General features: G+C 66.3%; 45 protein-coding genes and 1 riboswitch. Of the genes, 24 read left to right on the forward strand and 21 right to left on the reverse strand.

Annotated features, from left to right (window positions below):
* Positions 1–950: histidine kinase dimerization/phospho-acceptor domain-containing protein (locus KHY18_RS15130; protein ID WP_213301424.1), on the reverse strand; the 950-nt coding region annotated here is incomplete at its 3' end.
* Positions 947–1,606 (reverse strand): response regulator, encoded by a 660-nt coding sequence (locus KHY18_RS15135; RefSeq protein ID WP_213301427.1) that lies wholly within the window; start codon positions 1,604–1,606, stop codon positions 947–949. The genes KHY18_RS15135 and KHY18_RS15130, both read right to left, overlap by 4 nt.
* Before the next feature lie 144 nt (positions 1,607–1,750).
* Between KHY18_RS15135 and KHY18_RS15140 the strand changes: the two genes are divergently transcribed.
* The 3 genes from KHY18_RS15140 to KHY18_RS15150 all read left to right on the forward strand — a co-directional run bounded on the left by KHY18_RS15140 (position 1,751) and on the right by KHY18_RS15150 (position 7,859).
* Complete coding sequence (locus KHY18_RS15140) at positions 1,751–3,574, forward strand: phosphoethanolamine transferase (protein WP_349630301.1); 1,824 nt, start codon at positions 1,751–1,753, stop codon at positions 3,572–3,574.
* Between the two features lie 275 nt (positions 3,575–3,849).
* On the forward strand, positions 3,850–5,397 hold the full coding sequence (locus KHY18_RS15145) for a M28 family peptidase (RefSeq protein ID WP_213301430.1): 1,548 nt from the start codon (positions 3,850–3,852) through the stop codon (positions 5,395–5,397).
* 314 nt (positions 5,398–5,711) lie between these two features.
* Positions 5,712–7,859, forward strand: coding sequence for a bifunctional diguanylate cyclase/phosphodiesterase (locus tag KHY18_RS15150; RefSeq protein WP_213301433.1), 2,148 nt, complete (start codon positions 5,712–5,714; stop codon positions 7,857–7,859).
* 39 nt (positions 7,860–7,898) lie between these two features.
* On the opposite strand, the gene KHY18_RS15155 is transcribed toward KHY18_RS15150, so the two are convergent.
* The gene (locus KHY18_RS15155) at positions 7,899–8,369 is read right to left on the reverse strand and encodes a hypothetical protein (protein WP_213301436.1); all 471 of its coding nucleotides are present in this window, start codon (positions 8,367–8,369) and stop codon (positions 7,899–7,901) included.
* A 58-nt stretch (positions 8,370–8,427) separates the two neighbouring features.
* On the reverse strand, positions 8,428–9,513 hold the full coding sequence (locus KHY18_RS15160; protein ID WP_349630302.1) for an extracellular catalytic domain type 1 short-chain-length polyhydroxyalkanoate depolymerase: 1,086 nt from the start codon (positions 9,511–9,513) through the stop codon (positions 8,428–8,430).
* Between the two features lie 313 nt (positions 9,514–9,826).
* On the opposite strand from KHY18_RS15160, the gene KHY18_RS15165 reads away from it, so the two are divergent.
* From KHY18_RS15165 to KHY18_RS15190, 6 genes are all read left to right on the forward strand, one after another.
* On the forward strand, positions 9,827–10,030 hold the full coding sequence (locus KHY18_RS15165) for a hypothetical protein (protein ID WP_213301439.1): 204 nt from the start codon (positions 9,827–9,829) through the stop codon (positions 10,028–10,030).
* A gap of 322 nt (positions 10,031–10,352) precedes the next feature.
* Positions 10,353–12,650, forward strand: a complete 2,298-nt coding sequence (locus tag KHY18_RS15170; protein WP_249729148.1) for a glycosyltransferase — start codon at positions 10,353–10,355, stop codon at positions 12,648–12,650.
* Between the two features lie 37 nt (positions 12,651–12,687).
* A complete protein-coding gene (locus KHY18_RS15175; protein ID WP_213301445.1) occupies positions 12,688–13,839 on the forward strand; it encodes a UDP-galactopyranose/dTDP-fucopyranose mutase family protein in 1,152 nt (383 codons plus the stop codon).
* 304 nt (positions 13,840–14,143) lie between these two features.
* The gene (locus tag KHY18_RS15180) at positions 14,144–14,851 is read left to right on the forward strand and encodes a pentapeptide repeat-containing protein (RefSeq protein ID WP_213301448.1); all 708 of its coding nucleotides are present in this window, start codon (positions 14,144–14,146) and stop codon (positions 14,849–14,851) included.
* Positions 14,852–14,939: 88 nt separating this feature from the next.
* Positions 14,940–15,566 carry a glutathione S-transferase family protein gene (locus tag KHY18_RS15185; RefSeq protein ID WP_213301451.1) on the forward strand — a complete coding sequence of 209 codons (627 nt, stop codon included), beginning with the start codon at positions 14,940–14,942 and terminating at the stop codon, positions 15,564–15,566.
* A gap of 43 nt (positions 15,567–15,609) precedes the next feature.
* Entirely contained in the window at positions 15,610–16,572 is a 963-nt protein-coding gene (locus KHY18_RS15190; RefSeq protein WP_213301454.1) for a D-2-hydroxyacid dehydrogenase, read from the forward strand.
* Between the two features lie 161 nt (positions 16,573–16,733).
* Here the strand turns inward: KHY18_RS15190 and KHY18_RS15195 are convergent, their stop codons facing one another.
* Positions 16,734–17,861, reverse strand: coding sequence for a trans-sulfuration enzyme family protein (locus KHY18_RS15195; protein WP_213301457.1), 1,128 nt, complete (start codon positions 17,859–17,861; stop codon positions 16,734–16,736).
* A gap of 53 nt (positions 17,862–17,914) precedes the next feature.
* Entirely contained in the window at positions 17,915–18,910 is a 996-nt protein-coding gene (locus tag KHY18_RS15200; protein WP_249729149.1) for a Bug family tripartite tricarboxylate transporter substrate binding protein, read from the reverse strand.
* A gap of 150 nt (positions 18,911–19,060) precedes the next feature.
* On the opposite strand from KHY18_RS15200, the gene KHY18_RS15205 reads away from it, so the two are divergent.
* Together KHY18_RS15205 and KHY18_RS15210 are read left to right on the forward strand one after the other, a co-directional pair.
* Positions 19,061–19,963 (forward strand): LysR substrate-binding domain-containing protein, encoded by a 903-nt coding sequence (locus KHY18_RS15205; RefSeq protein WP_213301460.1) that lies wholly within the window; start codon positions 19,061–19,063, stop codon positions 19,961–19,963.
* A 267-nt stretch (positions 19,964–20,230) separates the two neighbouring features.
* Positions 20,231–21,382, forward strand: a complete 1,152-nt coding sequence (locus tag KHY18_RS15210; RefSeq protein WP_213301462.1) for an NAD(P)/FAD-dependent oxidoreductase — start codon at positions 20,231–20,233, stop codon at positions 21,380–21,382.
* Between the two features lie 12 nt (positions 21,383–21,394).
* Here KHY18_RS15210 and KHY18_RS15215 read toward each other — a convergent pair whose 3' ends face one another.
* Positions 21,395–22,267, reverse strand: a complete 873-nt coding sequence (locus tag KHY18_RS15215) for a LysR family transcriptional regulator (protein ID WP_213301465.1) — start codon at positions 22,265–22,267, stop codon at positions 21,395–21,397.
* Positions 22,268–22,382: 115 nt separating this feature from the next.
* On the opposite strand from KHY18_RS15215, the gene bla reads away from it, so the two are divergent.
* The 4 genes from bla (at position 22,383) to KHY18_RS15235 (ending at position 25,986) form a co-directional block, all read left to right on the forward strand.
* The gene (gene bla / locus KHY18_RS15220) at positions 22,383–23,279 is read left to right on the forward strand and encodes a class A beta-lactamase (protein ID WP_213301468.1); all 897 of its coding nucleotides are present in this window, start codon (positions 22,383–22,385) and stop codon (positions 23,277–23,279) included.
* Between the two features lie 277 nt (positions 23,280–23,556).
* Positions 23,557–23,895 carry a helix-turn-helix domain-containing protein gene (locus KHY18_RS15225; RefSeq protein WP_213301471.1) on the forward strand — a complete coding sequence of 113 codons (339 nt, stop codon included), beginning with the start codon at positions 23,557–23,559 and terminating at the stop codon, positions 23,893–23,895.
* Between the two features lie 35 nt (positions 23,896–23,930).
* Positions 23,931–25,253, forward strand: coding sequence for a type II toxin-antitoxin system HipA family toxin (locus KHY18_RS15230; RefSeq protein WP_213301474.1), 1,323 nt, complete (start codon positions 23,931–23,933; stop codon positions 25,251–25,253).
* 40 nt (positions 25,254–25,293) lie between these two features.
* On the forward strand, positions 25,294–25,986 hold the full coding sequence (locus tag KHY18_RS15235; RefSeq protein WP_213301477.1) for a glutathione S-transferase family protein: 693 nt from the start codon (positions 25,294–25,296) through the stop codon (positions 25,984–25,986).
* 98 nt (positions 25,987–26,084) lie between these two features.
* Here KHY18_RS15235 and KHY18_RS15240 read toward each other — a convergent pair whose 3' ends face one another.
* Positions 26,085–26,858: an IclR family transcriptional regulator gene (locus KHY18_RS15240; protein WP_249729150.1), complete on the reverse strand. Its 774-nt coding sequence runs from the start codon at positions 26,856–26,858 to the stop codon at positions 26,085–26,087.
* 213 nt (positions 26,859–27,071) lie between these two features.
* Between KHY18_RS15240 and KHY18_RS15245 the strand changes: the two genes are divergently transcribed.
* The 3 genes from KHY18_RS15245 to KHY18_RS15255 are packed head-to-tail and all read left to right on the forward strand — an operon-like array spanning position 27,072 to position 30,100.
* Positions 27,072–28,043, forward strand: coding sequence for a Bug family tripartite tricarboxylate transporter substrate binding protein (locus tag KHY18_RS15245; RefSeq protein WP_213301483.1), 972 nt, complete (start codon positions 27,072–27,074; stop codon positions 28,041–28,043).
* Between the two features lie 27 nt (positions 28,044–28,070).
* Positions 28,071–29,273, forward strand: a complete 1,203-nt coding sequence (locus KHY18_RS15250) for a CaiB/BaiF CoA transferase family protein (protein WP_213301486.1) — start codon at positions 28,071–28,073, stop codon at positions 29,271–29,273.
* Positions 29,270–30,100, forward strand: a complete 831-nt coding sequence (locus KHY18_RS15255) for a citryl-CoA lyase (protein WP_213301489.1) — start codon at positions 29,270–29,272, stop codon at positions 30,098–30,100. The genes KHY18_RS15250 and KHY18_RS15255 overlap by 4 nt, the downstream gene beginning before the upstream one ends.
* Before the next feature lie 47 nt (positions 30,101–30,147).
* Here KHY18_RS15255 and KHY18_RS15260 read toward each other — a convergent pair whose 3' ends face one another.
* The 5 genes from KHY18_RS15260 to KHY18_RS15280 are packed head-to-tail and all read right to left on the reverse strand — an operon-like array spanning position 30,148 to position 34,743.
* The gene (locus KHY18_RS15260) at positions 30,148–30,900 is read right to left on the reverse strand and encodes a GDSL-type esterase/lipase family protein (RefSeq protein ID WP_213301492.1); all 753 of its coding nucleotides are present in this window, start codon (positions 30,898–30,900) and stop codon (positions 30,148–30,150) included.
* A gap of 42 nt (positions 30,901–30,942) precedes the next feature.
* The gene (locus KHY18_RS15265) at positions 30,943–31,845 is read right to left on the reverse strand and encodes a TIGR01777 family oxidoreductase (protein WP_213301495.1); all 903 of its coding nucleotides are present in this window, start codon (positions 31,843–31,845) and stop codon (positions 30,943–30,945) included.
* A gap of 39 nt (positions 31,846–31,884) precedes the next feature.
* Positions 31,885–32,583 (reverse strand): SDR family NAD(P)-dependent oxidoreductase, encoded by a 699-nt coding sequence (locus KHY18_RS15270; RefSeq protein ID WP_213301498.1) that lies wholly within the window; start codon positions 32,581–32,583, stop codon positions 31,885–31,887.
* Positions 32,584–32,603: 20 nt separating this feature from the next.
* On the reverse strand, positions 32,604–34,151 hold the full coding sequence (locus KHY18_RS15275; RefSeq protein WP_213301557.1) for a cryptochrome/photolyase family protein: 1,548 nt from the start codon (positions 34,149–34,151) through the stop codon (positions 32,604–32,606).
* Between the two features lie 13 nt (positions 34,152–34,164).
* A complete protein-coding gene (locus KHY18_RS15280) occupies positions 34,165–34,743 on the reverse strand; it encodes a lipocalin family protein (RefSeq protein WP_213301501.1) in 579 nt (192 codons plus the stop codon).
* A 291-nt stretch (positions 34,744–35,034) separates the two neighbouring features.
* Here KHY18_RS15280 and KHY18_RS15285 point away from each other — a divergent pair, with 291 nt between their 5' ends.
* The gene (locus KHY18_RS15285; RefSeq protein ID WP_213301504.1) at positions 35,035–35,343 is read left to right on the forward strand and encodes an antibiotic biosynthesis monooxygenase family protein; all 309 of its coding nucleotides are present in this window, start codon (positions 35,035–35,037) and stop codon (positions 35,341–35,343) included.
* Between the two features lie 9 nt (positions 35,344–35,352).
* Here KHY18_RS15285 and KHY18_RS15290 read toward each other — a convergent pair whose 3' ends face one another.
* The 6 genes from KHY18_RS15290 to zigA form a co-directional block, all read right to left on the reverse strand.
* Positions 35,353–36,111: a (2Fe-2S) ferredoxin domain-containing protein gene (locus KHY18_RS15290; RefSeq protein WP_213301507.1), complete on the reverse strand. Its 759-nt coding sequence runs from the start codon at positions 36,109–36,111 to the stop codon at positions 35,353–35,355.
* Positions 36,108–36,917: an ABC transporter ATP-binding protein gene (locus tag KHY18_RS15295; RefSeq protein WP_213301510.1), complete on the reverse strand. Its 810-nt coding sequence runs from the start codon at positions 36,915–36,917 to the stop codon at positions 36,108–36,110. Before KHY18_RS15295 ends, KHY18_RS15290 begins: the two co-directional genes overlap by 4 nt.
* Entirely contained in the window at positions 36,914–37,984 is a 1,071-nt protein-coding gene (locus KHY18_RS15300; protein ID WP_213301513.1) for a FecCD family ABC transporter permease, read from the reverse strand. Before KHY18_RS15300 ends, KHY18_RS15295 begins: the two co-directional genes overlap by 4 nt.
* On the reverse strand, positions 37,981–39,051 hold the full coding sequence (locus tag KHY18_RS15305; RefSeq protein ID WP_213301516.1) for an ABC transporter substrate-binding protein: 1,071 nt from the start codon (positions 39,049–39,051) through the stop codon (positions 37,981–37,983). The genes KHY18_RS15300 and KHY18_RS15305 overlap by 4 nt, the downstream gene beginning before the upstream one ends.
* The gene (locus KHY18_RS15310) at positions 39,041–41,164 is read right to left on the reverse strand and encodes a TonB-dependent receptor (RefSeq protein ID WP_213301519.1); all 2,124 of its coding nucleotides are present in this window, start codon (positions 41,162–41,164) and stop codon (positions 39,041–39,043) included. Before KHY18_RS15310 ends, KHY18_RS15305 begins: the two co-directional genes overlap by 11 nt.
* Before the next feature lie 85 nt (positions 41,165–41,249).
* A riboswitch (cobalamin riboswitch) is annotated at positions 41,250–41,522 on the reverse strand.
* Positions 41,523–41,544: 22 nt separating this feature from the next.
* Entirely contained in the window at positions 41,545–42,753 is a 1,209-nt protein-coding gene (gene zigA / locus KHY18_RS15315) for a zinc metallochaperone GTPase ZigA (RefSeq protein ID WP_213301522.1), read from the reverse strand.
* 221 nt (positions 42,754–42,974) lie between these two features.
* Here zigA and KHY18_RS15320 point away from each other — a divergent pair, with 221 nt between their 5' ends.
* Together KHY18_RS15320 and KHY18_RS15325 are read left to right on the forward strand one after the other, a co-directional pair.
* Positions 42,975–43,340, forward strand: coding sequence for a type II toxin-antitoxin system RelE/ParE family toxin (locus KHY18_RS15320; protein ID WP_213301525.1), 366 nt, complete (start codon positions 42,975–42,977; stop codon positions 43,338–43,340).
* Positions 43,333–43,671 carry an XRE family transcriptional regulator gene (locus KHY18_RS15325; protein ID WP_213301529.1) on the forward strand — a complete coding sequence of 113 codons (339 nt, stop codon included), beginning with the start codon at positions 43,333–43,335 and terminating at the stop codon, positions 43,669–43,671. Before KHY18_RS15320 ends, KHY18_RS15325 begins: the two co-directional genes overlap by 8 nt.
* Positions 43,672–43,707: 36 nt before the next feature.
* Here the strand turns inward: KHY18_RS15325 and KHY18_RS15330 are convergent, their stop codons facing one another.
* Positions 43,708–44,499: an inositol monophosphatase family protein gene (locus KHY18_RS15330; RefSeq protein WP_213301532.1), complete on the reverse strand. Its 792-nt coding sequence runs from the start codon at positions 44,497–44,499 to the stop codon at positions 43,708–43,710.
* 381 nt (positions 44,500–44,880) lie between these two features.
* Between KHY18_RS15330 and KHY18_RS15335 the strand changes: the two genes are divergently transcribed.
* Together KHY18_RS15335 and KHY18_RS15340 are read left to right on the forward strand one after the other, a co-directional pair.
* Positions 44,881–46,074, forward strand: coding sequence for an AAA family ATPase (locus KHY18_RS15335; RefSeq protein WP_213301535.1), 1,194 nt, complete (start codon positions 44,881–44,883; stop codon positions 46,072–46,074).
* 9 nt (positions 46,075–46,083) lie between these two features.
* The gene (locus tag KHY18_RS15340; protein WP_213301538.1) at positions 46,084–46,599 is read left to right on the forward strand and encodes a hypothetical protein; all 516 of its coding nucleotides are present in this window, start codon (positions 46,084–46,086) and stop codon (positions 46,597–46,599) included.
* Between the two features lie 47 nt (positions 46,600–46,646).
* Here the strand turns inward: KHY18_RS15340 and KHY18_RS27265 are convergent, their stop codons facing one another.
* Complete coding sequence (locus KHY18_RS27265; RefSeq protein ID WP_213301541.1) at positions 46,647–48,758, reverse strand: tyrosine-type recombinase/integrase; 2,112 nt, start codon at positions 48,756–48,758, stop codon at positions 46,647–46,649.
* 168 nt (positions 48,759–48,926) lie between these two features.
* On the opposite strand from KHY18_RS27265, the gene KHY18_RS15350 reads away from it, so the two are divergent.
* On the forward strand, positions 48,927–50,249 hold the full coding sequence (locus tag KHY18_RS15350) for an NtaA/DmoA family FMN-dependent monooxygenase (RefSeq protein ID WP_213301544.1): 1,323 nt from the start codon (positions 48,927–48,929) through the stop codon (positions 50,247–50,249).
* The last annotated feature ends 93 nt before the right edge of the window (positions 50,250–50,342 follow it).

Genomic DNA, 50,342 nt, shown 5'->3' on the forward strand with positions numbered 1-50,342 from the left:
TCCTGCGCCAGGGTGCCCGCCAACTGCACCAGGTCCACGGCCGCAAAACGGGCGGTGTCGCCGGCTTCGGCGCGCGACAGCTGCAGCAGGCGTTCGGTGCGGTGGGACAGGGTCTCGAGTGCGTGCAGCGCGGCTTTGGCTTCCGACAGCGGAACATGCGCGCAGGACGTGGCCTGCGCCTGGTCGATCGCGGTATGCAGGCGCAGACGCACCGACGCCAGGGGCGTGCGCAGCTCATGCGCCGCATTGGCCGCGAGCGAGCGCTCAACGTTCAAGGCTTCCTGCAGACGGCCCAGCAGCAGGTTGACGCCCTGGCCCACATGGGCCAGCTCCAGCGGATAGTCGGCGATGCGCAGCGGCTCCAGATGGCGGCCATTGCGCGCCTGGACCTGCTCCTGGATATCGCCCAGGCTGCGCAGCTGCCGGCGCGCCACCCATTGCACGATCAGGCCCAGCACCGGCAGGAACAGCAGCAGCAGCAGCACCAGGCCGGTGAGCGTGTTGCGGCTGGCCTCGCGCCGCTCGGTGAGGGTGTCGGCGATTTGCAGCCACAGCTGCTTGCGCGGTTCATGGAGCGTGAAGATGCGGTAGTCGGCGGTGTCGCTGAAACCTTCGACCAGCGTCGGTGTCCAGCCTTGCGCGGGTGCGGCTTCGGTGCGCACCAGCACGCGGCCCTGCGCGTCGCGCAGCTGCAGCAGCATGGGCGATTCGTGCACCAGATCGGGCGCCTCGGGCATGACCGCGGGAATGTCGGCGCTGCCCGGCACATAGCCCTGGAACGCGAACATCTGCCGGTGCGCGCTTTCCGCGAGTTCGAAATCGAAGTTGTGCTGGATCTGCGAATTGACATACCAGGCGACCAGCACGGTTCCCAGCGTCCAGACCAGCACCACGGCGGTCAGCAGGGAGCGCGTGAGCTGGGCGACCAGGCTGCGCGGGGGGCGGCTCATGGCGGCGCGAGGCGGTAGCCAATGCCGCGCACGGTCTGTATCAACGACGTGCCGAGCTTGCGTCGCAGCCGGCTGATGAAGACTTCGAGCGTATTGCTGTCGCTGCTGTCGTCCCACTGGTAGAGCGCGTCGAGCAGGCGTTCGCGCGTATGCACCTGCTGGGCGCGGCTGGCCAGCACGCGCAGCAAGGCCCATTCCTTGGGCGTGATGACGACCGGGAAACCGCTGGCCTTGACGACTTCGCGCCCCAGGTCGATGCTCACTTCGCCGCGCGTGACGACGGAGCTTGTCTGGTGGCTGCGCCGGCGCTCGACGGCGCGCAGCCGGGCCAGCAGCTCTTCGGGGTCATAGGGTTTGATCAGATAGTCGTCGGCGCCCGCATCGAGCCCGCGGATGCGGTCGCTGACCTGGTCGCGCGCCGTCACCACGACGACCGAGGCCGGGTCGGTCTGGGCCTGGATGGTGGGCAGCAATTGCAGGCCGTCGCCATCGGGCAGGTTCAGGTCCAGCAGCACGGCCGAATAGGCGGCGAGTGCGACCATGGCGCGTGCCTGGCGCAGGTCCACGGCCAGATCGACGAGGAACTGCTTGCCTTGCAGATAGCCCAGGACCGCATTGGCCAGTGCGGCATCGTCTTCGACCAGCAATATGCGCATGGGAGTGGAAAGTGAAAAAGGGCAGCACCCATGGTACTGCGTGCAGGCTGCGCGCAGACAGCGGCAAGTATCCTCCGCCTACATGAACCGAATCTGAACGCCGCATTCAGGGCAGGTTCAGGGCGCAGGCCTAAATTCGCGGCGGTGAACACGCTTGCCCTACTTCCTTCCATCGCTGCACCCGATGCAGCGCCCGCCAACGCCCGCCCAGCGCGCCATGCCAATGGCTCCTGGAAGATGGAGCTTGCGCCGCGCTGGGTTGCGCTGCTGCTGACGCTGTGGTGCACGCTGATGCTCAATGCGCCGCTGTGGTCCAAGCTGGCCCAGCTGCCGGATTTTGTCGACCCCTGGTTCTGGAAGCGCGCGGCCATTGTCGGCCTGATCGCCTGTGCGACCTACTGGTGGTTCATGCTGCTGTCGTGGCCCGGCGTGCGGCGCGTGGGCTGGAGCCTCACGCTGCTCACGGCTGCGGGCATGGAGTACTACATTCAGCATTACGGCATCCTGCTGGACAGCGGCATGGTGCGCAATGTGCTGCAGACCAATACCAGCGAGGCCCTGGCCCTGCTGGGCCCGCGCATAGCGCTGCATATCCTGGTGTTCGGCGGCCTGCCCAGCGTCTGGCTATGGTTCGGCGTGGCGTGGCGGCGTGATGCCTTGTGGCGCGGCGGCTGGCGTTCGCTGCTGCTCGTCCTGGCCAGCTTTGCCTTGCTCGCGGCCGGTGTCGCCGGCATGTACCGCCAGCTCGCCCCCTTGCTGCGCAACCACATGGAACTGCGCTATCTGATCAACCCCACGTCGGGCATCGTCGCGCTGGCCGATGTCACGCTCAAGCCGCTGCTCATGCCTGCGCGGCCGTTTGTGTCCATTCTCGGCGGTGCGGGGCTGGGTGCGAGCTACGGCGCGGCGCAGGCCACGGGCGGCCCGGCGAGCATCCAGCCCGCGTCCCTGGCCGTGGGCACTTCCACGCACAAGCCGCCGCTGCTGGTTCTGGTCGTGGGCGAGACCGCGCGCGGCGACCACTTCGGCATGAACGGCTATGCGCGCGACACCACGCCCAACATGCGCGCACTGAACGCGATCAGCTGGAGCAATGTGCGCTCCTGCGGCACCAATACCGCGGCGTCTGTTCCCTGCATGTTTTCCCATCTGGGCAAGAAGGAGTTCGAAGCGCGCAAGGCCAATCATGAAACGCTGCTTGACGTGGTGCAGGCCGCGGGCCTGGGCGTGACCTGGCTTGACAACCAGTCGGGCTGCAAGGGCGTCTGCGACCGTGTTGCGCATGCCACGGCCTACGACCAGGCCAGCGCCGCGCAGCGCGCCAAGTGGTGCGAGGCCGATGGCGAATGCCTGGACCAGCTGATGCTCGAGCAGCTGGACATGAGCCTGGCCAAGATTCCCGCGCAAAAGCGCGCGGTGGGCACCGTGCTGGCCCTGCACCAGATGGGCAGCCATGGCCCGGCCTATTTCCGCCGCTCGACGGCCCAGGCCAAGCACTTCCGGCCCGAATGCACCACCCAGGTCACATCGGATTGCAGCCAGCAGGACCTGATCAATGTCTACGACAACAGCATCGCCGAGACCGATCTGTTCCTCGCCAAGACCGTGGAGTGGCTCAAGACCAAGGCCGCCGATTATGAAGTCGCGATGGTCTATCTGTCGGACCATGGCGAGTCGCTGGGCGAGAACGGCATCTACCTGCACGGCCTGCCCTATGCGATCGCCCCCGACAGCCAAAAGCATGTGGCCTGGATCACCTGGCCCGGCACGCTGGCCGCGCGCACCCGCACCAATGAAGCCTGCCTGCGCGCCGGCACGGCCCAGCCGCTGACCCATGATTTCTACTATCACACGGTGCTGGGACTGCTCGACGTGCGCAGCCCGACCTACCGCAGCGCGTTCGATGCGTATGCGCCCTGCCGGCAGGCGCTGGTGAGCCGCGCGCCGGGTGCGCCCGATACGCTGTGATCCGCGCATACGCGAGCTAGAAACAGTCGGTAAATTTCGCCTCCGATCGCAAAGGATGCCTGGCGCGGTTCGAGGTCGAAGCGGTTCCGGCAGCCTCGGGACGCAAGCGATTTTTCCTCTCGACTGGACCTCCTTGAAGACCTGGATCGACAGCGTTTTCGGGTGACAAAAACCGAACGCCCATGGCGCCGGCAGGGCTTGATATGAGGGCAAGGTGAAGCGTGGTTGCCTGCGCGCATGGCTGGCATCATGCGGGCGCTCAAACGAGGAACGCCATGGACCACATCACGCCACCGATCCCGCACCCGCCCATCCAGGCCGCGCCACGCAGCGCGCGCTGGAGCTGTTTTCTCCTCGCCGCGGCGGCCTTGCAGCTGTCGGCTTGCGGCGGCGAGGACCGCTCCCAGCAAGTCCCCATGGCCTCCGTCGCCGGCGGCGCCGCACCCGCCGAAGCGGCGCAAAGTCTGGTCCCTCCCGCCGCGGCGCCTGCCCCGAACTGCGATACCCAGACAAACGACACGCCCGAGCAGCTGCTCGAATGCGTGACGCTCGCGGGCGTGCGCGCCCACCAGACCGAACTCGCGGCGATTGCCCAGGCCAACAAGGGCACGCGCATGGCGGGCTCGGCGGGCTACGACGCGTCGCTGGCCTATGCGCGAAAGGTGTTCACCGATGCCGGCTACCGCGTCACGGTCCAGCCTTTCGAATTTCCTCTGTCGCGCATCCACGCGTCCAGCCTGCGCGAGCCCGGCCAGATCTCGGCCGAGTCCATACCGCATCTGGTGGCCGACTACTCGGGCAGCGCCGACATCACGGCCGAGGTGAGCCGCGCGGCCGGACCGGCAGGCTGCGAAGCGGCCGACTTCGCGGGTTTTCCGCGCGGGCATATCGCGCTGCTGCGCCGTGGCGGCTGCGATCTGGCGCAGAAAGTCGCGCAGGCCGTGCAGGCCGGCGCCGTGGGCGTGGTCATCTACAACCTCGACGACGGCGCGCTCACGGGCAGCCTGTCGGCCGAGACGCCGCTGGACCTGCCCGTGGTGATGGTCAGCAAGGCCGAGGGCGAGCGGCTCGCGCAGCGCACGTTCACCGGCGTGCAGTTGCGACTGCAGACCGACACTTCGCGCAGCATGGCCACCACCTACAACCTGCTGGCCGAATCGGTGGGCGGCGATCCCAACCATGTGGCCATGGCGGGAGCACACCTCGATTCGGTGCGCGCGGGCGCGGGCATCAACGACAACGGTTCGGGCGTGGCCGCGCTGCTCGAAACGGCGCGCCAGATGGCGCGCGTGCAGCCGCTGAACCAGCTGCGCTTCGCGCTGTGGGGCGCCGAGGAACAAGGCCTGCTGGGCTCCACGTATTACGTGCGCAAGCTCGACGCCGACCAGCGCGCGAAAATCGGCCTGTACCTGAATTTCGACATGATAGGTTCGCCCAACCATGTGTTCGAAGTCTATGGCGGTGACGGCTCGGCGGGCCGGCAGGCGATTGCGCCGCAGTCCGCACAGATCGTCGAGTTGCTCGAAAGCTTCTATGCGCAGCGCAAGCTGCCATCGAAACGCGTGAACTCGGGAGGGCGCTCGGACCACAAACCGTTCGCCGACGCGGGCATTCCTTTCGGCGGACTGTTTACCGGCGCCGAGGAAATCAAGAGTGCGCAGGAAGCCAAGACCTGGGGCGGCACGGCGGGCGTGGCCTTCGACCCCTGCTATCACCGCGCCTGCGACAACCTGTCGAACTTCGGCGCCGTGGCGCTGGACATCAACGCCGACGCCGTCGCGCATTCCGTGCTGTTCTTCGCCATGCACCGATTGGCGGGTTGAGCCCCCGCAGGCCCGCGCCTGCCGGCCCACCGCTTATAGACAAGCGCCCCGCACGGGCGCTGTCGCCGCCCTCCCGGTCCATCGGCCCCAGCGCTTCGTTCGGGGTCGATGGGCTTTGCTTCGTCCGTGCCACGAGCGGGAAATCCCGGGCCATGCGACAATTTTTGTCTTTCATTGCCCTGGCTGGCGTGGGCCGGGCATGCCACGCATCTATCCCCCCACACTTCCATCGTGCATGGAGTAGGCGCCCCGGCGCAGGATAAAAGTTGCCTGGCGCAATGCCGCCTGCAGTTCCCGATTGGATTCCTCTCCGTATGAATACGTTCATGCCCTCCGGCTACAACCTGTTAGTGGTTGCCGCCTCATTTCTCATTGCCATGTTGGCTTCCTATGTCACGCTGGACCTCGCACGGCGTGTGCGCAGTGCCCAGCGGCGCGTGGGCCTGGCCTGGTGGGCCGCGGGCTCGCTGGTCATGGGCACGGGCATCTGGTCCATGCACTTCCTGGGCATGCAGGCGTTCACGCTGCCCATCACCATTGGCTTTTCGAGCGGCATGACGCTGTTGTCCTGGCTGGCGGCTTTGGCGGCGGCGGGCGTGGCGCTGGAGCTGGCCAGCCGCGAGCATTTTGGCCTGGGGCAACTGGTGCTCGGCGCGCTGGCGATGGGCGCGGGCATCAGCGGCATGCACTACATCGGCATGGCGGCGATGGACATGGCGCCGGGCATTGTCTGGGACCCGTTCATCGTCGCGCTGTCGGTGCTGATCGCGGTGCTCGCGTCGGCGGCGGCGCTGCTGATCTTCAAATTGCTGCGCCAGGTCCATGCGGGCCAGCGGCTCAAGTACCAGCTGGCGGCCTCCTGGGTGATGGCCGTGGCGATCTGCGGCATGCATTACACCGGCATGGCCGCGGCCAGCTTTCTCGTGGGCTCGGTCTGCGGCAGCGCGGGCGAGCTCGGCGGGCCGGGACTCACGGTGCTGGTGGTGATGGCGGCCGGCATGCTGCTGGTCAGCACGCTGTTCACGTCGATTCTGGACGCGCGGCTGCAGAGCACGGCCGAGCGCCTGACCGAGTCGCTGCAGGAGAGCAATGCGCGCCTGAAGGCCGCGAATGACGAACTGCAGCACCGCGCTTTTTCGGATGCGCTGACCGGCCTGCCCAACCGACTGCTGTTCGAGGACCGGCTGCGCCAGGCGCTGCTGCGCCTGGACCGCAGCAACCACGAAGGCGTGGTCGACCGGCTCGCGGTGCTGTTCGTCGACCTCGACGGCTTCAAGCCCATCAACGACTCGTTCGGCCATGCGGCCGGCGACCTGATTCTGCGCGGCGCGGCCGACCGGCTGCGGCTGGAGGGACGCGAAGGCGATACGGTGGCGCGCGTGGGCGGCGACGAATTCCTGCTGCTGCTGGAGAACGTGGCCGACGAGGAGGCCGCCATCGGCGTGGCGCGAAGAGCGCTGACCGCGCTGTCGCAGCCGTTCGAGCTCTCGGGCAAGCAGGTGCAGATCGCCTGCTCCATCGGCATTGCCATCCACCCCGGACACGGCGAACGCAGCAAGCTGGTGGCGAATGCCGACGCGGCCATGTATGCCGCCAAGCGCGCCGGCGGCAGCTGCCATGTGCTGTTCGAGCCGCACATGGGCTCGGATGCATCGGCGCAGCTGGAGCTGCAAAACGACTTGCGCCATGCGCTGGACCGGGGCGAATTGTCGCTGCACTACCAACCCAAGATCGACGGTCTCGACGGCAAGATCTGCGGCGTCGAAGCCTTGCTGCGCTGGACCCATCCCCAATTGGGAATGGTCAGCCCCGCGGTGTTCATCACGCTGGCCGAGCGCTTCGGCCTGATCGGGCGCCTGGGCAGCTGGGTCATCGAAGAGGCCTGCCGACAGATGGCCGAGTGGAAGCGCGAAGGCGCGAACATTCGCGTGGCCATCAATATCTCGGCTTACCAGTTGCGTGACAACGGCCTGACCGCGCGCATCGAGCGCGCGCTGACCGAGCATGGCGTGGCGGCCTCGCAGCTGCTGTGCGAAATCACCGAAACCGTGGCCATGGAAGATATGAAGGCCACGCAGCGCACATTCGACGGTCTGGCGCGTATCGGCGTTTTCCTGTCGATCGACGACTTCGGTTCCGGCTACTCTAGCCTGAACTATCTGCGCCAATTGCCCGCGCGCCAACTGAAGATCGATCGCAGCTTCGTGAACGACCTGGAGTTCAGCGAAGATGCGCGCTCGGTGGTCAATGCGGTGGTGAAGCTCGCGCATGCCTTGAACCTGCGCGTGGTGGCCGAAGGCGTGGAAACCGCCGGCCAGCGCGACATTCTGCTGGCGATGCACTGCGATGAACTGCAGGGTTATTTCTTTGCGCGCCCCATGTCGGCGGACAAGATGCTGGCCTGGTCCCTGGGCGAGAGGACCCGGGCGGCGCTGGACAAGCCACCGGCGGCGCAGGGCTGAGCGCATGGCGGCGCCCTGCGCAGGCGCCGCCCTTTTCGATCAGGCCGCCGCGGACTGCACCGGCTTGTCGAGGTAGGCCGGCAGCAGCTTGGCGGCCGCGCGGAAAATCTCGAATTCGTTGTCATCGAGCGCCAGCGCCTGTGCGTCGAAGTGGCACATGGTTCCGTACAACTCGCCCGCGTTGTCCAGCAGCGGCAAGCCGACATAGGACAGCAGAACGCCCTTGTACTTGTGGCCGTCGAGGCGCAGGTCGGTGGACGAATCCTGCGTGGTGAACAAGCCGTCGCGCAGCGTGAACTGGCAGAAGCTGTCGTTCAACGGCACGACCTGCAGGAACTCGGGAACGATCTCGCCCTGCTTGTCATGCAGGAACATGTTGCGCAGCGCGCCTTCGTGCAGGCGGAAAACACCCGTGTAACGGTGCGGCACGCGGGAATTGAGGAAAGCCAGGCCGGCCGGGCCCTGGCTTTCTAGAGAGCGTTGGTACTCCTGGAGGATGGACGAGTTCATGTCCTGCAGAATACGCTAAATTTTTCAACCCCTGGCGCGCACCGGCGCAGCGCAGCGCTCAGTGCCTTTGCGGATTTTCCAGAAAGAAGCGCAGCATCTGCGCGCTCGCATCCACGCCCGCGGGGTCGGTATAGCTTGCTTCCTGGTTGCCGCCCGACCACGCATGGCCTGCGCCGTGCAACTGCCAGTATTCGACGATGGCCCGGCCCGCGCTGTCGCGGTAGACGGTCTGGCTGTAGTTTTGTCCCTGGGCCGACTGTCCTTCGGTGGGCAAGGCCTCGGTGTCCTGAACTCCCCGGGCCTGGAGCGCCGCGTCGACGATGGCAATGCCGTTGCTGACATGCACGGTGCTGTCGGCATCGCCATGAAAGACGATGGTGGGCGGCATAGGGTCGGACACCGTCGACTCCGTATGCGCAGGGCAGCCGATTTTCATGATAGTGAGCGCTGACATGACATTCGTGGCGCAGCCCCGGGGCAGACCGGAATGCACGCCCACCGCCGCGAACAGTTCGGGATAGGTGCTGCCGAGAATGTCGGCCATCGCTCCGCCTGCCGACAGTCCGGCGACATAGATGCGCGCGCGGTCCACGGGCTGGCTGGCGGCAATCGACAGCGTGAGCGCCGCGAGCACGGCAGGCTCGCCGCGGTCGCGCTGCTGGTTTTGCGGTGTGAACCAGTTCCAGCATTTCTTCGGGTTGTCGCGTTCGGACTGTTCGGGATACAGCACCATCACGCCTTGCGCTCGGGCCTGGACGTTCATCTGGGTGCCGGCCGCGAAATCCTGCGCATCCTGCGTACAGCCATGCAGCATCACGACCATGGGCCGCGGTTGCGCCTGGTGCAGCTGCGGCGGAAGGTATAGCTTGTAGGTCAGCGTGCGCCCGCGGTCGGTGAACGTGCCATCGAGCCATTGCTCGCCAGCAGCCGGTGCCGTCGCCAACTCGCGCTGGGGTGCCAGGGGCGGGGGGGTGATTTCTTCCGGCGCAAGCCAGCGCGCCGCATCGAGTGCTTGCAACTGCGCATCCATGGCGCTGGGGAGAATTCCGCAAACGTGCGCCATCGCGGGTTTCGCGGTGTATTGCAGGTTCTTGCGGGTCCATTTGCGGGCCTGGGCCTGCATTTTTCTAAGCAGATAGTTCACGCATTCTTTCGTTAGCGGCCAGCGGTTGGGAAACTGCCAAGTGCTTGCACTTTTGACCTCCTTGCACTGTCCTCGCTTTATTTATGTTGCACTGCAGCATTTGTCCTCGACCACTGGTAGGTGCTGTCCTACAAGGGGCGATGGCGTGGGCGCATCCCTGCCATGCCGGGGCCCGCGCTCCCGCCCTGGGGTCGACCAGGGGCGCACCGAGGGTCCAAGAGAGGCTTAACTCCACCCCTGCGAAAACGACCCGTGCGCTCGCGCCTGCGCAGGCCTGCTCAAGGAGTTCATTGCCGACAAGTCTTTTCCCTGGGTGGGCGCCAAGTCGGCGTTCAACAAGGCGCGCATGCAGCTGCAGGAATTCGGCGAACTCGGCGACGAATCCCTGACGCCGGCCTTGCATGCAGCGCTGGTGGACTATTCGCGCCAGTACCCCGATCCCGGCATGGTGCGCGTGCGCTTCATTGATCAGTTCGAACAGCTCAAGGCCAGCGGCAAGTACACCGTGCTGCAGTAGCGATACGCACGCGCGATATCGCGCTTCAAGATGGAATGCTGCAGCGCGCCTGAGGCGCGGTGGGGTTGAATCGCAAGCAGGCCATTTCCTGAAGCACAGGCCGAACTTGCGCCTACACCCGGTCGGGCAGGCGCAGACCATCATGGAGCAAGACCGGGCCGTCGTCCGGTTTGCCCACCAGGTAATTGCCTATGTCTGCTTCTGTCAATTCACCGCGCACGCCGCACCACCTGGAATCGCTGTCGTTCACGCGCGCCTGCGCAGACGCATGACGCCGCGCGGCCCGGAAGATCTGCGGGCGGCTCCATTTCAAGGCTTCTGGATGGGGGGGTTCGAAGGTGCGGACCATCGCAACGGCCATGCCCAGTCGCTCGATCCCAACGCCCGCAACGGCCACCGCGAGCGGCTGCACGAAGACTACGCGGCGCTCAAGGCCCAAGGCATTCACGTGGTGCGTGAAAGCATAGGTTGGCGGCTGTTCGAGGAGGGCGGCCAAGGTCTGCAGGCAGTGCAGGCCCAGGCCCGCATCGCGGCCCAGCACCAGCTTCAGGTGGTGTGGACGCTGATGCATTACGGCTGGCCTTTGCGGCTCGATCCTTTCGAGCGGCCTGAAGCTTTCGTCGAGGCGTTCGCCGCGCATTGCGGGCAGATCGCGCAGGCATTGGCGAGCATTGACGGGCCGGCGCCGCTTTACCAGCCGATCAACGAAATCTCCTTTCTGGCCTGGGCTGCCAGCAGCACCGGGCTGGTCCATCCCCATCTGCCTTCCAGTCCCGAGCGCGGCATGCAGCTCAAGCGCGTGCTGGTACGCGCCGCGCTGTGCGCCATCGATGCGATCTGGCGCGTGGCGCCCGCGGCGCGCATTGTGCATACCGACCCACTGATCCATGTCGAGCCGCCGCTGGGCGCGGGTCCGCAGGCCTGTGCGGCCGCCGAAGAGGAAAGCCAGGGCCAGTTCGAAGCCTGGGACATGCTCAGCGGCCGCCTGGCGCCCGAGTTGGGCGGGGCGCCGCGCTACCTCGATGTGATCGGCATCAACTACTACCACAACAACCAGTGGGAGCATGGCACGGGCACGCGCCTGCACTGGCATCTGCAGGACCGCCGCCGCCAGCCTTTTCACCAGCTCGCAACGACGCTGTGGCGGCGCTACGGCCGGCCGCTGTGCATTAGCGAAACCGGTCATGTGGGCGAAGGCCGCGCCGCCTGGCTCGACGATATCGCGGCCGAAGTCATGACATGCGCGGCGCACGGCATTCCCATTGCCGGCCTGTGTCTCTATCCGTTGATAGACCGGCCCGACTGGCAGCAGACCCATGCGTGGCACCACAGCGGACTGTGGGACGTCCCCGGTGCCGACGCTGGCGATTTCACGCGCCACCTTTGCCAGCCATATGCCGTTCGCCTGCGGCACTGGCAGCACGTTCTCGAAGGCCGTTGCCTTCGCCCTACCCACCTCACCTTTGGTACGCCCATGACCAGCATTCTTGTTTTTTCTCATCTGCGCTGGGACTTTGTCTATCAGCGCCCGCAGCAGCTGATGTCGCGCCTGGCCGCCGGCCATCCCATCGTGTTCGTCGAGGAGCCCATTCACGGCGCGGACCAGACACGGCTCGAGCGCTACAGCCCCTGCGCCGGCGTGGAAGTGCTGCGCATGCATCTGCCGGGCAATGCTCCGGGCTTTGACGACCAGCATATGGACGGCATGCGCGCGCTGCTGGCAGAGCATCTGCTGGAGCGCGGTATCAATGACTATCTGCTGTGGTTCTACACGCCGATGGCGCTTCCCCTGGCCCAGGGCCTGGCGCCGCGCGGCATGGTCTACGACTGCATGGATGAGCTCTCGGCGTTTGACTTCGCGCCGCCGGCACTGCTGGCGCGCGAAGCGGCGCTGTTCTCCACCGTGGACCTGGTGTTCACCGGGGGACGCAGCCTCTACGAATCCAAGCGCAGCCGGCATGGGGACGTGCACTGCTTTCCCAGCAGCGTCGACCATGCGCATTTCGGGCGCCGCGGCATTGCCGACCACCCCGACCAGGCCGGGCTTGCGACTCCGCGCCTGGGCTATTACGGCGTGATCGACGAGCGCCTTGATCTGAATCTGGTCGCGGCGCTGGCCCACGCCCATCCGGAATGGCAGGTGGTGATGGTGGGCCCCGTGGTCAAGATCGATGCGGCAAAGCTGCCGCGGCGTCCCAATTTGCACTGGATGGGACAACGCCGCTATGACGAGCTGCCGGCCTATCTCGCGGGCTGGAATGTCTGCCTGATGCCGTTTGCGCTCAATGCGTCGACGCGCTTCATCAGTCCGACCAAGACGCTCGAATATCTGGCCGCGGGCAAGCCCGTGGTCAGCACGCCGGTGCGTGACGTCGCCCAGCAGTATGCGGCGGTCGTGCCGATTGCCGCGACAGCCGATGAATTCGTACGGGCCTGCGAACGCATTCTTGCCTGGACGCTCGAGGAGCAGGCGGACTTCCAGGAAGCTGCTGCCCAAGTGGTCGCTGCGACCTCCTGGGACATCACCGCCGCTGCCATGAACGCACTGCTCGCGCGCTTCGACATTGCTGCTGACACGCTGCCGTCCGCAGGCGCCACGGCCCTGCCATCGATGGCCTGAATCGGCTTTTTACCCACCCCTTTTTCGAAAGATTCTCATGGCCCATATTGCGATTGTCGGCGCCGGTTTTTCCGGTGCCGTACTCGCCCAGGAGCTGGGCAAGGCGGGTCACCGCATCGATGTCTTCGATACCCGCCCACATGTAGCGGGCAACTGCCACACGCTGCGCGACGAGAAGACCCAGGTGATGCTGCACACCTACGGGCCGCATATCTTCCACACGAGCAATCAGCGCGTATGGGACTATGTTCAGCAGTTCGGCACCTTCATGCCTTTCGTCAACCGCGTCAAGGCCGTCACCGGTGGACGGGTGTTTTCGCTGCCTCTCAATCTGCTGACCATCAACCAGTTTGTGCACCAGACGTTCTCGCCCGCGCAGGCCCGGGCGTTCTTCGCCGGGTTCGCTGAGCAGGGCGCGCACGAGCCGGCGAATTTCGAGGAGCAGGCGCTGGCATTGATGGGCCGTGACCTGTATGAAGCCTTTTTCGAGAGCTATACGATCAAGCAGTGGGGCGTATCGCCCACGGCGCTGCCGGCCAGCATTCTCAAGCGCCTGCCGATGCGCTTCAACTACGACGACAACTATTACACCAGCCTGTACCAGGGCATTCCCCGCGACGGCTATACGGCGATCATCGACAACCTTCTGGACTTGCCGAACGTGACGCTGCACCTGGGCACGCGCTTCGAGCGCGCGCTGGCTGGGGGCTATGACCATGTGTTCTGCAGCGGGCCCATCGACGCCTGGTTCGGCTGCGACGAAGGGCGGCTGGGCTACCGCACGCTGGATTTTGTGCGCGAGGACCATGTGGGCGACTACCAGGGCAATGCAGTGATCAACTACTGCGACATGACCGCGCCCTGGACGCGCATCTCCGAGCACAAGCATTTCGCGCCCTGGGAGCAGCATGACCAGACCGTGATCTTCAAGGAGTACAGCCGGCTGTGTGAGGAGAACGATACGCCGTACTACCCGATACGCCTGGTGGCCGAGAAAGCGCTGCTGGCGCATTACGTCCAACGCGCCCATCAGGAGCGGCATGTGACTTTCGTCGGGCGTCTGGGCACCTACCGCTACATCGACATGCATGTGACGATTGCCGAAGCGCTGGAGGTCGCCGAGCAATACCAGCGCAGCCTGCAGGAAAATCTGCCGTTTCCGAGTTTCGTCGTTGATCCCCTGGGCTGAAGCTGCGCCGCAGGCGCACAGGCGTGCATCTGGCCAGGTTGCCTGTTTTTTGAGCATGCCCTGGAAAGCCAGCACTGGCGCCACTTTTTCGAGTTATTCCGGTAGTTATGCACAAGCTTGGACGCCTGGTGTGGGGATAAGACGAACTTGGGCCCAGATGCCGGTTTTTCATGAAACAAATATAGTTTCATGAAAGAAGGAAGCCCGCGCCGCGGCTTCACCGCACGCGCATGTGCGAAAAAAGCCCGGCTGGGGCCTGCCCGGGACCGTTAAGCTGGCAGATTTGGTCACTGCCTCTTCTCGTATGACAAACACCGCCAGCTCCCCTGCGTCTGTCGCCACCCTGATCGAGGACCAGGCCGTTTCACGCGAACAGATGCAAGCGCTGATCCAGTCCGGCCTGCCCGTGGCGTTCGAGCGCTGTGACTTCGAAGGTGTGGACCTTTCGCGGCTGGTCCTGCGCGACTTCGAGTTCAGCGCCTGCTCGTTCATCGAAGCCTCGCTGTTCGCCGCCTCGCTGAGCCGCACGGTCTGGCAAGGCTGCCGCGCCCGCCAGGCCGACTTCGAATCCGCCGACCTGAGCGACGCGCGTTTTCAGTCCTGCGACCTCAACAACACGCGCTGGCGCCGCGCCAAATTGGCCGCGGCTTTCTTCAAGGGCTGCAAGCTCACGGGCGCGAACTTCGAGGAAGTCGCGCACCTGGGCCTGAAGTTCGAAGACACGCTGCTGGTCAGCGCCAACATGCAGCGGCTGTCGTTTCGCAAGCTGCAATTGCAGGACCTCAATTTCTCGGACGCCAACCTGTCAGGCTGCGATTTTCGCGACGCCGTCTTCATCGGCGGCAGCCTGCGCGATGCCCACCTCAAGCTGGCGCGCTTCGAAGGCGCCGATCTGCGCGAGGCCGACATCGGCGGCTTGAAGCTCGAGGACGCGCGGCTGTTCCGCGGCGCGACCATTTCTCACCGCCAGGCCGCGGACCTGCTGATGGAGCTGGGAATCACGGTGGATTGAGCGGGGCGCGAAGGCGGTTCCGTTAAAGTCCTAAGGTGCCTGCATGGCAGCGCGACCCATCCCATCCGCCCCCCTCCCGGAGACTCCGATGATCACCGTCCACCACCTCAACAACTCGCGCTCGCAACGCATTCTCTGGCTGCTGGAAGAGCTGGGCCTGCCCTATGAGATCAAGCGCTATCAGCGCGATCCCAAGACCAGCCTGGCGCCGCCGGAGCTCAAGGCCATCAACCCGCTGGGCAAGTCGCCGGTGATCGAGGACGGCACGCTGGTGCTGACCGAGTCGGGCGCCATCGTCGACTACCTGATACGCCGCCATGGCGGCGGCCGGCTGCAGCCCGATCCCGCGACCCCCGCCTACGATGAATACGTCAAGTGGCTGCACTTCGCCGAAGGCTCGGCGATGCTGCCGTTCATGCTCCATCTCTACGTGGGCCGCCTGGGCGAGGCCGGCGCGCCGCTGCAGCCGCGCATCCAGTCGGAGCTGGCCAATTTCCTGGGCTATATCGATGGCGCGCTGCGCGACACGCCGTATCTGAGGGGCGAGGAGCTCAGCGGGGCCGACATCCAGCTGAGCTTCATCGGCGAGCTGGCCAAGGTGCAGCGCATGGCCGGGCCTTACCCGCATCTGCAGGCCTGGATGGCCAGGCTGCAGGCGCGGCCCGCCTACCAGAAGGCGATAGAGCGCGGCGGTGAATACGCGTACGCCAAGTGACAGCAAAACAGCCCATTCCCTCAACGCAGCCCCCCTCGCATCCATGAAGATCGTATTTCTCGACCGCGCCACGCTGTCCCCCGAAACCACGCTGCGCGCGCCGTCGTTCGCGCACGAACTCGTGAGCCATCAGAACACCGCGGCGCATGAAGTCGCGCAGCGCATTGCCGATGCCGACATCGTCATCAGCAACAAGGTCAAGATCACCGCCGATGTACTGCAGTCCGCCGCACGGCTGAAGCTGGTCGCGGTCGCGGCCACGGGCACCGACAGCGTGGACCTCAAGGCCTGCGCCGCGCGCGGCATCACCGTCAGCAACGTCCGCAACTACGCCCAGCACACCGTTCCCGAGCACACCTTCGCGCTGATGTTCGCGCTGCGCCGCAGCATCTGCGCCTACCGCGACTCGGTCAAGGCCGGGCGTTGGCAGGAGTCGGGGCAGTTCTGCTACTTCGACTACCCGGTGCGCGATCTTGCGGGCTCTACCCTGGGCATCATCGGCGACGGCGCGCTGGGATCGGCCGTGGCAACGATTGCGCGCGCGCTGGGCATGAAGGTGCTGATGGCAGCGCACAAGGGCCGCGCGGGCATGGGCAAGCTCTACACGCCGTTCGAGGAGGTGCTGGCGCGCTCCGACATCATCACGCTGCACTGCCCGCTCAACGCCCAGTCACGCAACATGATTGGCGCCGCGGAGTTCGCGCAGATGGCGCGCCAGCCGCTGATCATCAACACCGCGCGCGGCGGCCTGGTCGACGAGGCGGCGCTGGCCGCGGCCTTGCGCAGCGGCCAGATCGCGGGCGCGGGCTTCGATGTGGTCTCGGCCGAGCCGCCAGCGGCCGACCATCCGTTCATGGCGCTGCTGGATCTGCCGAACTTCATCCTGACGCCGCATGTGGCCTGGGCTTCGCAAGAGGCCATCCAGGGCCTGGCCGATCAGCTGATTGACAACGTCGAGGCCTTTGTGCGCGGCGCGCCGGTCAACGTGGTGCGGCCTGCGGCCTGAGCCGGTGCCGCGTTTTTCGCGCGCCCTTGCCTGTTTTTTGAGCAACCCCTGGAAAGCCAGCACTGGCGCGGCTTTGCGGGGTTGTTGCGGTAGTTATGCACAAGCTTGAGCCCATGCCTTGGGGATAACACGCCCAGCCTTTCTCCGCCTGCGCAGGATCGTCAAGCCGCCAGGGTCGCCAGGCCCAATGCCTGTTCGATATCCGCCGCGAGCTGCTCCACCGGTTCCAGTCCTATGGCCAGGCGCACGATGCCGCCGGTGATCTGGCAATGGTTTCTCCTGGCCTGCTCGGTCTCGGGGTAGTAGGCCGCGAGGCTGTGCACGCCGCCCCAGCTCGCGCCGATCTGGAACGCTTTCAGCGCATCGAAGAAGCGATGCACTTGCGCGCTCGACTGGAACGCCGGCACGAACGACAGCACGCTGCCCCCACCCTGGAACGAGGCCGCCCAGCGCGCATGGCCGCGGTCGCCGGGGCGCGGCGGAAACAGCACGCCGGCCACCGATGCATGGCGCGCGAGCCGCTCGGCCACGGCCAGGGCCGAGGCGCATTGGTGGGTGTAGCGCAGCGCGAAGGTGTCCAGCCCGCGCAGCGCGAGAAAGCAGTCATCGGGGCTCACGGCCTGGCCCAGGACGCTTTGCGCCGTGCGGAATTTCTCGTAGAGCGCGCGGCTGTCGGTGGCAATGCTGCCCAGCAGCAGGTCGGAGTGTCCGCCGAACCATTTCGACGCGGCTTCGACCACGATGTCGACGCCGGCCACCACACCCTGGAAACCCAGCGGCGAGGCCCAGCTGTTGTCGAGCACGGTCAGCACGCCCGCGGCCTTGGCGGCCTGCACGATGGCCGGAATGTCCTGCATCTCCATGGTCAGCGAGCCAGGCGACTCCATGAAGATGAGTTTGGTTTGGGGCCGGATCCGCTGCGCGATCTCCGCGCCCGCGCTCGGGTCGTAGGTCTCGCACTGCACGCCGAAGCGCTGCAGGTAGTCCCGGGCGAAAGTGCGCAGCGGGCCGTAGGCCGAGTCGGCGATCAGCACATGGTCGCCGGCGCTCAGCAGCGCCAGGCCGACCTGGCACAGCGCGGCCTGGCCCGAAGGCGCGATCACGCAAAAACGCGCGCCTTCCAGCTGGGCGATGCGCTCTTCGAGCGCGCGTGTCGTCGGCGTGCCGGTCACGCCATAGGTGTAGCCGTCGAACACGCGCTCCTTGCGCGAGGTGAAGTCGGCGATGTTGTCGAACAGCACGGTGGACGCGCGCCAGACGGCGGGCGACAGGCTGCGGAAATCATCCATTCTTGGGGCCGCGAGGGGCGCTTTCTCTGTCATCTGGATTCCTGTCGGGGGCTTCATTCGGGCTTGATGCCCAGGTCGGCGACCACCTTGGCCCACTTCGTGGCTTCGGCGCGCACAAAGGCCATGGTGTCGTCGGGGGCCTGGCTTTGCAGATGGATCGCCAGGCTGGAGATGCGCGCCTGCACGCGCTTGTCGGCCAGCGATGCGGCCGTGGCCTTGTACAGCGTGGCGATGATGGGCGCGGGTGTTTTCGCGGGCACGACCAGCGCCCACCATTGGCCGAAGTCCATGCTCGCCAGGCGCAATTCGCTCGCGCAAGGCGTGTTCGGCAGCTGGGGAATGCGGCGGCTGCCCGTGACCATCAGCGGCACGATCTTGCCCGCGGCCAGCAGGCTGCTGGCACTGGCCAGCGTGCAGAAGTGGCCCAGCACGATGCCCGCCGCCACATCGGTGAGCGCGGGTGCCGAGCCCTTGTACGGAATCAGGTCGAGCGGGACCTTGGTTTCCTTGGCGATCAGCCCGGCCGCGAGGTGGCTGATGCTGCCGTTGCCGCTGGTGGCGATGGTGAACGGGTCGGCGGCCTTGCGCGCATCGGCGAGAAAGCTGGAGAACTGGCCCGGCTTGTATTTCTGCGCGCTGACGAACAGCACCAGCGGCGAGTCGCCCAGCAGCGAAATCGCGGCGGTGTCGTTCATGATGTCGTAGGACACGCGCTGGAACACCGACGGGGCGATCGCGTGGGCCAGCTCGATCACGGCCGCGGTATAGCCATCCGCCGGCGACTTGGCCATGGCGTCTATGCCCAATCGGCCCGACGCGCCGGGGCGGTTGTCGACCACCACGGGCTTGCCCAGCACATCGGTCAGGTTCTGGCCCACCGCGCGGGACAGCACGTCGGTGCTGCCGCCGGCCGACCAGGGCACGATCAGTTTGATCGGCCGGCCGGGGTAAATCGAATCGGCCCATGATTTACCAAAAGGCGCGAGCGCGCCCATGGCCGCCCCGCCAATACCCAGCAACGCATTTCGACGATTGAGAGAGTAATTCATTTGAATGCACCAATGCCCATGACTGTGCCATATGAAGCCAGATGAACGGCAGGCGTTTATCTGGAAGCCAGGTCCATACTCTAAAATCGCTACCAATTACAATCAATGACCGAACTGCGGTCATCCATGTTCAAACCTTATAGGCCGTGTATGAACTTTCGCCAAGTCGAGGCTTTCCGGGCGGTGATGATCACGGGCTCGGCCTCACGCGCCGCGGACTTGCTGCAGATCACCCAGCCGGCGATCAGCCGCAGCATCCTGGAGCTGGAGAAGACCACGGGCTTTCAGCTGTTCGACCGCATCCGCGGGCGCCTCGTGCCCACGGCCGAAGGGCAGTTGTTCTTTCGCGATGTGGAGCACACCTTCCAGGGCCTGGACCGGCTGCGCGTGAGCGCGGCGCGCATCCGCGACTTCGGCACGGGCGACATCCGCATGGCCAGCCTCGCGGCCATGGGCTCGACGCTGGTGCCGCACGCGCTGCGGCTGTTTCGTGCCCAGCATCCGTCGATCGCGGTCACCTTGCAGGTGGGCGCGTCGTCGACGGTGCGCGAGCTGGTGATGGGCAGCCGCTTCGACGTGGGGCTGGCCGCGGACGAAATCGATGTCTCGGGTCTGGAGCACCAGCTGTTCGCCACGCCCAAGGCCGTGTGCGCCATGCCCGTGGGCCACAGGCTTTGCGAGCGCCAGGTGATCACGCCCGAAGACCTGGCCGACGAGCCCTTCATCGCGCTGTCGCCCGAAGACACGGTGCGCCACAAGCTGGAGAAAGTGTTCCAGGCCAGCAGTGTGCGGCCCCGGGTGATCGCCGAGACGCCCAATTCGTCCACGGTCTGCGCGCTGGCGATGGAAGGGCTGGGCGTGGGCCTGGTGAATCCGTATGCGGCCGACGGATACGCCGCGCGCGGCGTGGTGTTCCGGCCGTTCTCGGCCGCCGTGCATTTCCGCACCCTGCTGATCTTCAGGCCCGACCTGCCCAAGTCGCGCATCGTGCGCGACCTGGCCTCCTGCCTGTTCGAAGCGCGCAATGCGCGCGCCGAGCGCCTGGTCAACTGAGGCCGGTCCATCAGGTTTGGTAATGACAAGTGCTGCCCTTGTCATTGTTCTTATGGGTGGGCGCGTCTTAAAGTAATGACGCCCCTTCCCGATACGCGATGGTTTATTTTCCGGCGATTCATGATCGGGAGAGGTTGCGACGTTCTGGTGATTTACGGAATCGATTATCTGATTCGCGTGGTTTCACCGGATTTCTCCAATAACTCATATTCCATCATGATTCAAAGGCGTAATTTTCTTCAGGCTGCGGCATGGACCGCAGGCACCTTGCCGGCGATTTCCTTTGCCGCGGGCAACCGGCCCAAGGTCGGGATCATTGGCGCGGGGATCATAGGCGCGGCGATTGCGGCCTACCTCGTGGACGCCGGCGCGGAAGTGGTCATTTTCGAGAAGGACGAACCGGCTTCGGGCGCGACCCGGGCGTCGCTGGCCTGGATCAACCCCAGCACCGCCAACGCCCATTACCGCGACCTGCGGCTGGAAAGCATGGGCGAGTGGCTGCGCTTCGAGCACAAGCTCAAGCTCGACGTGGTCTGGGGCGGCTCGATCAGCTGGAGCGACAACGAAGAAAAAGCCAAGAATCTGGACCAGCGCGAGGAGGTGCTGCGCGCGAGCAGCGCCGCCCCGCGGCATCTGACCCAGGCCGACATCAAGGCGCTGAGCCCGGCCATGGAGCCGGGCGACACCAAGGCCGGCTTCTTTCTGCCCCAGGACGGCCATGTCGACCCGGTGGAAACGACGCGCAAGATACTGGCCTATGCCGTCGCCAAGGGCGCCCGGCTGCTCTACCCCTGCGCCGTCGACGAGATCGTGCGCGAGCAGGGCCAGATCAAGAGCGTGCGCACGGCGCAAGGCGAGTTCGCGCTCGACTATCTGGTGTCGGCCTGCGGCACCGACACGTCCGCGATGCTCGAAAAAGTCGGGGTGAAGATAGGCATGAATGCCGTGCCCGGCCTGAAGATCCACACCCAGCCGATTGCCGCGACCACGCGCATGGTCTATGACTTCTCCAGCGCGCTCGAGTGGAAGCAGATGCCCAACGGCGAAGCGGTGGCGATCTATGTGGGCGGGCCGCCGAAGTCGCCGGTCCATGCGCCGGTTTTTGCCGGCACGCTGCGCAGCCATCCCACGCAGGAGCTCGCGGCCATGCACGGCGAGAGCCTCAAGGCCAAGGTCGCGAAGTACTGGCCCGCGCTGCAGGACGCGCAGCTCAAGAGCGTGGTCGTGGGCTATCGCCCCATGCCGCTGGACGGCTTGCCGATGATAGGCCAGGTGCCTGGCGTCCAGGGCATGTACATGGTCGCCACGCACAGCGGCGTCACGCTCGCGCCCTTGCTCGGCAAGTACGCCGCGCAGGAAATCCTGACCCGGGAAAAGGCGCTGGTGCTTGCGAAGTACCGTCCCGAGCGCTTTCTTTGACCGGCTGGGCCCTCAGGGCAGTTTGCCCATGGGCGCGGCCTGCACCAGCCAATCGCTGAACGCCTGCATGGCGCCGGTCACGGGCCGTGACTTGAGCCGCGTGAGCCAGTACTGGCCGGTGTGGATTTCGGTCTCGAACGGCCGCACCAGCCGGCCCTGCTGGAGTTCGTGCGCAAACATGCGCACCGGCAGCAGCGCAATGCCCGCACCCTGGGCCGCGGCCTGCGCCATGGTCAGCGATGAATCGAACACCGCGCCGCGCAGCAGCGGGCAGGGCGTGGCTGCCGCGGCAAACCAGGCGAGCCATTCGTCGGCGCGATAGGAGCGCAGCAAGACCTGGCCCGCAAGATCGCCGGGCGTGTGCAAGCCCGCGGCCAAGGCCGGCGTGCACATCGGCGACAGTGGGGCCGCGAGCAGTGCCCGGGCTTCTGTGCCATGCCAGGCGCCGTCGCCGAAGCGGATCGCGTAATCCAGGCCTTCGCCCGCGATGTCGACGCGGTTGTTGTGGGTGAACAGCCGGAAGTCGACGAAAGGATGGGATTGCTGGAAGTCGCGCAGGCGCGCAATGAGCCAGCCGACGGCAAAGGTGCCGACCACGCCCACGGTCAGCGCCTCGCGTGCGCGCCCGTCGCCGAACTGCTCGAGCAACTGGCCTATGCGCTCGAACGACTGGGCCAGCACCGGCAGCAGCGCCTGGCCTTCGTCGGTCAGCGCCAGGCCGCGCGGCAGCCGGCGAAACAGCGGCACCTTGAGCCTGTCTTCGAGGTTCTTCACATGCTGGCTGACCGCGGTCTGGGTGACGTTGAGCTCGGCGGCGGCGCGCGTGAAGCTCAGGTGGCGCGCGGACACTTCGAAAGCGCGCAAGGCGTTCAACGGCAGGTGCATACAGAAAGCTCGTTTCACCCCCAGTTTTTCTGGGGTCAAAGCTCGATTATTACTGTTTGTGCCTGGCATTCAGCACGGGCATCATCGCTTTCATTCAACAACACACAAGGAAAACATGGAGCGACGTCCTTTCATTCGCGCGGCCGGCCTGGCTGCAGTCACGGTACTGAGCGCTGGCTGCACGCTGGCCCGCAGCCCTTCCACCGCACAGGCGGATCGCTTCAAACGCGAGGTCGAGCAGATCGAACGCGACAGCGGCGGCCGGCTGGGCGTGGCCGTGCTCGATACCCACACCGGCCTGGCGTTCGCCCACCGCGGCGCCGAGCGCTTTCCCATGTGCAGCACCTTCAAGTTCCTGGCCGCGGCCCTGGTGCTGGCGCGCGTGGACCAGGGCCAGGAGCAGCTCGCGCGGCGCATTGCGGTGCAGGCCAGCGACATCGTCCCGCATGCGCCGGCCACCGGTGCGCGCGTCGGCGGCGCGCCCATGAGCATGGCCGAGCTCTGTGAGGCAGCGGTCACGCTCAGCGACAACCCCGCGGCCAATCTGATGCTGCAGAGCTTTGGCGGGCCCGCGGCGCTGACCGCGTATGCGCGCAGCCTGGGCGATGCGTTCACGCGCCTGGACCGCATCGAGCCTGAACTGAACGAAGCCCTTCCTGGCGATCCGCGCGACACCACCACGCCCGAAGCCATGCTGCAGACGCTGCGCAAGATCGTGCTGGGCGATGCGCTGTCGCCGGCGTCGCGCGCGCAGATGACGCGCTGGTTGGTGGACAACAAGACGGGCGACCGCAAACTGCGCGCGCAACTGCCCGCAGGCTGGCGTGTGGGCGACAAGACCGGTGGCGGCGCCTACGGCACCAACAACGACGTCGGCGTGCTGTGGCCGCCGGGCCGTGCGCCGCTGCTGGTCAGCAGTTATCTGACGCAGACCAAGGCGGATCAGGCAACGCGCGATCTGGCGCTGGCGCGCGTCGGTCGCCTCGCGGCGTCGCTGGTCACTGCCACCTGACGGCGGCTGGGCGCGCAAGCATTCGGGCCTGCCGTGCCCGGGATGATGCGCGAGGCGCCGCGCAGGCGCTTTTCTGCACCCGGGCGCGGACGACATGCATTCCTGAATATAGTCATATAAGGTACTATATTCAGTACTTTGATATAAATAAATTATGCAAGGTGCGAAAATTGGTACTTTATAGTCCATGAAGTTGTTGGTAGATAAGATATGCTAAAGTACGAAAAAACGTCTTTTATCGATATTTTTTCGATCAACATACGGAAAAAGGTACTTTATGGAGCAGATCAAAACTCCAGAGGATCTTGAGCTCGAGCTGGGCGAGCAGCTGCGCGCCGAGCGCCTGCGGCAAAACATCACCATGGAAGACCTGTGCCTCAAGGCCGGAGTGTCCAAGCAGACGCTGCGCGCGCTCGAGACGGGTTCGGGCAGCCGTGTGATCTCGCTGATCCGCGTGATCGATGCCCTGGGCCATGGCCAATGGCTCACCACGTTCCGTCCGCCGGTGCGCATCAGCCCCTTGCAGATCGCGCGCGGCGTGGCCTCGCGCCAGCGCGCGGCGCGCAGCGTCTACGCCAGGAAGCTGCGGCTGGAGCGCGGCGACGGGCCGGCCTGAGCCGCCGCAGAAATCAACGCTGAGAGAACAAGACCATGGCAACGCGCAAGAGTGCTTTCAAGGCCGTCCAGGCCGTGACCGTGAACATCTGGGGAATGGACGTGGGCGCGGTGGCGCTGGACCCCGACACCGGCTATTACGCCTTTGAATACGAGCCCCGGTTCGTGCGCTCGGGCATGGAGCTGTCGCCGCTGCAGATGCCGCTGGCCCAGGCCAATGCGCCGTTCGTGTTTCCCAATTTGCCCATCGCCACCTACCAGCGCCTGCCCGCCATGCTGGCCGATGCGCTGCCCGACCGCTTCGGCAATGCGCTGATCAACGCCTGGATGGCCGAGCGCGGCATTGCGCCCGGCAATGTGACGGCGCTCGATCGCCTGGCCTACATGGGCCAGCGCTCCATGGGCGCGCTGACGTTCAAGCCCAGCCGCGGCCCGCAATCGTCGGCCGCGACCGCCGTGCAGATGTCGCAGCTCGTGGCCCAGGCGCGCTCGGTGATCAGCGGCGACTTTGCGGGCAGCGACCATGCGAGCGAACTGCTGCGCCAGATCATCCAGGTGGGCACGTCGGCCGGCGGCGCGCGCGCCAAGGCGACGATCGCCTGGAGCCGCAGTACCCAGGAAGTGCGCACCGGCCAGTTCGAGATTCCCGAAGGCTATGAAGCCTGGCTGCTCAAGTTCGACGGCATAGGCCTGGACAGCCAGCTGGGCCCGGGTCGCAACTACGGCCGCATCGAGTACGCCTACTCGCTGATGGCCGGCGCGGCCGGCGTCACGATGTCGGACTGCCGCCTGCTCGAAGAGGGCGGCCGTGCCCACTTCATGACCCAGCGCTTCGACCGCGACGGCAATGCGCGCCACCACATGCAGACGCTGTGCGGCATGGCGCACCTGGACTTCAACCAGCAGGAGTCGCACAGCTACCACCAGCTGTTCCAGACGCTGCGCCAGCTGCAGCTCGACGAGACCGCGTATGCGCAGACGCTGCGCCGCATGGTGTTCAACGTGCTCGCCGCGAACAACGACGACCACACGAAGAACTTCTCGTTCCTGCTGCGCCAGGGCGGGCCATGGGAACTGGCGCCGGCCTATGACGTGACCTATGCCTATGATCCCGGCAATGTCTGGTTGCGCCAGCATCTGATGTCGGTCAACGGCAAGTTCGCGCGCATCACGCGCGAAGACCTGCGCGCGGTCGCCAACACCTACCAATTGCGCGGTGTCTGCGACGCCATCATCGACCAGGCCCAGGCGGCGATCGCGCGCTGGCCGGAGTTTGCCGCCCAGGCCGGTCTGCCCGACGAAGTGCGCGACCAGATCGCGGCCACGCACAGGGAAATGGCCGGCCATCTGGCGGCATGAGTGGCTGCCGTCGGCACCCTTCCAAACACAGGAGACCTTGATGACGCTGACCGTTCACCACCTCGAAACTTCGCGCTCGCAGCGCATCCTGTGGCTGCTCGAAGAGCTGGGTCTGCCGTATACGCTGCGCGTCTACCAGCGCGACCCCAAGACCAGGCTGGCACCGCCCGAACTCAAGGCCATACACCCCCTGGGCAAGTCGCCGGTGATCACCGACGGCGATACGGTGGTCGCCGAATCGGGCGCGATCATCGAGTACCTGGTCGAATGCCATGGCACCCAGGCGCTGGCCGAGCTGGCCCATCTCGAGCCCGCGAGAGGCACGCCCGAGCACCGCGAATGCCGCTTCTGGATGCATTACGCCGAAGGTTCGCTGATGAACTGGCTGGTGATGAAGCTGGTGTTCGACACCATTCCACGCCAGCCCATGCCGTTCTTCGTGCGCCCCATCGCGCGCGGCCTGTGCGCCAAGGTGCAGCAGATGCTGGTCGGCCCGAACGTGCAGACCGCGCTGGCGTTCATGGACGCGCATCTGGCGCGCAATACCTGGTTCGCGGGCGAACACCTGACCATGGCCGACTTCCAGATGAGCTTTGCGGTCGAAGCCGCGCTGGCGCGCAGCGGCAACGAATCGGCCTGGCCCCATCTACTGGCCTACCGCGAGCGCATGCGCGCGCGGCCCGCCTACCAGCGCGCCTTGCAAAAGGGCGGGCCGGTGGTGATCGGCTCCTGAGTCTGTTGAAGCGCGGCTCCCACCACCGTTCGCCTTGAGCCTGTCGCAGGGTAGGTTCCTATCCCCCGTTCGCCCTGAGCCTGTCGAAGGGCCGGTTTTCAGCCCCCGCCGGCTTCCCATTCGCCCGGGTCTGCGGCCTGCGCCTGGCTCAGGGCCGCCGCATAGCGTGCGGGATTGCCGCCGAATTCGGCCGTGGCGCGGCGCGCCATCTCCAGCAAGGCCGTGACCGCGGCCTGCATTGCCGCGGCTTGCGCCAGGCGCGACAGCGGGCCCGAAATCGTCAGCGCGCCCTTGAGTTCGCCCTGGGCGCCGAAGACCGGCACCGACGCCGATGCGGTCTCGGGGTCGCGCTCGCCATAGGACGTGGCCCACAGGCGCGCGCGCACCGCGCTGTCGCCCTCTTCGCCTTCGCCAAATGCCAGCAGCACCTTGCCCGAGGCGCCGCGCTGCACGTCGAACTCCTCGCCGATGCGGATGGACACGCGCAGCGCGCGCGTGGGCTCCACGCGGCTGAGCACCAGCCGGTGCGCGCCGGCGCGCACATAGAACGAGGCGGTCTCGCCCAGCGTCTGGCTCAGCTGGGCGAGCAGCGGCTCGACGATGGAGTCGATGCGAAACGAGCGCTGGTAGTTGGCCGCCAGGCGCATGGGCGCGGGCCCGATGGCGTAGAGGCCGTCGTCGAGCTTGCGTATGAAGCCGCCATGCTCGAGCGCGCCCAGCAGGCGCAGCACCGTGCTTTTGTAGAGGCCGGTGCGTCGGGACAGCTCGGTCAGCGTGAGCCTTTCGTCGGTGGGGGCGAAAGCCGCGAGCAGCGCAAAGGCCCGGTCGAGGACGGCGACTCCGCTGGAGGCGTCGCTGGCGTCGTTGTTCATGGGAGTCATCGGACAGTCGAATAAGTGTTCCGCTGAGTAGAACACGAGTCGCGCCCGGCTTTTTCTACGGGTTAGTACCGTATCTGCGGCTTTGCAATGGCGTTAAAGTTCTCTTCAGTAGAACTATGTTCTGTCAGAAAGAACATCAAATCGCCAGCGATCCGCAACCCGGCCGGACCGCAGCGCTATTCAATACAACGACTGGAGACATCCATGCCCGCTTTTCCCCGTCTGCTCAGCGCCTGCGCGCTGCTGACTTTCTCTGCCGCCGCGCTCGCGCAGCCGGCCTATCCGAATCAGTCCATCAAGGTCGTCGTGCCGTTTCCGCCGGGCGGCGGCACCGACATCGTGACGCGCATGCTGCTGGAGAAGGTGCGCATTTCGACCGGCTGGACGTTGGTCGTCGAGAACAAGCCCGGCGCGGGCGGCAACATCGGGCTGGACGCGGTGGCCAAGGCCAATCCCGACGGCTATACGCTGGGCATGGCGCAGACGGCCAATCTGGCGATCAATCCCAGTCTCTACGCCAAGATGCCTTACGACGCCGCCAAGGCCTTCGTGCCCGTGGCCACGGTCGCCGGCCAGCCCGTGGTGCTGGTGGTCAACAGCGCGTCCAGCTTCAAGACGCTGGCCGATCTGGTGCAGGCCGCCAAGGCCAAGCCCGAAGCGCTGTCGATGGCGTCGGCGGGCAATGGCACGGTAGGCCATCTGACCGGTGAAATCTTCACGCGCCAGGCGGGCATCAAGACCAACCACATCCCGTACAAGGGCGCGGGCCCGGCGGCCAACGACCTGCTGGGCAACCAGGTCGACTACTACTTCGCGACGCCGCAGACCGTGGTGTCCTTCATCAAGGCCGGCAAGCTGCGCGCGCTGGCCGTGAGCTCGGCCAAGCGCCTGGTGGTGCTGCCCGATGTGCCCACCGTGGCCGAAAGCGGCTACAAGGACTTCAACACCAGCGACTGGAAAATGCTGGTCGCGCCCGCGGGCACGCCGCAGTCCGTGCTCACCCGGCTGCAGGCCGAAGTCAACAAGGCGCTGGCGCGCCCCGATACCATTGCCACTCTGCAGGCCGAAGGCAGCGCGCCGCTGGTGACCACGCCGCAGGAAGCGGCAAAGCTGCTGACCAGCGAGCAGGAGCGCTGGAGCAGCGTGGTGCGCAGCGGCGGTGTCAAACTCGACTGAAGCGCAGTCGAAACAAGGAAACTTTTCATGGCGATCCAACCCCTGCACGGCATTCGCGTGCTCGACCTCACCAACGTTCTGGCCGGGCCTTTCGCCTGCCATCAGCTCGCGCACATGGGCGCGGATGTCATCAAGGTCGAGGCCAGACAGGGGGGCGACCTGGCGCGCCAGCTCGGCGCCGACCAAGAGCTGAACCAGGGCCACATGGGCGTGTCGTTCCTGGCGCAGAACCCGGGCAAGCGCTCGATCACGTTGAACCTCAAGCACCCGCTGGGCAAGGAGGCGCTGCGCCGCCTGGTGCGCACCGCCGACGTGCTGGTCGAGAACTACCGCCCGGGCGTGATGCAGCGGCTCGAACTCGGCTATGAAGACCTGCTCAAGGAGAACCCCAAGCTCATCTATTGCGCAATCTCGGGCTTCGGCCAGGAAGGTCCGCTGCGCGATCTGCCGGCCTATGACCAGATCATCCAGGGCATGTCGGGAATGATGAGCATCACGGGCGCGCCCGAGAACGCGCCTTACCGCGTGGGCTATCCCGTGGCCGACACCATAGGCGGCATCACGGCGGCGTTCGCCGTGGCGTCGGCGCTGGCCGACCGCAATCGCACGGGCGGCGTGTTCATCGATGTGTCCATGCTCGAAGCCGCGATGGCGACCATGGGCTGGGCGGTGTCCAACCACCTGATCGCTGGGCGCGCGCCCCAGCCGCTGGGCAATGACAACGTGACCGCCAGCCCTTCGGGAACCTTTCGCACGGGCGACGGCCTGCTCAACATCGCGGCCAACAAGCAGGAGCAGTTCGCTGCCGTGTGCCAGGTGCTGGGCCATGAGGAATGGCTCACCGATGCGCGCTTTGCCGACCGCCATGGCCGGCTGCAGCACCGCGCCGAACTCAAGGCGCTGATCGAGGAAGCGCTGTCGGGCCAATCGGCCGACACCTGGTGGCAGCGCTTCAACGCCGTGGGCGTGCCCGCGGGCCCGGTCTACACCGTGCCGCAGGCGCTGGAGCACCCGCAGATCGCGGGGCGCGGCATGGTCGGCACCTTCAAGGATGTGCCCGGCGTGGGCCGCGACATCCGCGTGGTGCGCACCGGCTTCAAGCTCAACGGCGAGGCGCCGACGGTCGATTCCCCCCCGCCGCAATTGGGCGAACACACCGCATCCATCATGGCCGAGCTCGGCTACACGGACGCGGAAATCCAGAACTTGGTACAGGAGAAAGTGGTATGAGCACACAGGACCCGCGCGTGGGCGACTGGTGGCGCACTTCGATCATCGAGATGAGTCCGGGCAAGATCCGCTACAGCGGCTATGCGATCCAGGACCTGATCGGCAACGTGAGCTTCGCGCAGATGATCTGGCTGATGACGCGCGGCGAGCTGCCCAGCGTTGGCCAGGGCCGGCTGCTCGACGCGGCGCTGATGTCGGCCGTGGACCACGGGCCGCAGGCGCCCAGCATCGCCATTGCGCGCATGGCCGCGACCTGCGGCGTGGGCCTTAACAACGCCATGGCCTCGGCGGTCAACGTGCTGGGTGACGTGCATGGCGGCGCGGGCGAGCAGGCCGTCGAGATGTACCAGGACATCGCCGCGCGCCAGGACGCGGGCGCGGCGTTCGAAGACGCGGTGCGCGCCGGGCTGGACGCGGCCATCGATCGCCATGGCAAGTTCGTCTCGGGCTTTGGCCATCGCTTCCACCCCGTGGACCCGCGCGCGCCGCGCCTGCTGGAGTTGGTCGACGAAGCGGCTGCGCAAGGCATCGTGGGCGGGCGTTTCGCGACCATAGGCCGCGGCGTGGAAGCCGAGCTTGCGCAGCGCAAGAACGGCCGGCGCATTCCCATGAACATCGACGGGGCCACGGCCGTCATCTACGCGGAACTGGGTTTTCCGGCGCCGCTGGCGCGCGGGCTGTTTTGCCTGTCGCGCTCGGTGGGCATTCTGTCGCATGCCTGGGAGCAGACTGGCCAGGGCGGGCGCAACAAGGGGCCTATCCCGCGCGAATACCTCTGGACCTATGACGGCCCGGCGGCGCGCGAAGTGCCGCCGCGCGAGGACTGAAGCCGCGCGACCGCGCGAGACCTTGAACGCCGCGCGACCGCGCGGCTTCAACGCGCCTTGGACGGCGCAAGCAGCGTCGCGAGCTGGGCCTGCTGCATGAGTTCATCGAACCAGATGCGGTAGCCCGGGTCGCTGGGGTGCAGGCCGTCGGATGCATGCAGCAGATCGGGCTGCTGGGCGAACGGGTCCTGGGCCTTGTCCTTGTACAGGTTGACGTAGACCGCCTGGCGGCGCTGCGCGGTTTCGCGCACCAGGGCGTGCAGCGTGCGCGCACGCGCGCTCATGAGCCAGGTCGCGGGCGCGAAGAAGAACGGCGCATTGCCCACATTGCCGGCCGGCATCAGCAGCACATGGTCGCTGTGCGCGCGCGCGAGTTCGGTCACGCGGTCGATATCGGTGCGCATCGAGTATTCCGATCGCAGTCGTATCACATCGTTGCCGCCGGCTTGCACCAGCACGGCGTCATAGCGCCCGTTCACGGCTTCGAGCTGGCCGCGCACATCGGCGAGCAGCGCGCCGTCGGCCGCGCGGTTGTCGATCTGCAGCCGCGGAAACGCCTGCGCGAGCAGGCCCGCGAGGCTGTTTTCGGGCGAACTCGCGCCCGTTCCCACGCCCGTGCTGTCGCCAACGATCAGCAGGCGCTGGGCCGCATCGGTGGGCGTGCTTTGCAGCGGCTCGCTGCGGTCGACCAGTTCGCGCGTCTGGCCCAGGCGCCAGGCGGCGCAGCCCGAAGTGACGATCACGGTTCCCACCAGAACGGCGAGCAGGGCGGGGACCACGAGTTTGGAAGGTTTGCGCATGGTTTGCAGTCTATTCCCAGCGCGTTGAGGATGGATGTAGGCCTAGGTGCTGTGCAGCAGCTGCGCCAGCGCGGGCGCGAGCGCGGGGTGGCGCCACTCGAAGCCCGTGGCCTGGGTGCGCCGCGGCGACAGCCGCTGGCCGCCCAGCAGCAGCACCGACATCTCGCCCAGCGCCAGGCGCAGCGCCCAGGCCGGCGCGGGCAGTACCGCGGGGCGGTGCAGCGCGTGTGCCAGCGCCTGGGTGAAGTCGAGGTTGCGTACCGGTGCGGGCGCGCAGGCGTTGAAGATGCCGCTGCAGTCATCGCTGCGCAGCAGGTGGTCGATCAGCGCCACCTGGTCGTCGATATGGATCCAGGGCATCCATTGCCGGCCGCTGCCCAGCCGGCCGCCCAAACCCAGCCGGAACGGCGGCAGCAGCCGGCCCAGCACGCCGCCTTGCGGCGCGAACACCGGGGCGGTGCGCAGCAGCAGCACGCGCAGGCCCCATTGGCGCGCGTGCTCGGCTTCCTGCTCCCAGGCGGCGCACAGGCGGCTGCCGAAATCGGGCTGCGTTGCGGCGCTGTGTTCGTCGAGCGGCTGGTCGCCGCCGTCGCCATACCAGCCCGTGGCCGAGCCCGACAACAGCACGCGCGGCCGCACGGGCTGGCGGCCCAGCCATTCGACCAGTTCGCGCGTCAGATCGACGCGGCTGCGCCACAGCAGCTCGCGCCTGGCCTTGGTCCAGGGTCGGTCGGCAATCGGCGCGCCCGCGAGGTTGACCACGGCGTCCATGGGCGGCAGGCCTTCGAGCTGCTGCAGCTGCGCCACGCCGCGCGCGCCGCTGCACAGCGCCGCCACCTGCTGCGGCCTGCGGCTCCAGACAAACAGTTCATGGCCCTGGCGCTGCCAGTGTTCGCAAAGGGCCCGGCCTATCAGGCCCGTACCGCCGGTCAGCAGAATGCGCATGGGGAGTTTTCCTTGGAGAGTGGGTTGAAGGGCGCGGCCTCACCACGGCAGGCGCTGGCCGTCGTAGGCCCACAAGCCGCCGCTGTCTTCGGCCTGCAGGCCGTCGAGCACGGCCAGCAGATCGCGCGCCGCATGCTGCGCGGGCCGGCCGATCTGCGCGCCGCGAAACGGCGCGGACAAGGCGGAGTCCACGGTGCCCGGATGCAGCGCGGCGAGCACGGCCTGGGGATGGGTGCGCGCCAGCTCAATGGCCGCGGTCTTGAGCAGCATGTTCAGCGCGGCCTTGGCGGCGCGGTAGCTGTACCAGCCGCCCAGGCGGTTGTCGCCTATGCTGCCCACCTTGGCCGACAGCACCGCGCACAGACAGCGCTGGCCGCGCGCGAGCTGCGGCGTGAAATGCGCGAGCGCCAGTGCGGGGCCCATGGCGTTGATCGCAAAGCTCGCGGCAAGGTGTTCGGCACGCAGATCGGCAAGGCGCTTTTCGGGGCCTCCGGTAGTGCCTTGCAGCATGCCGGTGGCGATGACGATCAGCTGCCAGGGGCCCTGGGACTGCAATGCCTGCGCGGCCTCGGCGATGCTGTCGGGCGCGGAGAAATCGATGCGCGGCACGGTGTCGCGCGCGAGCGTACACACCACGGCGCAGCGCGGATCTGCGCGCAGCTGCTCGGCGATCGCGCCGCCTATGGCGCCCGAGGCACCTATCACCAGCGCGCGGTAGCCGTGGGGAAGGGATTGCATGGCGTGGGCTTCTCCGGCGTTCAAAGGGTTTCCAGGCGCTCACGCAGCTGCTGTGCCTGGTCACGCAATGCAGTCTGCTGGTATTGCGGCATCTTGCGCCATTGGCGGTACACCATGGCCAGACGGTGGTTGTCTTCCAGCGCCGGTGCATGGCGGGCGAAGAAGTCCCAGTACAGCGCGTTGAAGGGGCAGGCGCGCGCGCCGGTCTTCTGGCGGTAGTCGTAGGCACAGCCCTGGCAGTAATCGCCCATGCGCTGCAGGTAGGCACCGCTGCTGACATAGGGCTTGGTGGCGATGATGCCGCCATCGGCGCGCTGGCTCATGCCCAGCGTGTTGGGCAGTTCCACCCATTCGAAGGCATCGATGTAGACGCCCAGGTACCAGCGGTGCAGCGCCTGCGGGTCCAGCCCGGCCAGCAGCGCAAAGTTGCCTATCACCATCAACCGCTGGATATGGTGGGCATGGGCGGTCTGCAGCGATTGCGTGATGGCCAGGTGCAGGCAGCGCATGCGCGTCTGGCCGCTCCAGAACCAGGACGGCAGCGCCTGGTGGTGTTCCAGCGCGTTGCGGGTTTCGTAGCCGGGCATGTGCGCCCAGTAGATGCCGCGCACATATTCGCGCCAGCCCAGGATCTGGCGCACGAAACCTTCGACCGCGGCCAGCGGCGCCAGGCCCGCGCGCCAGGCGGCTTCAGCCCGCTGCAGCACTTCGAGCGGGTGCAGCATCTTCACATTCAGCGCAAATGACAGCAGGGAATGGAACAGTCGGGGGGCCTGGCTGGCCATCGCGTCCTCGTAGTCGCCGAAGTGGGGCAGGGCGGTGCCGAGGAAGGCGTCGAGGCAGGCCAGGGCTTCGGCGCGATTGAGCGGCCAGCGAAAGGCGAAAGCCTGGGGGCTGCCGAAGCTGGCCACGCCCGCGGCTTGCAGCATCTCCCACAAGGCGCTGTGGTCGTGCTGCGGGCGCCAGTCGGCGGGTTCGGGCGGCGTGCCGGGCCAGGGCTTGCGATTGTCGTGGTCGTAATTCCATTGCCCGCCTTCGGGCTCGCCGCGCGCGTCCAGCAGCAGTTGATGGCGGCGGCGCATGTGGCGGTAGAAATGCTCCATCAGCCATTGCGGGCGCCCGCGCATCAGTGTCGCCAGTTCATCGCGGGTGCTCAGGAAGTGCTCGCTGTCGACGGCCTCGCAGTTCAGGGCTTGGGACGGGCTTGCGGCCCAGGCCTGCAATTGGGCATCCAGGCGCCATTCGTCGGGCTGCTGCCATTGCACGTTACGGGCGCCATGGTGCGCTGCCAGCGCGGCCAGGTTGTCGGTAATCGACTGGCGGTTGCTGGCGTTGTCCAGTGCCACATAGCGCACGCGGTGGCCTGCGGCGCGCAACTGCCGCGCAAAATCGCGCATGGCCGCAAAGATCGCCAGGATCTTCTGCGCGTGGTGCAGCACATAGTCGGTTTCCTGGCGCACTTCCATCAGCACATAGACCACCTCTGGATCGACATGCTGCCACCAGCTGTGGCCGGGGTTGAGCTGGTCGCCCAGTACCAGGCGCAGCGTATGGGCCGGCGCGCCCATCCCGTCCCGTCGGCTATTGGGCATTCGGTTTGACGTCTTGGTGCTTCACCCAGATCAGCGCATCGGTGTCCACGCCCAAGGCCTTGGCGCGCGCCAGCAGCGCGGTCCGGGTATCGGTATCGAGCGTCTTGTCGCGCGCCAGAATCCAGGCATAGCCCAGGTCGGCACCGACCACCAGGGCCCAGCGGTAGTCGCTGTCCAGCGAGACCACATGGTAGCCGCCGTAGAACGGGCCGAAGAACGAAACCTTGAGCGAGCCGGTCGTGGGCGCGCCGGTGAACTTGGCCTTGCCTATGGCTTCGCTCCATTCGCCTTTTTCCGCCGAATAACCGCGGTTGAGCACCTGCACGCTGCCGTCGGTCTGGGGCGTATAGGTGGCGGACACATTGCTCAGGCCGCGCTCGAACGAATGGTCCAGCCGCGCGATCTCGTACCAGCGCCCCTGGTAGCGCTGCAGATCGAACGGGCTCACGGCTTCGACGCCGGGCGGTGGCTGGGTGCTGGTGCAGGCGCCCAGCAGCGCGGCGCCCGCCAGGCAGCCGGCCAGCAGCACACGCCGGGAGCGCGAAAGACAAATCGGTAGCGTGTGCATGGCAAGGTCCTTGTCGATGAGGGAGCAGGATACGCCAGCCGTGCGATCAAGCACAATCGACGCATGACCCATGAAGATGCGCTGAAGACGACCCGGCAGCTGCAGGCCTACTGGCTGCGCAGCTGTCGGTCGGCGCCGCCAGAAAGTTGCGTCCAGGTGCGCGCGGTACGGGACGCATGAGTGAATGCTAGCGCTGCGTCACACCGAGCGCACATTGCATTTTCCCGTACAGTGCAAGGCGCTGCCCGGCCTGCGGTTCAGGCCGGGATTTTCCTTCTATTGGAGATACCGATGATTGTCGAAGTGGTGGATTTCAAGATCGATCCCGCAAAGCACCAAGCCTTTGGCCCGGTGCTGAAGAACGCCGTGGCCAACGTGCTGTCTAAAGCCAAGGGCTACGGCGGCCACAGCGTGCTGGCCTGCATCGAGACCCCGGGCCGTTATGTGCTGACCGTGCATTGGGCGACGCTCGAAGACCACACGGTGGGCTTTCGCGAGTCGCCGGCCTTCACCGAATGGCGCACCCTCATCGGTCCGTTCTTCGCGCAGCCGCCGCATGTGGAGCATTTCACCGTCATCGACAGCCGCGCGCCGGACTGAGGCCGGCGCTCAGCGCAGCGTCTGCTTGCCCGGCTGCGGCGCATAGGCCAGATCGGCGACGATCTCGCCGCCCAGCAGGTGCGCAGCGATGATGCGGTCCACGCCGGCTGCATCGACGCCGCCGTACCAGGTGCCTTCGGGAAACACCTGCACCACGGGCCCCAGGTTGCAAGGCCCGAGGCAGCTGGTGCGCGCGCTCATCATGCCCGCGCCCGCATTGCGCAGGTCCAGCCGCTTTTGTTCGTTGCGCAGATGGCCCCAGACCTGGGCCGCGCCCGCATGGTTGCAAGGCCCGCCCTGGCACACCAGCACGCGGCGCAGCTGCGGCGGAATCGCCGAGCCCGCGGGCAGGGCGGCCGCGGGCGCATCGACCGTGGCCGGCGTCTGCTGCAGCAGGCCTTGCACCAGCGCATCGATGGCCAGGCTGTCCTCAGGTGGAGTGCTCAGGTGCACCGCGGGCAGCGCGCCTTGGGCGCCGCGCCGCCAGCGCTGTACCGCGCCCGTGATCCAGGTGCGAAAGCCCGGCTCCATGGGCAGCAGCAAGGGCACGATGGTGATGTCGTCGGCCTTTTGCGCCGTCAGCAGATCCAGCGCTTCGCGCAGGCTGGGACTGCCTTGTTCGTTGAACGCATGCACGACCGTGCTGAAGCGCTCTCCCAGCGCGGCCTGGGTGCGCTGGGCGAGCTGCGCCATTTCGCGTTCGGACGCGCCCGTGATCGAGGCCTTGGCCAGCAGGATGGCGGCGTGTCGTGGAGTGGTGGTGTTCATGCGGCCTCGTTTTCGCGGGTCGGGGCGGAAATCGGAATGACATAGGGCAGACCGCCATCGTGGCCTATGCGTGCGCTGACGCCAAACAGCGCTTCGACGTTGTCGGGAGTGAGCGCCTGCTGCGGCGTTCCTGCAGCCAGCACGGCGCCGGCGCGCAGCATCAGCAGCCGGTCGCAAAAGCGCGCGGCCAGCGCGAGATCATGGATGGCGATCACCGCGCCCACGCCGCGCTGGCGCGACAGTTCGTGCACGGTCTGCAGCGTCGCGAGCTGGTGGCGCAGGTCCAGGTCGCTGGTGGGTTCATCGAGCAGCAGCAGCCGGCCCTGCTGGGCCAGCGCGCGCGCCATCAGCACGCGCTGGCGTTCGCCGCCGCTCAGATCGCTGAAATGGCGCAGTGCCAGCGGCTGCAGCGCCAGGCGCTCTATCGCGGCCAGCGCGATCGCCTGGTCCTGCTGCGCCGTGCCGCGGCCGCGGTGGGGCAGCCGGCCCAGCAGCACCATGTCGATCACGCGCAGCGACATGCTGGGGCCCGTGTGCTGGGGCACATAGGCGATGGCGCGCGCCATTTCCTGGCGCGCGTAGCCGGCCAGCGAGCGGCCTTCGAGCAGCAGATGGCCGCCGCTCAACGGCCGCAGGCCCGCGAGGCACTTGAGCAGCGAACTCTTGCCCGAGCCGTTGGGCCCGACCAGGCCCAGCACTTCGCCCGGCGCGAGCGTGAAATCGACGCCGCGCAGCACTTCGGTCGATGCGCGCCCGCCATAGCGGCTGCGCAATGCCGTGGCCTGCAGGAGAAGGGCTGGGCTCATGACGACATCTCGTTGCGCCGCGTGAGCAGCAGGTGCAGGAACAAGGGCACCCCCAGGAAGGCGACGACGATGCCCACGGGCACCATCACCGGCGCGAACAGCAGCCGTCCGGCCATGTCGGCGAGCAGTACCAGCAGCGCGCCGACCACGGCCGCGAACGGCAGCAGCGCGCGGTGGTCGCCGCCTATCAGCAGGCGCGCGATATGCGGCGCGACCAGGCCCACGAAGCCGATCACGCCCGTGAAGCTCACGATGGCCGCGCTGCTGAGCACGGCGGCCAGCGTGATCGCGATGCGCGCGCGCGCCACGGCCACGCCCAGCGACGCCGCCACATCGTCGCCGCCCGCGCTGAACGCATTGAGCGCGCCCGCATGCGCCAACATCACGGGCGTGCAGACCAGGCACACGGCGCCGGCCACGGCCACCTCATGCCAGGTGCGGCCGTTGAGCGAGCCGAAGGTCCAGTGCACGATGGCCGCGAGCTGCTGCTCGCTGGCGAAGAACTGCAGCGTCGCGGTGAGCGCGCCGAACAGATAGGTGAAGGCCACGCCGGCCAGCACCAGCACCATGGCGTTGACGCCGCGCAGCGAGGCCAGCGCGAGCACGGCGGCAGCGCAGACCATGGCCGCGGCAAACGCCAGGCCCACGGTCCACCACACGCCCATACCCGGAAGATGGTTCCAGCCGAGCAAAATGGCGATAGACGCGCCAAACGCCGCGGCCGGCGAAATGCCCAGCGTGTAGGGGCTCACCAGCGGGTTGCGCGTGATGCCCTGCATGGCGACGCCGGCCATGGCCAGGCCCGCGCCGCAGACCAGGGCCATGGCGGTGCGTGGCAGGCGCAGCTGCAGCAGCACATTGCGCTGCGGGCCGTCGATGGCCCAGGCGTCGAGGCCGGGCAGCAGCGACAGCAGCTGTTGCGCTACCGTGGCCATGGACTGCGACTGCACGCCCAGGCTCAGCGAGGCCAGCACCGCCAGCGTCAGTGAGCCTATCGCCAGCAGCGCCACGCGCCAGCGGCTGGCGCGCAGCCGGCGCAGGGCCTGCGGCAGTTCGGCCGCGTTCATGCACGCTCCTTGAGGCTGTCCAGCGACTGCCAGTAGCCGCGCTGCGCGGGCACGCCCTGGAATTCCTGCAGCCACTGGCCCATCACGGCCTGCGGGTCGATTCCCGCCATGCGTTCGGGGTGCAGCCACTGCGCGATCTGCAGCGCACCCGTGATCTTGGAGCAGCCCGAGGCGAGGTAATAGCTCAGATGAAAGATCTGCGCGTCGCGCAGCGCGGGCGTGCCCTGCAGGCCGGGCCGCGCTGCGAGCCGGCCCAGCACGTCGGCCGAGAACGCGCGCGGGTGCGGCAGGTACTGTCCGGGCTGCAGCTTGATCACGGCTTCGGGGCGGCGCGCCTGCACCTCTTCGGGGTCGACTTCGAAGTTCTGCACATTGCCGCGCGGCGAGACGCCGCCGGGCAGCTGGATGTCGCCGAACACATTGCGCCCGCCGCCGGCCTCGATCATGTCGTGCCAGCCCGAGCCCTGCAGCGCGGTCTTGTACAGGCCCACTTCCTCGAAATACACACGCTTCGGTACCACGCCCTGCAGCCGGCTGCGCAAGGTATCGTGCCAGTGGCGATAGAACGCGTTGAGCCGCGCGGCGCGCTGCTGCTGGGCGAACAGCCGGCCCAGCAGCGTGACATTCCACTCGTGCTTGAGCAGGTCCCAGCCGGTCACCACGATCACGGGAATGCCGAAGCCCTGCAGCACCTGCGCGGCCTTCTTCCAGTCGCTGTTGCGCGGCATGAAGACCGCGTCGGCCTGCATGCCCACAATGGCTTCGTAATTGACGCTCGATTGGCCGCTGCCCGCACGCATGGCCGGCGTCACGCCGGGCCAGTAGTCGGGGTACTGCCTGCCGTCGAAGTCCACGCCGACCACGGCCGGCATCGCGCCTATCGCGCGAATGAACTCGGTCGTGTAGCGGTTGAACACCACCACGCGCTTGAGCGGCAGCGTGACGGCCACGCTGCGGCCCAGATCGTCGGTGATCTGCGTGGCCGCGCGTGCCGTGCCGAAACCGGCAAGACCGGCCGCGCCCGCCAAGCCGCGCAGCAGCGCCTGGCGCCGGCCCTCAGAACGCATACACACCGGTCAGCCACAGCGTGCGCGGCCGGCCCAGGATCCACTGCACTTCCGAGCCCTGCGTGGCATAGCTCTTGTCGAACACATTGTCCAGGCGCAGGTCCAATGTCATGCCCTTGGTCGCGCGCCAGTTGATGCCCGCGTTGACCACGGTGTACGAGGGCAGCGAGGCGGTATTGGTGTTGTTCACGTAACGCTGGCCCACGTATTGCAGCGCAGTGCGCGCGCTCCAGTCGGGCGCGAAGTTCCAGAACGCGGCGAGGTTCGCGCTGCGCTTGGGCACGGTCATGGGCACATTGCCCGCGAGCTGGCGCGCGGCGCCGCCGACCTGGGCCGAGAAGTCGTCGAACTTGGGGTCCAGCAGCGTGCCGTTGATCTCCAGGCGCCAGGCGCCCAGGCGCGTCGACGCCGAGGCCTCGATGCCGCGCGACGACTGCTGGCCCACCTGCTCCTGGAGGGTGGGATTCGCGAGATTGGCGGTCAGCAGGTCTTTCTTGACCAGGTGATAGGCCGCGAGCGTCCAGTCGAAGCGTCCGCCCCAGAGGCTTTGCTTCAAGCCCACTTCGACCTGCCGGCCCGCGGACAGGCCGAAGCCGTGCTGGTTGGCGCCAATGCTGGCCAGCGAAGTCACCGGGTCCTGGGCCGTGGCGACCTGGCCGTAGAGCGCCACGTCGGGCACGGGATTGAAGACCACGCCCAGGCTGGCGCTCGTTCCGCTGACCTTGCCGTTGGTGATCTTGTTCGACTGGCGGTCTTCGCGTTCGGTGCTGTAGCGGTCGTGGCGCAGGCCCGCGACCACGGACCAGCGCTCGCTGAGCGTCAGGTGGTTCTCGAAGAACACGCCCGTGCGTTCCAGATCGAGGTAATACATGGGAATCGATTCGCCCTGCCAGGCATCGCGGTAGCGGCCCGGCACGGGATTGAACGCATCGACCGTGGAGCTGCCGCCGCGGTTGTTGTCGAAGCGGTCGTAGTAGCTGCGCTCGAGCTGGAAGCCCGCGAGAAACTGGTTCTTCATGCCGCCGAGCCGGCCCTGGAACTTGGCATAGGTGTTGATGCCTTCCTGGGTCTGGCGCGAGTACGAGATGTCGCGGTAGCTGGTGCGGCGCACGGCCGAGGTGGCGGGCAGATAGGTGAACACGGTCACGTCGCGGTAGCGGCGGTTGTGCTCCAGGCTGTAGAGCGTGTTGTGCACGCTCACATCGGCCGAAGGCTGCCACTGCGTGTCCAGCGTGACCCAGCGGTCCTGGAAGTACAGGTCGCTGTCGGCGATGTTGTAGTTCTTGGTTTCCGTGCCGGCCACGGGCGCGCCGTTGAACACCGGCGTGCCCAGGTAGTGCATGGGCTTTTGCCGGCCGTAGTCGGCCGCGAGAATGAAGTTCAGCTGGGGCGACACGTCGTAGCGCAGCGAAGCCGAGGCGGCCAGCGTTTCCGACTCGCCGCGGTCCACCCAGTTGTCCGAGCTGCGGTGGCTCAGGTCCACGCGGTAGGAAAAGCCATGGCCCAGCGGCCCGGTGCTGCTCAGCGCGCGGTGCCAGGAGTTGTCGCCGCCGACGCCCAGGCCGACTTCATGCGAGGACTCGGTGGGGTTGGGCCGCTTGCTGACCACGTTGACCGCGCCGCCGATCGAGCCCGCGCCATACAGCACCGAGGCCGGGCCATAGAGCGCCTCGATGCGCTCCACGTTCCAGGGATCGAAAGGAAAGCTCACCACGCCGCCCGCATTCGACAGTTCCAGCCCGTTGTAGAGCTGCTTGACCGAATTGACGCCCGTGAAGCCGCGCGCGCTGAGCACATTGCCGCCATTGCCCGGGCTGTTGGCCGAGCTCATGCCCGGGGCCAGCGTCTTGGCGTCGATCACCGAGGTCGTGCCCAGCGCGCGGATCAGCTCGCCGGTGACGATGGCCAGGCTGGCCGGGGTTTCGAACGGCGTGAGTTCGAGCCGGCTGCCGGCCGTCGATTTCTGCACCAGCGGCGTGGCGACGCCGCGTTCCTCGGTGACGGTGATTGCTTCGAGGGCTGGCACGCCTTGGGCGTGCGCGGAAACGCAGGGATAGGCGGCCGCAAGGGCGAACGGGAGCGCAGCAAGGCGCACACGAAGAACGGGCTTCATGGAAATAGGCAATCGAAAAATGCAGCCCTGGCCGGCATCCCCGCCGGCGTCTGGGCGTTACGACAGCGCCGCCCGTTTGCGCGGCAGCGCTGTCACTTTGTTGGCCGGTATCCGGGCTGGCGGCACTGCATCCATCGCCTTCCCAGACGCTTGTTCAAGGCGTCCAGTGGCTATGTGGAGGGATGCTGAAAGCGCCGGGGCGCTTTCGTCCGTTTGACCGTTGCGGGGGCAGCGCAGGCCAGACCGGTGGGCGCGCCAGCGCTGGATCTCAGCGGCTGGGGGCTTGTGGGTCCTCCTGCTTCCCGTTGAACTGCGGCATGTGAACCACGCCGCGAGCACCAACGAACGGGATTCTAAGGGCAAGCGCCGAGCTCACGCCATCACGCCCAGTCGGCAAACGGCGTCGGCCAGGTCGTCCAGACTTGCGCGCCGCAGGCCATCTCTTCATCGGTCAGCAGGCAATGGTCCAGGCGCGCGCGCAGCGCGGCTTCGTCCATGTCGATGCCGATCAGCACCAGTTCCTGGCGCGCGTCGCCCGTGCGCTGGTCCCATTTGTCGCGTATCAGCGCCACGGCCTGTGCATCCTCGGGCCAGTCCGTTTCGGGAACGGCCGCCCACCAGGTGCCCGCCGGGCCATGGCGCGCGACGGCGCCGGCCTGGGACCACGAACCCGCGAGTGACGGATGGCTCGCGAGCCAGAAAAAGCCCTTGGAGCGCACCACGCCCGGCCATTCGCTTTCGACCAGCGCATGGAAACGCTGCGGGTGGAACGGCCGGCGTGCCCGGTAGACAAAGCTGCCAATGCCGTACTCCTCGGTCTCGGGAATATGCGTTCCGCGCAGCTGCTGCAGCCAGCCCGGCGCGCGCGACGCGGCCTCGAAGTCGAACAGACCGGTGTCCAGCACGCGCTCCAGCGCCACCTTGCCGAACTCGGCCAGCTCGATGCGCGCGCGCGGGTTGAGGCTTTGCAAAATGGCAAGCAGGCGCGCGCGCTCTTCGGCGCTCACCAGATCGAGCTTGTTGAGCACCAGCACGTCGCAGAACTCGATCTGCTCGATCAGCAGATCGACCACCGTGCGCTGGTCTTCCTCGCCCATCGACTCGCCGCGCGAGCGCAGGCTGTCGCGCGAGCTGTAGTCGCGCAGGAAGTTGCAGGCATCGACCACGGTCACCATGGTGTCCAGCCTTGCGACTTCGCCCAGGCTGCGGCCGTCCTCGCCTTCGAAGGTGAAGGTCTCGGCCACGGGCAGGGGCTCGGAAATGCCCGTGGACTCGATCACCAGCTGATCGAAGCGGCCGTCGCGCGCGAGCCGGTCCACCTCGATCAACAGGTCCTCGCGCAAGGTGCAGCAGATGCAGCCGTTGCTCATTTCGACCAGCTTCTCGTCGGTGCGCGACAGCTCGGCGCCGCCGGCGCGCACCAGCGCGGCGTCGATGTTGACCTCGCTCATGTCGTTGACGATCACCGCCACGCGCCGGCCTTCGCGGTTGTTAAGGATGTGATTGAGCAGCGTGGTCTTGCCCGCACCGAGAAAGCCGGAGAGCACGGTGACGGGGAGTTTCTTGGGGAGCAGGGTGGGGGTGGGCATTGTGGTGTTCTTGAAAAAATGGGCTTCGAAAAGCCTGTGGACTGGTCGATGAATTTTTGCTTTAGTACGTTATAACATAACAAATTATTTGAATTTTCAAGCAGCGGCAGCTTGCTGTCGGGTATCCGCGCTTGCGCCAATTCGGATCCTTGGGGCAAAGGCTCAATGGGTGGTCTGTTTATTCCTTTGACGGAATATATCGCCGTGGCTATACTGGCGCCATGACATGGGATGTCGAGTACACCGATGAGTTCGGCCTATGGTGGGCGGGCTTGTCTGAAGAAGAGCAGGAGTCGCTGGACGCTTCGGTGCGGCTTCTGGAGGCGCGTGGTCCCCAGCTGGGGTTTCCGCACAGCAGTGGTATCAACGGTTCCCGACACGGTCACATGCGTGAGTTGCGCACGCAGCATGAGGGCCGACCGTTGCGCACCTTGTATGCGTTCGACCCGCGGCGAGCGGCCATCTTGCTGATAGGCGGAGACAAGACGGGGCACGACCGGTGGTACGACGTCCACGTTCCCATCGCTGACCGACTCTACGATGAACACCTGGAGCAGCTTCGAAAGGAAGGGCTGATCGATGGCTAATAAATTTTCAAAACTGCGCCAGCAAATGTCGCCCGAGTCGCAAGCCCGCGCCGATGCCAAGGCGCAGGCCATTCTTGCCGAAATGCCGCTCAACGAACTGCGTCAGGCGCGCGGCCTGTCGCAGAAAATGCTCGCAGATGTACTCAACGTACAGCAACCCGCCATCGCCAAGATGGAGAAGCGCACGGACATGTATCTTTCCACGCTGCGCAGCCATATCGAGGCAATGGGCGGACAACTGGAGATCGTGGCCCGCTTTCCAGACGGCGCGGTAAGAATCAATAACTTTGCCGAGCTGGGAGGCAAGGAAACAGCGCCGCTCGACACTTGAGAGTGGCAAGGGGTGAGGTCAGGGCGGCGACATCTGTTATGGAAAATACGCGCGCGCCTGGTCCCATGCCGCCTGGCTGCGCGCCACCAGCAGGCCCGGCTTCTGCTCGCCCGGTCGATAGGCGCTGCCATCAAGCCGGGCCACCACGCCGCCGGCTTCGCGCACGAACAGCGCTCCCGGCGCATGGTCCCAGGGCAGAACGCGCCAGTACAGCGCGAATTCGCTGTCGGCCAGCACCACCTGCGGATAGTCGTCGCCCGCGCAATTGCTGCCGGCCTGGAATGCCTGGCCGGGCGCGGTGCGCGCCAGGTGCTGCTTAAAGTCTTCGGGCAGGAAACGCGTCTTGACTATGCCTTGTCCTCGCAGCGGGCGAGTTTCGTCAGCGAACACACGCTGGCCATCGCGCCAGGCCCCGCCGCCCTTGATTGCGCAGTGCATGACACCGCTCAGCGGCTCCAGCATCCAGCTCGCCTGCGTCTCGCCGTTTTCCAGCAGCGCGAGCATCACCGAAATGGGGCCGGTTCCCGCGATGAAATTGCCCGTGCCGTCGACGGGATCGAGCAGCCACACAAGCCCCTCGTCTATGCGCTCCATCAGTTCGGGCGTTGCCGCGCACTGCTCCTCGCCGACGACGGTCGAGCCGGGCAGCAGCGCCTGCAAGGCGATGGTGAGTTGCGCCTCGACTTCCTGGTCGACCACCGTGACCCATTCGCCGGGCGATTTTTGCTGCGCGTCGCCGGCCTGGAGCTGGCGCCAGCGCGGCAGTATCAATTCCTTGGCCGCACGGCGCAGCAGCGGGGGGACCTGTTGCAGGGGAAGCTCTTTCATGGCGGTGATCAATCAAGGCAGATATGTGCGGCGGATGGTACAGCCGTACAGATTAAGAGTGGCTAGCACGACCCAGCAAATCGAAGATTTGCGGTTGCTGCGAGGCGCGGCCGGCGAGGCGCGGCCGGCGAGGCGCGGCGCGGCGCCGCAGGCCGTGCGAGTAGCACGACAAGGCGACGCAACGACGTAGCAAGGGTTGTGTTAGCCGTCCTAATGGCGTATCGCCGGAAGGACTGTTCTCACTTCCCCTCGGCTCCAGTCCGACAGATGCGCAGTCGAGCTTCACGCCATCGATGACTGAGGCGGAATGAAGTCCGGATAGACGAAAACTCACATGTTGGCGCATAATCAACAAAATATTGTTGAAAACAAGCGAGAAAAATGATTCACACACTTCGCTTCTCGAATTTCTTCTCTTTTGCAGATGAAACCGAAGTATCTTTCGTGCTCGATGCGCGTTCAAAAGGCGAAGAGAGTGGTTTTTCATCTGTTGCCACCGAGCATCAACTGAGCAAACTGCTGGCCGTCGTCGGTCCGAACGGTGCAGGCAAGACCAACATCATCAAGGCGCTGGATTTCGTGTGCGGGTTTGTCACCAGTTCCTTTTTCATGGCGCCCGATCAAAGTCTGGCGGTGAGACCACACGCGCTGGACAGCAGTGATGCCAGCCATTTCGAGTTGGAGTTCGAGGCCTACGGCAAGCTGTACCGCTATGCATTGGCTTTGAACAGGGAACGCGTTCTAGCCGAATCCCTGCGGCTGAAGACCAGTCGCGCTTTCAGCACCCTTTTCAGCCGGACTTGGAATGAAGCCAGCGGCACCGAATCCATTCAGCAGCGCGGTTTCGGCTTACCGCAGAAGCAGGCAGAAAAAGTCAAGCCGCTGACATCGTTGATCTCTCTGGCCGAACAGTTTGGCGTGGAAGCCGCACATGCCGTCGTAGACGTGCTCAGTCGTCGGCACAGCAATGTGGCCGCCATTGGCCGTAAGGGTTTTCAAGGCGCTCCGGATGTGCTTGGCGCCGCAAAATTTTTTGCTGAAAGCGAGACATATAGGACCTCCATGGCAAGATTGCTGAACCAATGGGATTTCGGTTTGAAGGATGTGCGCCTAGAAACCATGCAAACCATGAGCGATGGCAAGGAAGAGGAAGTGCTCGTGCCTTTTGGCGTTCACAGCGATGGCCAAAGCGAGATGAGATTGCCCATGTTTTTCGAATCCAGTGGCACGCAGGCGGCATTCGTAATGCTTGCCGACCTGCTACCCATCCTGGCGGAAGGCGGCACAGTGATGTTCGACGAATTGGAATCCGACTTGCATCCGTTGATGCTCGAGCCCATTCTCAATCTATTCATCAGCGCCAAGACCAACCCGCACAATGCGCAATTGATCTTCACCAGTCATTCCGTGGAGATACTCAATCTTCTCAAGAAGGGCCAGATCATGCTGGTGGAAAAGAATGAGCGTTGCCGCAGTGAGGCCTGGCGCCTGTCGGATATGGAGGGCGTGCGGGCCGACGACAACTTCTACGCCAAGTACATGGCTGGGGCCTATGGCGCGGTGCCTATGCTGTGAGGTTTGTGTATGGCGAAACGACCGCTGCGCAAGACCAACCGCACCGTCCTTATTGTCGTGGAAGGCGAGTGTGAGGAGGCTTTTGTCGCCCATCTCAAGAATCTCTACTACCGGCGTGGCATGCAATTGTCGGTCAGCATCCGCAATGCGCATGGGCATGGCCCACAAGGCGTGATCGACAAGCTCAAGTCGGTTGCCAAGACAGCCGATTTCGATCATCGTGTTGCCGTGCTGGACGCCGATATTCCGCTCACGGTGGCCGAACTCACTTGGCTGCGCAGGGAAAAGGTCGAGACTATCGTTTCCAACCCCGCCATCGAAGCGACCTTGCTTGCCATTCTTGGCAGACGCCCGCCAGCAGCCACCCCCCGATGCAAAACTGATCTGCTTCGGCACGCGCCAGGAGATCAGACAGATGCGCATTACCATCAGCAGCACTTTCCGTTCGAGATTCTGGAGCGCGCGCGCGAAAGGGTTGCAGTTCTAGCCGCGTTGATCGCCGCGGTCAGCGTGCAGCAAGCTTGAATCTTTTATGGGTGGCATCGCTGAATCTGCGCGAGAGCCTTGCGGTCTCAGACCGCCGCCTCGACCCCCAGCACCGCGGCCACGCGCGACGCCATGTCGGCCTTGACATAGATGCCCGTGGTGGAAATGTCGGCATGGCCCAGCAGCTGCTGCACCACGGCCAGGTCCTTGCCGCTGGAGCGCAGCGACTGGTGGGCAAAAGTGTGGCGCAGCCAGTGGGCCGAGGCCTTGAGAAAGTCGGTGTCGCCCGCGCCCGGCTGCTGCTGCACCTGGCGAAAGAAGTTCTTCAGCACGCCGTGCAGGCGCGCGGCCGACAGCGCGCCCGTGGCGTTGGTTTCGCGGCGCGCGTTCGAGGCCAGGTCGCCCAGCGTGCCCGCATTGCCCTGGGCCAGGCGCTCGTCGAGCACGCCCAAGAGCGGGCAGTCCTTTTTTTCCATGTCGGCGTAGCTCGCGAGCGCGCCCGATTCGATCAGCGCGAGCCGGTCCTGGTAGTGGACTTCAAGTGCCTGCAGCGTTTCGGGCTTGAGCGGCACCATGCGCTCGCGGTTGCCCTTGCCCGCGAAGCGCAGCGCCCAGATGTCGGACTCCATGTTGTCCAGGCGCACGCGCTCGATATGGCCCCAGGTCATGTTGACGGCTTCGGCGCGGCGCAGGCCCGCGGTCTGCAGCAGCAGGATGGCGGCGCGCAGCCGGCGTTTGACGGCGCCATCGGTCATGTCCTGCAAGGTGGCGCGAATCGCCTGCAGCGCCTCGTTGGAGAACGAGCGCATCACGTCCATCTGCATGTCCTTGCGCTTGCTGCCGCGCACGCTGGCCACGGCATTGGCGTCGAGGTAGCCGCTCGCATGCCAGTCGCGGTACATGGTGGCGATGGCGCTCATGGTCTGCTGGATGCTCAGATCGGCCAGCGGCCCGCGCAGCGGGCGCCAGTCTTCGGAGCCCTTGGTCACGGGCGCTTTCTGGCACCAGTGCGCGGGCGGCGCGCGCAGGAAGGCCTTGAACGCGATGAAATCTTCTGTCGCCAGCGACGACAGCATGGTGCGGCGCTCGACCAGCGCCCATAGCACCAGCCGCTCGACCGCGCGCCGGTAGCTGTCCTGCGTCGCCGCCGATTTCTCCGACAGCGTCGCGAACCAGGCCTGCACGGCTTCGCGGTCGGTATGCGCCTTGAGGGTGTTGGGCCGGTGCGAACGAAAAAGCCCTTCGTCGCCCAGCAATTCCAGCGGCCAGGCGAGGGCGTCGAGCGGCACCACGCCGAAGATCTCGGGCGCTGCGCTGCCCAGGCGCGCGGGCAGCAGCGTGGCCTGGGCCGCGGGCGCGAACTCGGCGTAGATCATCTCCTGCGCGATGCGGTGGTGGATCTGCACGCCGATCGCCTGCTGGTGGTCGCTGAGCCACAGCAGCAGGCGCTGGGCGCGCGTGCGGCCCACGCCGGGCAGCTGCGCATGCCAGCGCCGGCCCTGCAGGTTGATCCAGCCTATGGCGTCGCGCAGCGACAGCACGCCGTGCACGCGCAGCTTGGCGGCGATCGCGGCATCGAGCCACAGCGCCGTGGGGTCGTTGGGCTGGGGGTGCTGGGCCACATGGGCCTGGACCCAATGGATGGCTTCGAGCTTTTCGCGCAGGATCTCGGCGGCCGTGGGGCCGGCGCGCTGGCCTTGCTCGCCAAAGCGGTCGTCGAGCTGCTCGCGGTACAGCGCGATCAGCTCCTTTTCGCTGAACATGTCTTCGGCAAAGCCTTCGGCGAATTCTTCGAGCGTGGGCAGTTCGGGCGTGGGCTGGGGCTGGGCCAGCAGTTGCGCCAGGACGCGCGTGCCCTGGGCGCGATCGGGAAAATTCTGCAGCGCCAGATGGATGCGCCGCTCCAGCAGGTCGCGGTAGGCCGCTGCCGCGCGCCTGTCCATGCTGCCCAGATGCAGCAGATAGCGATTGGCGGCGAGCTTTTCATCGACGCCCTGGATCACGGCGCGCATGAACGAGGTTTCGCTGGCCGAAATGCGCGAGCCCGCGCTGGCGATCGCCGCCTTGGAGCCCGGCGGGCGGCCGCGCCGGCGCGTGGGGCGCGCGGGCTCGCCCTGGGGCGCGGGGTCTTCTTCGATGTCCACGACCTGGAGGCGGTCTATGGGCGGGTCTGCAAAGGGGCCGTCGGGCAGGGGCATGCTGAATTTTTTACGGGATTCGATGCACGCATCATATATTTCCCGCGCTCCCTTAAACCGCTGCGCGCGCATAAACATATGCGAAAAACAAGCCACGCAATTTTGCGTATCGATATCAAATTCGGGACAAGCTTCCCATTTTTTGAAGCGGTACAGGGCGCAAGACACATGACCGGCAAGACACGCAGAGATTTCCTCAAACTCGGATACTTTCATTTCACCGACGGCTTTCACTCGGCGGGCTGGCGTCTGCCCCAGGCCGTGAGCCACGCGAACATCTTCGAAGCCCATCGCCAGGCGGCGGCCGTCGCCCAGGCCGCGGGCTTCGATGTCTTCTTTCTCGGCGATTCGCTGGACACTTCGCTGGGCGAAAGCGGCTCGCGCCTGCGCCGGCTCGATCCCGTGGCCCTGCTGTCGGCGGTCGCGGCGACGACCCAGGGCTTGGGCCTGGTCGCGACCATGTCGACCACCTACAGCGCCCCGTACATCGTCGCGCGCCAGATCGGCTCGCTGGACCAGATCAGCAATGGCCGCGCGGGCTGGAACGTGGTGACTTCGTATTCGGCCGGCGTCTCCGAGAACTTCAACCACCACGCGCTGCCGCCGCACGACCAGCGCTACGCGCTGGCCGAAGAGTTTGTCGACGTGGTGCGCGGCCTGTGGGACAGCTTCGACGACGGCGCTTTCATCCGCGACAAGGCCAGCGGGCAGTTCGTCGACCCGCAGCGCGTGCATGCCTTGAACCACCAGGGAACGCATTACCAGGTGCGCGGCCCGATTCCCGTGCCGCGCAGCCCGCAGGGCCAGCCGGTGCTGGTGCAGGCGGGCTCGTCGGCCGCGGGCATGCAGCTGGGCGCGCGCGTGGGCGAGCTGATCTTCACGCGCCAGTCAACACTTGAAGGCGCGGTCGCGTTTCGCCGCGGCTTCCACGGCACGCTCGCCGACTTCGGCCGCGCGCCCGCCGACGTGATCGTCATGCCCGGCGTGCTTGCCGTGATCGGCGCCACCGAATCCCAGGCGCGCGCGCTGGTGCGGCAGATGGACGAAGGCATCGATCTGGAACATGGGCTGTTCGTGCTGGGCAACCAGCTGGGGCTTGATCTGTCCCATCTGCGCTTTGACGACGAACTTCCCGAACTCGTCGCCGCCGCCAACGGCCAGCGCAGCGTCGAGGCCATCCTGGCGCGCCTGCGCACGCGCGGCCGACTCACGGTGGCCGACGCGGCGCGCTACTTCGGCGGCATGCGCGGCCATATCGAACTGGTCGGCGACGCCGAACAGGTGGCCCAGGGCCTGATCGATCTGTTCGACGCGGGCGCGGGCGACGGCTTCAACATCATTCCCCCGTTCATGCCCGGCGGTCTCGGCGATTTCGCCGAACAGGTGGTGCCCATCCTGCGCCGGCGCGGCTATCTGCCCCAGGGGTATGCGGGGGAGACGCTGCGGGAGAATCTGGGATTGGGGGTGCCGAGGTCGCGTTTTAGCCGCTAAAAAATGCGGGGTGGAGCGGACTTTCATCCCTCATGCCTGGAGCGCAGGCCGTTCACCCTTCGACGCGGCCGGCGAGGTAGGCTCAGGGCGAAC

The sequence above is a fragment of the Acidovorax sp. CCYZU-2555 genome, assembly GCF_018413525.1.
Lineage (GTDB): Bacteria > Pseudomonadota > Gammaproteobacteria > Burkholderiales > Burkholderiaceae_C > Comamonas.

Bases quoted from the DNA above. Each gene is read 5' to 3' on its own strand.
- KHY18_RS15190 (WP_213301454.1), top strand. From the start codon at position 15,610: ATGAAGATCGTATTTCTCGACCGCGCCACGCTGTCCCCCGAAACCACG.
- KHY18_RS15200 (WP_249729149.1), bottom strand. From the start codon at position 18,910: ATGAATTACTCTCTCAATCGTCGAAATGCGTTGCTGGGTATTGGCGGG.
- KHY18_RS15320 (WP_213301525.1), top strand. From the start codon at position 42,975: ATGACATGGGATGTCGAGTACACCGATGAGTTCGGCCTATGGTGGGCG.
- KHY18_RS15215 (WP_213301465.1), bottom strand. From the start codon at position 22,267: ATGCACCTGCCGTTGAACGCCTTGCGCGCTTTCGAAGTGTCCGCGCGC.
- KHY18_RS15325 (WP_213301529.1), top strand. From the start codon at position 43,333: ATGGCTAATAAATTTTCAAAACTGCGCCAGCAAATGTCGCCCGAGTCG.
- KHY18_RS15225 (WP_213301471.1), top strand. From the start codon at position 23,557: ATGGAGCAGATCAAAACTCCAGAGGATCTTGAGCTCGAGCTGGGCGAG.
- KHY18_RS15340 (WP_213301538.1), top strand. From the start codon at position 46,084: ATGGCGAAACGACCGCTGCGCAAGACCAACCGCACCGTCCTTATTGTC.
- KHY18_RS15195 (WP_213301457.1), bottom strand. From the start codon at position 17,861: ATGGATGATTTCCGCAGCCTGTCGCCCGCCGTCTGGCGCGCGTCCACC.
- KHY18_RS15260 (WP_213301492.1), bottom strand. From the start codon at position 30,900: ATGCGCAAACCTTCCAAACTCGTGGTCCCCGCCCTGCTCGCCGTTCTG.
- KHY18_RS15170 (WP_249729148.1), top strand. From the start codon at position 10,353: ATGGGGGGGTTCGAAGGTGCGGACCATCGCAACGGCCATGCCCAGTCG.
- KHY18_RS15280 (WP_213301501.1), bottom strand. From the start codon at position 34,743: ATGCACACGCTACCGATTTGTCTTTCGCGCTCCCGGCGTGTGCTGCTG.
- KHY18_RS15240 (WP_249729150.1), bottom strand. From the start codon at position 26,858: ATGAACAACGACGCCAGCGACGCCTCCAGCGGAGTCGCCGTCCTCGAC.
- KHY18_RS15290 (WP_213301507.1), bottom strand. From the start codon at position 36,111: ATGAACACCACCACTCCACGACACGCCGCCATCCTGCTGGCCAAGGCC.
- KHY18_RS15285 (WP_213301504.1), top strand. From the start codon at position 35,035: ATGATTGTCGAAGTGGTGGATTTCAAGATCGATCCCGCAAAGCACCAA.
- zigA (WP_213301522.1), bottom strand. From the start codon at position 42,753: ATGCCCACCCCCACCCTGCTCCCCAAGAAACTCCCCGTCACCGTGCTC.
- KHY18_RS15135 (WP_213301427.1), bottom strand. From the start codon at position 1,606: ATGCGCATATTGCTGGTCGAAGACGATGCCGCACTGGCCAATGCGGTC.
- KHY18_RS15295 (WP_213301510.1), bottom strand. From the start codon at position 36,917: ATGAGCCCAGCCCTTCTCCTGCAGGCCACGGCATTGCGCAGCCGCTAT.
- KHY18_RS15330 (WP_213301532.1), bottom strand. From the start codon at position 44,499: ATGAAAGAGCTTCCCCTGCAACAGGTCCCCCCGCTGCTGCGCCGTGCG.
- KHY18_RS27265 (WP_213301541.1), bottom strand. From the start codon at position 48,758: ATGCCCCTGCCCGACGGCCCCTTTGCAGACCCGCCCATAGACCGCCTC.
- KHY18_RS15350 (WP_213301544.1), top strand. From the start codon at position 48,927: ATGACCGGCAAGACACGCAGAGATTTCCTCAAACTCGGATACTTTCAT.
- KHY18_RS15235 (WP_213301477.1), top strand. From the start codon at position 25,294: ATGACGCTGACCGTTCACCACCTCGAAACTTCGCGCTCGCAGCGCATC.
- KHY18_RS15265 (WP_213301495.1), bottom strand. From the start codon at position 31,845: ATGCGCATTCTGCTGACCGGCGGTACGGGCCTGATAGGCCGGGCCCTT.
- KHY18_RS15175 (WP_213301445.1), top strand. From the start codon at position 12,688: ATGGCCCATATTGCGATTGTCGGCGCCGGTTTTTCCGGTGCCGTACTC.
- KHY18_RS15250 (WP_213301486.1), top strand. From the start codon at position 28,071: ATGGCGATCCAACCCCTGCACGGCATTCGCGTGCTCGACCTCACCAAC.
- KHY18_RS15335 (WP_213301535.1), top strand. From the start codon at position 44,881: ATGATTCACACACTTCGCTTCTCGAATTTCTTCTCTTTTGCAGATGAA.
- KHY18_RS15180 (WP_213301448.1), top strand. From the start codon at position 14,144: ATGACAAACACCGCCAGCTCCCCTGCGTCTGTCGCCACCCTGATCGAG.
- KHY18_RS15245 (WP_213301483.1), top strand. From the start codon at position 27,072: ATGCCCGCTTTTCCCCGTCTGCTCAGCGCCTGCGCGCTGCTGACTTTC.
- KHY18_RS15185 (WP_213301451.1), top strand. From the start codon at position 14,940: ATGATCACCGTCCACCACCTCAACAACTCGCGCTCGCAACGCATTCTC.
- KHY18_RS15155 (WP_213301436.1), bottom strand. From the start codon at position 8,369: ATGAACTCGTCCATCCTCCAGGAGTACCAACGCTCTCTAGAAAGCCAG.
- bla (WP_213301468.1), top strand. From the start codon at position 22,383: ATGGAGCGACGTCCTTTCATTCGCGCGGCCGGCCTGGCTGCAGTCACG.
- KHY18_RS15205 (WP_213301460.1), top strand. From the start codon at position 19,061: ATGAACTTTCGCCAAGTCGAGGCTTTCCGGGCGGTGATGATCACGGGC.
- KHY18_RS15310 (WP_213301519.1), bottom strand. From the start codon at position 41,164: ATGAAGCCCGTTCTTCGTGTGCGCCTTGCTGCGCTCCCGTTCGCCCTT.
- KHY18_RS15255 (WP_213301489.1), top strand. From the start codon at position 29,270: ATGAGCACACAGGACCCGCGCGTGGGCGACTGGTGGCGCACTTCGATC.
- KHY18_RS15150 (WP_213301433.1), top strand. From the start codon at position 5,712: ATGAATACGTTCATGCCCTCCGGCTACAACCTGTTAGTGGTTGCCGCC.
- KHY18_RS15300 (WP_213301513.1), bottom strand. From the start codon at position 37,984: ATGAACGCGGCCGAACTGCCGCAGGCCCTGCGCCGGCTGCGCGCCAGC.
- KHY18_RS15275 (WP_213301557.1), bottom strand. From the start codon at position 34,151: ATGGGCGCGCCGGCCCATACGCTGCGCCTGGTACTGGGCGACCAGCTC.
- KHY18_RS15230 (WP_213301474.1), top strand. From the start codon at position 23,931: ATGGCAACGCGCAAGAGTGCTTTCAAGGCCGTCCAGGCCGTGACCGTG.
- KHY18_RS15305 (WP_213301516.1), bottom strand. From the start codon at position 39,051: ATGCGTTCTGAGGGCCGGCGCCAGGCGCTGCTGCGCGGCTTGGCGGGC.
- KHY18_RS15270 (WP_213301498.1), bottom strand. From the start codon at position 32,583: ATGCAATCCCTTCCCCACGGCTACCGCGCGCTGGTGATAGGTGCCTCG.
- KHY18_RS15145 (WP_213301430.1), top strand. From the start codon at position 3,850: ATGGACCACATCACGCCACCGATCCCGCACCCGCCCATCCAGGCCGCG.